The 57,671-nt window shown below is 52.1% G+C and carries 55 protein-coding genes, 1 pseudogene and 1 other annotated feature (2 of these 57 running past the window's edge); of the genes and pseudogenes, 32 read left to right on the forward strand and 24 right to left on the reverse strand.

The genetic code is table 11. From position 1 onward, the window contains the following. From rssA to C1N59_RS09375, 5 genes are all read left to right on the forward strand, one after another. A protein-coding gene (gene rssA, locus C1N59_RS09355; RefSeq protein ID WP_039343037.1) for a patatin-like phospholipase RssA crosses the window boundary here: on the forward strand, positions 1–136 show its 3' portion. 776 nt of this gene lie to the left of the window's left edge; only the last 136 of its 912 coding nucleotides appear in the window; its start codon lies off the left edge, out of view; its stop codon occupies positions 134–136. Positions 137–235: 99 nt separating this feature from the next. Continuing rightward, the gene (gene rssB / locus C1N59_RS09360) at positions 236–1,252 is read left to right on the forward strand and encodes a two-component system response regulator RssB (protein ID WP_006119402.1); all 1,017 of its coding nucleotides are present in this window, start codon (positions 236–238) and stop codon (positions 1,250–1,252) included. A gap of 195 nt (positions 1,253–1,447) precedes the next feature. Beyond that, positions 1,448–2,350: a UTP--glucose-1-phosphate uridylyltransferase GalU gene (galU, locus tag C1N59_RS09365; protein WP_006119401.1), complete on the forward strand. Its 903-nt coding sequence runs from the start codon at positions 1,448–1,450 to the stop codon at positions 2,348–2,350. 24 nt (positions 2,351–2,374) lie between these two features. After that, the gene (locus C1N59_RS09370; protein ID WP_006119399.1) at positions 2,375–3,715 is read left to right on the forward strand and encodes a UDP-glucose dehydrogenase family protein; all 1,341 of its coding nucleotides are present in this window, start codon (positions 2,375–2,377) and stop codon (positions 3,713–3,715) included. 14 nt (positions 3,716–3,729) lie between these two features. Next, on the forward strand, positions 3,730–4,737 hold the full coding sequence (locus C1N59_RS09375) for an NAD-dependent epimerase (RefSeq protein WP_006119398.1): 1,008 nt from the start codon (positions 3,730–3,732) through the stop codon (positions 4,735–4,737). 92 nt (positions 4,738–4,829) lie between these two features. Here the strand turns inward: C1N59_RS09375 and hns are convergent, their stop codons facing one another. Further along, positions 4,830–5,237 (reverse strand): histone-like nucleoid-structuring protein H-NS, encoded by a 408-nt coding sequence (hns, locus tag C1N59_RS09380; protein WP_033741865.1) that lies wholly within the window; start codon positions 5,235–5,237, stop codon positions 4,830–4,832. A 406-nt stretch (positions 5,238–5,643) separates the two neighbouring features. Between hns and tdk the strand changes: the two genes are divergently transcribed. Then, the gene (gene tdk / locus C1N59_RS09385) at positions 5,644–6,264 is read left to right on the forward strand and encodes a thymidine kinase (RefSeq protein ID WP_006119396.1); all 621 of its coding nucleotides are present in this window, start codon (positions 5,644–5,646) and stop codon (positions 6,262–6,264) included. Positions 6,265–6,508: 244 nt separating this feature from the next. On the opposite strand, the gene adhE is transcribed toward tdk, so the two are convergent. Continuing rightward, on the reverse strand, positions 6,509–9,193 hold the full coding sequence (adhE, locus tag C1N59_RS09390; RefSeq protein ID WP_205953226.1) for a bifunctional acetaldehyde-CoA/alcohol dehydrogenase: 2,685 nt from the start codon (positions 9,191–9,193) through the stop codon (positions 6,509–6,511). A 425-nt stretch (positions 9,194–9,618) separates the two neighbouring features. Between adhE and C1N59_RS09395 the strand changes: the two genes are divergently transcribed. The 7 genes from C1N59_RS09395 to oppF all read left to right on the forward strand — a co-directional run bounded on the left by C1N59_RS09395 (position 9,619) and on the right by oppF (position 18,216). Next, entirely contained in the window at positions 9,619–10,266 is a 648-nt protein-coding gene (locus tag C1N59_RS09395; protein WP_006119393.1) for a YchE family NAAT transporter, read from the forward strand. A gap of 585 nt (positions 10,267–10,851) precedes the next feature. Beyond that, positions 10,852–12,471 carry an ABC transporter substrate-binding protein gene (locus C1N59_RS09400; protein ID WP_394550659.1) on the forward strand — a complete coding sequence of 540 codons (1,620 nt, stop codon included), beginning with the start codon at positions 10,852–10,854 and terminating at the stop codon, positions 12,469–12,471. A gap of 155 nt (positions 12,472–12,626) precedes the next feature. Continuing rightward, the gene (gene oppA, locus C1N59_RS09405) at positions 12,627–14,267 is read left to right on the forward strand and encodes an oligopeptide ABC transporter substrate-binding protein OppA (protein ID WP_058701821.1); all 1,641 of its coding nucleotides are present in this window, start codon (positions 12,627–12,629) and stop codon (positions 14,265–14,267) included. 85 nt (positions 14,268–14,352) lie between these two features. Then, positions 14,353–15,273 carry an oligopeptide ABC transporter permease OppB gene (gene oppB / locus C1N59_RS09410; RefSeq protein WP_006119378.1) on the forward strand — a complete coding sequence of 307 codons (921 nt, stop codon included), beginning with the start codon at positions 14,353–14,355 and terminating at the stop codon, positions 15,271–15,273. A 14-nt stretch (positions 15,274–15,287) separates the two neighbouring features. Then, on the forward strand, positions 15,288–16,196 hold the full coding sequence (oppC, locus tag C1N59_RS09415) for an oligopeptide ABC transporter permease OppC (RefSeq protein WP_006119376.1): 909 nt from the start codon (positions 15,288–15,290) through the stop codon (positions 16,194–16,196). Between the two features lie 11 nt (positions 16,197–16,207). After that, positions 16,208–17,221 (forward strand): ABC transporter ATP-binding protein, encoded by a 1,014-nt coding sequence (locus tag C1N59_RS09420; protein WP_006119374.1) that lies wholly within the window; start codon positions 16,208–16,210, stop codon positions 17,219–17,221. After that, complete coding sequence (oppF, locus tag C1N59_RS09425; protein ID WP_039343011.1) at positions 17,218–18,216, forward strand: murein tripeptide/oligopeptide ABC transporter ATP binding protein OppF; 999 nt, start codon at positions 17,218–17,220, stop codon at positions 18,214–18,216. Before C1N59_RS09420 ends, oppF begins: the two co-directional genes overlap by 4 nt. 47 nt (positions 18,217–18,263) lie before the next feature. Here the strand turns inward: oppF and C1N59_RS09430 are convergent, their stop codons facing one another. Together C1N59_RS09430 and cls are read right to left on the reverse strand one after the other, a co-directional pair. Continuing rightward, positions 18,264–18,587: an HI1450 family dsDNA-mimic protein gene (locus C1N59_RS09430; protein WP_006119371.1), complete on the reverse strand. Its 324-nt coding sequence runs from the start codon at positions 18,585–18,587 to the stop codon at positions 18,264–18,266. 44 nt (positions 18,588–18,631) lie between these two features. Further along, positions 18,632–20,092 (reverse strand): cardiolipin synthase, encoded by a 1,461-nt coding sequence (gene cls, locus C1N59_RS09435; protein ID WP_033741857.1) that lies wholly within the window; start codon positions 20,090–20,092, stop codon positions 18,632–18,634. Positions 20,093–20,254: 162 nt separating this feature from the next. Between cls and C1N59_RS09440 the strand changes: the two genes are divergently transcribed. Next, a complete protein-coding gene (locus C1N59_RS09440; protein ID WP_006119368.1) occupies positions 20,255–20,428 on the forward strand; it encodes a YciY family protein in 174 nt (57 codons plus the stop codon). Positions 20,429–20,457: 29 nt separating this feature from the next. On the opposite strand, the gene C1N59_RS09445 is transcribed toward C1N59_RS09440, so the two are convergent. Beyond that, positions 20,458–20,631, reverse strand: coding sequence for a hypothetical protein (locus C1N59_RS09445; protein ID WP_006119367.1), 174 nt, complete (start codon positions 20,629–20,631; stop codon positions 20,458–20,460). A gap of 40 nt (positions 20,632–20,671) precedes the next feature. Further along, positions 20,672–20,968 carry a YciI family protein gene (locus tag C1N59_RS09450; RefSeq protein ID WP_006119366.1) on the reverse strand — a complete coding sequence of 99 codons (297 nt, stop codon included), beginning with the start codon at positions 20,966–20,968 and terminating at the stop codon, positions 20,672–20,674. A 198-nt stretch (positions 20,969–21,166) separates the two neighbouring features. Here C1N59_RS09450 and tonB point away from each other — a divergent pair, with 198 nt between their 5' ends. Next, positions 21,167–21,943: a TonB system transport protein TonB gene (gene tonB, locus C1N59_RS09455; RefSeq protein WP_394550662.1), complete on the forward strand. Its 777-nt coding sequence runs from the start codon at positions 21,167–21,169 to the stop codon at positions 21,941–21,943. A 103-nt stretch (positions 21,944–22,046) separates the two neighbouring features. Here tonB and yciA read toward each other — a convergent pair whose 3' ends face one another. The 4 genes from yciA to C1N59_RS09475 are packed head-to-tail and all read right to left on the reverse strand — an operon-like array spanning position 22,047 to position 24,300. Continuing rightward, positions 22,047–22,469, reverse strand: a complete 423-nt coding sequence (gene yciA, locus C1N59_RS09460) for an acyl-CoA thioester hydrolase YciA (RefSeq protein ID WP_033741850.1) — start codon at positions 22,467–22,469, stop codon at positions 22,047–22,049. Between the two features lie 56 nt (positions 22,470–22,525). Then, positions 22,526–23,065, reverse strand: a complete 540-nt coding sequence (locus tag C1N59_RS09465; protein ID WP_394550664.1) for a septation protein A — start codon at positions 23,063–23,065, stop codon at positions 22,526–22,528. A 56-nt stretch (positions 23,066–23,121) separates the two neighbouring features. Continuing rightward, positions 23,122–23,856, reverse strand: coding sequence for a YciC family protein (locus C1N59_RS09470; RefSeq protein ID WP_058708082.1), 735 nt, complete (start codon positions 23,854–23,856; stop codon positions 23,122–23,124). A 27-nt stretch (positions 23,857–23,883) separates the two neighbouring features. Then, positions 23,884–24,300, reverse strand: a complete 417-nt coding sequence (locus tag C1N59_RS09475; protein WP_033741845.1) for a YkgJ family cysteine cluster protein — start codon at positions 24,298–24,300, stop codon at positions 23,884–23,886. A gap of 252 nt (positions 24,301–24,552) precedes the next feature. Between C1N59_RS09475 and ompW the strand changes: the two genes are divergently transcribed. Then, positions 24,553–25,185 carry an outer membrane protein OmpW gene (gene ompW, locus C1N59_RS09480; RefSeq protein WP_033741844.1) on the forward strand — a complete coding sequence of 211 codons (633 nt, stop codon included), beginning with the start codon at positions 24,553–24,555 and terminating at the stop codon, positions 25,183–25,185. Positions 25,186–25,233: 48 nt separating this feature from the next. Here the strand turns inward: ompW and C1N59_RS09485 are convergent, their stop codons facing one another. The 6 genes and pseudogenes from C1N59_RS09485 to C1N59_RS09510 form a co-directional block, all read right to left on the reverse strand. Further along, positions 25,234–25,548 carry a BON domain-containing protein gene (locus C1N59_RS09485; protein WP_006119359.1) on the reverse strand — a complete coding sequence of 105 codons (315 nt, stop codon included), beginning with the start codon at positions 25,546–25,548 and terminating at the stop codon, positions 25,234–25,236. 149 nt (positions 25,549–25,697) lie between these two features. Next, on the reverse strand, positions 25,698–26,501 hold the full coding sequence (trpA, locus tag C1N59_RS09490) for a tryptophan synthase subunit alpha (RefSeq protein WP_033741843.1): 804 nt from the start codon (positions 26,499–26,501) through the stop codon (positions 25,698–25,700). After that, the gene (trpB, locus tag C1N59_RS09495; protein WP_033741842.1) at positions 26,501–27,691 is read right to left on the reverse strand and encodes a tryptophan synthase subunit beta; all 1,191 of its coding nucleotides are present in this window, start codon (positions 27,689–27,691) and stop codon (positions 26,501–26,503) included. The genes trpA and trpB overlap by 1 nt, the downstream gene beginning before the upstream one ends. A gap of 44 nt (positions 27,692–27,735) precedes the next feature. After that, positions 27,736–29,097, reverse strand: a complete 1,362-nt coding sequence (trpCF, locus tag C1N59_RS09500) for a bifunctional indole-3-glycerol-phosphate synthase TrpC/phosphoribosylanthranilate isomerase TrpF (RefSeq protein ID WP_039342988.1) — start codon at positions 29,095–29,097, stop codon at positions 27,736–27,738. A 2-nt stretch (positions 29,098–29,099) separates the two neighbouring features. After that, positions 29,100–30,693: pseudogene (gene trpD / locus C1N59_RS09505) on the reverse strand (bifunctional anthranilate synthase glutamate amidotransferase component TrpG/anthranilate phosphoribosyltransferase TrpD). Continuing rightward, complete coding sequence (locus C1N59_RS09510; RefSeq protein ID WP_394550667.1) at positions 30,693–32,255, reverse strand: anthranilate synthase component 1; 1,563 nt, start codon at positions 32,253–32,255, stop codon at positions 30,693–30,695. The pseudogene trpD and the gene C1N59_RS09510 overlap by 1 nt, the downstream one beginning before the upstream one ends. 23 nt (positions 32,256–32,278) lie before the next feature. After that, positions 32,279–32,381: a sequence feature (Trp leader region), on the reverse strand. Positions 32,382–32,535: 154 nt separating this feature from the next. Between C1N59_RS09510 and C1N59_RS09515 the strand changes: the two genes are divergently transcribed. Together C1N59_RS09515 and C1N59_RS09520 are read left to right on the forward strand one after the other, a co-directional pair. After that, positions 32,536–33,420: an RNase RNM gene (locus C1N59_RS09515; protein WP_324021450.1), complete on the forward strand. Its 885-nt coding sequence runs from the start codon at positions 32,536–32,538 to the stop codon at positions 33,418–33,420. 12 nt (positions 33,421–33,432) lie between these two features. Continuing rightward, positions 33,433–34,053 (forward strand): L-threonylcarbamoyladenylate synthase, encoded by a 621-nt coding sequence (locus C1N59_RS09520; protein ID WP_039340183.1) that lies wholly within the window; start codon positions 33,433–33,435, stop codon positions 34,051–34,053. Positions 34,054–34,058: 5 nt separating this feature from the next. On the opposite strand, the gene C1N59_RS09525 is transcribed toward C1N59_RS09520, so the two are convergent. After that, positions 34,059–34,700 (reverse strand): hypothetical protein, encoded by a 642-nt coding sequence (locus C1N59_RS09525; RefSeq protein ID WP_006119348.1) that lies wholly within the window; start codon positions 34,698–34,700, stop codon positions 34,059–34,061. A 1,078-nt stretch (positions 34,701–35,778) separates the two neighbouring features. On the opposite strand from C1N59_RS09525, the gene rluB reads away from it, so the two are divergent. Next, complete coding sequence (gene rluB / locus C1N59_RS09530) at positions 35,779–36,663, forward strand: 23S rRNA pseudouridine(2605) synthase RluB (protein ID WP_006119347.1); 885 nt, start codon at positions 35,779–35,781, stop codon at positions 36,661–36,663. An 88-nt stretch (positions 36,664–36,751) separates the two neighbouring features. On the opposite strand, the gene C1N59_RS09535 is transcribed toward rluB, so the two are convergent. The 3 genes from C1N59_RS09535 to C1N59_RS09545 all read right to left on the reverse strand — a co-directional run bounded on the left by C1N59_RS09535 (position 36,752) and on the right by C1N59_RS09545 (position 39,881). Beyond that, complete coding sequence (locus tag C1N59_RS09535; RefSeq protein ID WP_006119344.1) at positions 36,752–38,065, reverse strand: CitMHS family transporter; 1,314 nt, start codon at positions 38,063–38,065, stop codon at positions 36,752–36,754. Positions 38,066–38,529: 464 nt separating this feature from the next. Continuing rightward, positions 38,530–39,120 carry a cob(I)yrinic acid a,c-diamide adenosyltransferase gene (gene cobO, locus C1N59_RS09540; protein WP_039340187.1) on the reverse strand — a complete coding sequence of 197 codons (591 nt, stop codon included), beginning with the start codon at positions 39,118–39,120 and terminating at the stop codon, positions 38,530–38,532. Next, a complete protein-coding gene (locus C1N59_RS09545; RefSeq protein WP_006119341.1) occupies positions 39,120–39,881 on the reverse strand; it encodes a YciK family oxidoreductase in 762 nt (253 codons plus the stop codon). The genes cobO and C1N59_RS09545 overlap by 1 nt, the downstream gene beginning before the upstream one ends. Before the next feature lie 173 nt (positions 39,882–40,054). Between C1N59_RS09545 and sohB the strand changes: the two genes are divergently transcribed. After that, positions 40,055–41,101: a protease SohB gene (gene sohB / locus C1N59_RS09550; RefSeq protein ID WP_205950396.1), complete on the forward strand. Its 1,047-nt coding sequence runs from the start codon at positions 40,055–40,057 to the stop codon at positions 41,099–41,101. Between the two features lie 28 nt (positions 41,102–41,129). On the opposite strand, the gene C1N59_RS09555 is transcribed toward sohB, so the two are convergent. Next, complete coding sequence (locus tag C1N59_RS09555) at positions 41,130–41,378, reverse strand: DUF2498 family protein (RefSeq protein ID WP_033741829.1); 249 nt, start codon at positions 41,376–41,378, stop codon at positions 41,130–41,132. Between the two features lie 371 nt (positions 41,379–41,749). Here C1N59_RS09555 and topA point away from each other — a divergent pair, with 371 nt between their 5' ends. The 5 genes from topA to acnA all read left to right on the forward strand — a co-directional run bounded on the left by topA (position 41,750) and on the right by acnA (position 49,432). Continuing rightward, the gene (gene topA / locus C1N59_RS09560; protein ID WP_185199391.1) at positions 41,750–44,347 is read left to right on the forward strand and encodes a type I DNA topoisomerase; all 2,598 of its coding nucleotides are present in this window, start codon (positions 41,750–41,752) and stop codon (positions 44,345–44,347) included. Positions 44,348–44,536: 189 nt separating this feature from the next. Beyond that, the gene (cysB, locus tag C1N59_RS09565) at positions 44,537–45,511 is read left to right on the forward strand and encodes an HTH-type transcriptional regulator CysB (protein WP_033741825.1); all 975 of its coding nucleotides are present in this window, start codon (positions 44,537–44,539) and stop codon (positions 45,509–45,511) included. 495 nt (positions 45,512–46,006) lie between these two features. Then, entirely contained in the window at positions 46,007–46,165 is a 159-nt protein-coding gene (locus C1N59_RS09570; RefSeq protein ID WP_006119333.1) for a YmiA family putative membrane protein, read from the forward strand. Positions 46,166–46,168: 3 nt separating this feature from the next. After that, positions 46,169–46,348, forward strand: a complete 180-nt coding sequence (locus tag C1N59_RS09575) for a hypothetical protein (RefSeq protein WP_033741823.1) — start codon at positions 46,169–46,171, stop codon at positions 46,346–46,348. A 402-nt stretch (positions 46,349–46,750) separates the two neighbouring features. Then, positions 46,751–49,432 (forward strand): aconitate hydratase AcnA, encoded by a 2,682-nt coding sequence (gene acnA, locus C1N59_RS09580; RefSeq protein WP_283786525.1) that lies wholly within the window; start codon positions 46,751–46,753, stop codon positions 49,430–49,432. Positions 49,433–49,465: 33 nt separating this feature from the next. On the opposite strand, the gene ribA is transcribed toward acnA, so the two are convergent. After that, entirely contained in the window at positions 49,466–50,059 is a 594-nt protein-coding gene (ribA, locus tag C1N59_RS09585) for a GTP cyclohydrolase II (RefSeq protein WP_006119329.1), read from the reverse strand. Positions 50,060–50,288: 229 nt separating this feature from the next. Between ribA and pgpB the strand changes: the two genes are divergently transcribed. The 5 genes from pgpB (at position 50,289) to yciH (ending at position 53,909) form a co-directional block, all read left to right on the forward strand. Then, positions 50,289–51,053, forward strand: a complete 765-nt coding sequence (gene pgpB, locus C1N59_RS09590; RefSeq protein ID WP_054687706.1) for a phosphatidylglycerophosphatase B — start codon at positions 50,289–50,291, stop codon at positions 51,051–51,053. Between the two features lie 128 nt (positions 51,054–51,181). Continuing rightward, a complete protein-coding gene (locus tag C1N59_RS09595) occupies positions 51,182–51,493 on the forward strand; it encodes a LapA family protein (RefSeq protein WP_033741817.1) in 312 nt (103 codons plus the stop codon). Positions 51,494–51,499: 6 nt separating this feature from the next. Then, positions 51,500–52,669, forward strand: a complete 1,170-nt coding sequence (gene lapB / locus C1N59_RS09600) for a lipopolysaccharide assembly protein LapB (protein WP_006119326.1) — start codon at positions 51,500–51,502, stop codon at positions 52,667–52,669. A 206-nt stretch (positions 52,670–52,875) separates the two neighbouring features. Then, positions 52,876–53,589 (forward strand): orotidine-5'-phosphate decarboxylase, encoded by a 714-nt coding sequence (gene pyrF / locus C1N59_RS09605; protein WP_394550672.1) that lies wholly within the window; start codon positions 52,876–52,878, stop codon positions 53,587–53,589. Beyond that, complete coding sequence (gene yciH / locus C1N59_RS09610) at positions 53,586–53,909, forward strand: stress response translation initiation inhibitor YciH (RefSeq protein ID WP_054687708.1); 324 nt, start codon at positions 53,586–53,588, stop codon at positions 53,907–53,909. Before pyrF ends, yciH begins: the two co-directional genes overlap by 4 nt. 80 nt (positions 53,910–53,989) lie before the next feature. Here the strand turns inward: yciH and osmB are convergent, their stop codons facing one another. Continuing rightward, positions 53,990–54,205, reverse strand: coding sequence for an osmotically-inducible lipoprotein OsmB (gene osmB, locus C1N59_RS09615; RefSeq protein WP_006119323.1), 216 nt, complete (start codon positions 54,203–54,205; stop codon positions 53,990–53,992). A gap of 344 nt (positions 54,206–54,549) precedes the next feature. On the opposite strand from osmB, the gene araD reads away from it, so the two are divergent. Next, positions 54,550–55,248, forward strand: a complete 699-nt coding sequence (gene araD, locus C1N59_RS09620; protein ID WP_006119322.1) for an L-ribulose-5-phosphate 4-epimerase — start codon at positions 54,550–54,552, stop codon at positions 55,246–55,248. A gap of 269 nt (positions 55,249–55,517) precedes the next feature. Then, positions 55,518–56,384: a crotonase/enoyl-CoA hydratase family protein gene (locus C1N59_RS09625; protein ID WP_033741810.1), complete on the forward strand. Its 867-nt coding sequence runs from the start codon at positions 55,518–55,520 to the stop codon at positions 56,382–56,384. A gap of 12 nt (positions 56,385–56,396) precedes the next feature. Here the strand turns inward: C1N59_RS09625 and pdeR are convergent, their stop codons facing one another. Beyond that, positions 56,397–57,671: the 3' portion of a cyclic di-GMP phosphodiesterase gene (gene pdeR / locus C1N59_RS09630; RefSeq protein ID WP_039340199.1), read on the reverse strand. Its footprint extends 711 nt past the window's final position; only the last 1,275 of its 1,986 coding nucleotides appear in the window; its start codon lies off the right edge, out of view; its stop codon occupies positions 56,397–56,399.

Raw genomic sequence — 57,671 nt, forward strand, 5'->3', positions numbered from 1 at the left:
TGATGTGCTTATCCAGCCATTTTGTCCACAGATATCCACGTTGGATTTTCATCGTGCAGAAGAAGCAATTGCGGCTGGGAAGGTTGCCGTTGAGAAACAAATGGATGAATTATTACCGCTGGTCCGTAGAAGATAATCTGGTTGTTCACGCACAGATGTTACTTCGGTCTATTCTGAAAGGCGCAACTGCGTTTTATGAACCACTATTGATTTATCGGGTACGCAGGGGGATGGAATGGAAAAACCACTGATCGGCAAAAAGATACTCATTGTCGAAGATGAGGCCGTTTTCCGTTCGCTTTTAAACCAGTTTTTAACATCAATGGGGGCCGTCACTGTTGAGGCTGAAGATGGTCTGGAAGCTATTGCGCAACTGGATAAACATGCCGTCGAACTGGTGATTTGTGACCTGGAAATGCCGCGCATGAACGGAATTCAGTTTGTCGAACATCTGCGCAGCCACGGCAATACCCTGCCCATTCTGATAATTTCCGCGACCGAAAATATGTCCGACATCGCGCAGGTTTTACGTCTGGGCGTACAGGATGTGTTGCTAAAACCCCTGAAGAATTTTGAACGTTTCCGTGAAGCGGTATACGAATGCCTCTATCCGTCGATGTTTACCTCGAAAGTCGAGGAAGATGAACAGCTGTTTCAGGACTGGGATGCATTGGTGCGCGATCCTTCCGCTGCGGCAAAATTACTGAAAGAACTTCAGCCCCCGGTCCAGCAACGCATTGCCCATTGTCGGGTAAATTATCGCCAGTTAACCATGGCGGAGCAGCCCGGGCTGGTGCTGGATATTGCGGCGTTATCTGACAAAGATTTGGCGTTTTATTGTCTCGATGTCACCCGTGCGGGCGACAATGGCGTGCTGGCGGCTTTATTATTGCGCGCCCTGTTTAACGGATTATTACAAGAACAGTTATCAGGACAGAAACAGCGATTACCTGAGTTAAGCAGTTTACTCAGACAGGTTAATCTGCTGCTACGGCAGGCGAATTTAACCGGACAGTTCCCTCTGTTAGTTGGGTACTACCATCGCGGATTAAAAAACCTGGTGCTGGTTTCTGCTGGCCTGAATGCCACCTTACATGTTCAGGCCCATCAAATTCAACTCAGTAATGGCGTTCCGCTTGGCACTATGGGCAGTACGCATATTAACCAGATTAGCCAGCGTGCGGACGACTGGCAGTGCCATATTTGGGGTGCCGGGGGCCGTATACGACTGATGTTATCGTCTGAGCAATAAACACCGAAGGGTAATTTATACTTACCCGCAAGACAGTGCCAGAAGTTAGCTTTACACTTGGGTAATAGTCTTAAATTCTACGGATAGATGCCTTCCAGGATAAATCCGTTCGCGAGTAACTGATATACTCATTTCCGAATTTAAACCGACATATCAAGCATTAAAACTTGAACGGCCTATAAGAGAGGTATTTTGATGTCTGCCTATAAGACCAAAGTTAAAAAAGCGGTAATCCCGGTAGCAGGTTTGGGTACGCGTATGCTTCCTGCGACGAAAGCGATTCCAAAAGAAATGTTACCGCTGGTTGATAAGCCGTTAATTCAGTATGTCGTTAACGAGTGTATTGCTGCGGGTATCAATGAAATTGTGCTGGTAACCCACTCGTCTAAGAACGCCATTGAAAACCATTTTGATACCAGTTTCGAACTGGAGTCGATGCTGGAAAAACGCGTTAAGCGTCAGCTGCTGGATGAAATTCAGTCCATCTGTCCTCCACACGTGACCATCATGCAGGTCCGTCAGGGCATCGCTAAAGGCCTGGGCCACGCGGTAATGTGCGCGCACCCGCTGGTCGGCGATGAGCCTGTTGCCGTCATCCTGCCTGATGTGATCATCGACGAATATGAGTCAAACCCAACCAAAGATAACCTGGCAGAAATGCTGAGCCGTTATGAAGAGTCTGGCCGCAGCCAGATCATGGTTGAGCCTGTCAGTGATGTAACCGCTTATGGTGTTGTTGACTGCAAGGGCGCAGAACTGAACCCGGGCGACAGCGCACCGATGGTCGGTGTGGTTGAGAAACCAAAAGCGTCTGAAGCGCCTTCTAATCTGGCTGTGGTGGGGCGTTATGTTCTGTCCGCAGATATCTGGCCACTGCTGGCAAAAACGCCTCCAGGTGCAGGCGGTGAAGTACAGCTCACGGATTCTATCGCCATGCTGATGGAAAAAGAGACCGTTGAAGCTTACCACCTGAAAGGGGTCAGCCATGACTGCGGTAACAAACTGGGATACATGCAGGCTTTCGTCGAATATGGTGTTCGCCATCCGGTGCTGGGCAAAGAGTTCTCTGAGTGGCTCAATAAAACCGTTAGCGATTAAAAATTTAAAACACAGGATAGCGTAATGAAAGTCACTGTATTTGGTATCGGCTATGTCGGTCTGGTTCAGGCTGCGGTGTTGGCCGAAGTCGGACATGACGTTCTCTGTATTGATGTCGATGAAAAAAAGGTTGAGAACCTCAAAAAGGGTCAGATTCCTATTTTTGAACCGGGCCTGACGCCGCTGGTTAAGTCTAACTATGAATCCGGTCGCCTGAAGTTCAGCACCGATGCTGCACTGGGCGTTAACCATGGCGTGATGCAGTTTATCGCCGTAGGCACACCGCCTGATGAAGATGGTTCGGCCGATCTGAAATATGTTACTGCCGTGGCACGCACCATTGCTCAGCATATGACCGATCATAAAGTGGTCATCGATAAATCTACCGTACCGGTTGGAACGGCTGACAGAGTCCGTGCGGTCATGACGGAAACCCTGCAGGCGCGTGATGCCAATATCAGCTTTGATGTAGTATCCAACCCCGAGTTCCTGAAAGAAGGGGCGGCGGTTGCTGACTGTATGCGTCCCGAGCGCATCGTTGTCGGCACGGATAATGATGCTGTCGTGGAACTGTTGCGTGAGCTCTATGAGCCCTTCAACCGCAACCACGATCGTATGATCCTGATGGATATTCGCAGTGCAGAGCTGACGAAGTACGCTGCCAACTGTATGCTGGCGACCAAAATCAGCTTTATGAATGAAATTTCCAATCTCGCGGAACGTTTAGGTGCGGATATCGAAAAAGTGCGCCAGGGGATTGGTTCTGACTCACGTATCGGCTATCACTTTATCTATCCTGGCTGCGGTTATGGCGGTTCCTGTTTCCCGAAAGATGTGCAGGCGCTCATTCGTACGGCGGAATCCATTGGCTATACACCACGTCTGTTAAAAGCGGTGGAAGACGTCAATGACAGCCAGAAAACTAAGCTGCCCGCCTTTATCAAACGTCATTTTGGTGACGATCTGAAAGGGAAGACGTTTGCGCTGTGGGGACTGTCGTTCAAACCGAATACCGACGATATGCGTGAAGCATCGAGCCGTGTATTGATGGAAGCGCTGTGGGAAGCAGGTGCGTCTGTACAGGCTTTCGATCCGGAAGCGATGGATGAAGCACAACGCATCTACGGTCACCGCGACGATTTGAAGCTGATGGGCACCAAAGAATCAGCATTACAGGGCGCAGATGGCCTGGTAATTTGCACTGAGTGGCAAAATTTCCGTGCCCCTGACTTCGACGTGATCAAAAATGCACTGAAACAACCCGTGATTTTTGATGGACGTAACCTGTATGATCCAGAGCGTCTCAGCAAACGCGGCTTCGTTTATTACGCTATTGGCCGCGGAGCGTCCATCCAGGCTGTGTGATTAATGAGGGATTTATGAATTTTCTGGTAACCGGCGCAGCAGGCTTTATTGGCTTCCATGTGAGCCAACGCCTGTTGGCCGCCGGTCACCAGGTTGTCGGTATTGACAACCTGAATGACTATTATGATGTCAGCCTCAAACAAGCCCGTCTTGATTTGATCGGCGACAACCCATCTTTTACGTTTGTTAAAACCGATTTGGCCGACCGTCAGGCCATTGCAGCACTTTTCGAACAGCACAAATTTCAGCGCGTTATTCACCTGGCCGCTCAGGCTGGTGTGCGCTATTCCCTTGAAAACCCGCATGCGTATGTGGATGCCAATGTTATTGGGCATCTGAATATTCTTGAAGGGTGCCGTCATCATCGTGTTGAACATCTGCTCTATGCGTCGTCCAGCTCCGTTTATGGACTGAACAGTAAGCTGCCGTTCTCTACGGAAGACAGTGTCGATCATCCGGTGTCATTGTATGCCGCGACCAAAAAAGCCAATGAGCTGATGTCGCACACCTATTCGCATCTGTATCAGTTACCCACCACCGGTTTACGTTTCTTCACTGTATACGGTCCCTGGGGACGCCCCGATATGGCCTTGTTTAAATTTACCCGGGCTATGATTGCGGGTGAGGCAATTGACGTCTATAACCAGGGTAAAATGCAACGCGATTTCACCTATATCGATGATGTTGTCGAGGCCATTATTCGTCTGCAGGATCGTATTCCGCAGCCGGATGAAAGTTGGACAGTAGAGAGCGGGTCTGCCGCGTCGAGTTCAGCGCCGTATCGTATCTACAATTTAGGCAATAGTCAGCCGATGAGCTTGATTCGCTATATTGAAGCGATTGAAAAAGCATTAGGTGTAACGGCAAATAAAAATCTGATGCCAATGCAGCCCGGTGACGTGTTAGCTACCAGCGCAGATACCAGCGATTTATTTAACGCTGTCGGCTTTAAACCGCAAACAGGCGTGGATGAAGGTGTCAGACGTTTTGTTGACTGGTACCGGAACTTTTATTCGGTATAAAAACAAAAAGGAAGCGACCGCTTCCTTTTTTTTCTGGTATTGGTAATCAGGTCGCTAAAATGAAGCCAGCAAAGCCTAAAGCACGCCAGGATTTACAGCAAAAAGTCGTCTAACTGCTTACCATGTTGTTCCATGGCTTTTTTGATTGCTGCTGGTGTACGTCCCTGACCGGTCCAGGTTTTGGTCTCCCCGTTTTCATCAACAAACTGATATTTGGCAGGGCGGGCAGCACGTTTGGCTTTGCCAGACGTTTTGGACTCTGACAATGCGTTGAATAACTCATTGGGATCGATTCCATCCGCTAAAAGCATATCGCGATATTGCTCAAGTTTACGCGCACGCTCTTCCGTTTCTGCTTTAGAATGTGACGCTTCATCGCGGCGTTCATTTACTACGACTTCAAACTTTTCCAGCATTTCTTCCAGTGTTTCCAAAGAACACTCTCTGGCCTGGGCACGCAGCGTGCGGATATTATTAAGATTTTTTAGTGCTTCGCTCATTGTCCTGATCTCTGAATAATGAATAGGAGAGTTGTTCTGCCCGCTAATAGTAGTGGTGGGGGGAAATAACTTCAACATTAAATTAATTTTTAGCTTTAAAAGTTCAAAGATGAATTTATTAAATTATAAATTCCGCCAGATAAAGCGCGATGTAAGGACCAATGAAACGTTGATGTTTAACCGGCAACCTATAAAGCCCTGACACGGTTCAATGAAAATAAAGCTTAACGCTATACTGTCTTTAATATTCATATAGTCAAAAATAATGCGCTGCCGTTGCAGGACAGGCAATACCCGACGCTGGCTCTCGTCTGAACGTAACGGGCTGAAAATCAACACGGCATTGCCGGTCAGATATGGTAAAATCGCACTTATTTTGTTTCATCCACACCGGGATACCGTGCCAATGGCTCAACTCTATTTCTACTATTCGGCAATGAACGCGGGTAAATCAACCGCGCTTTTGCAGTCTTCCTATAATTATCAGGAGCGCGGTATGCGGACCCTGGTTTATACCGCTGAGATTGATAATCGCTTTGGTACCGGTAAAGTCAGTTCACGCATTGGCTTGTCATCACCGGCCGTTCTTTATAATGCCGAAAGCCAGCTGGATGTGGAAATTGCACAAGAGCATGCGCGCCAGCCCGTACACTGTGTGTTAGTGGATGAAAGTCAGTTTCTGACACGGGAACAGGTGAAGGCCTTGTCTGACGTGGTGGATAATCTGGATATTCCGGTGCTGTGTTATGGGTTAAGAACCGACTTTCTGGGAGAATTGTTTACCGGTAGCCAGTATCTGCTGGCCTGGGCCGATAAACTGGTGGAGCTTAAAACCGTATGTCATTGCGGACGTAAAGCGGGCATGGTGCTGCGTCTCGACAGCGAAGGCAAACCCTTCCGGGAAGGGGAGCAGGTGGTGATTGGCGGCAATGAGCGCTATATCTCGGTGTGCCGTAAGCACTATAAAAAAGCGATTGAGCAGGGCTGTTTGCAGGCTATCCACGGCGCGCAAACGCCAGTCGCGTAATCCTGTTCCTCACCTCAGGTTCACGTGGTCGCAAAAGTCTTTCCTGGCGAACCTCATTCGTCTTTTTATCTTTATGGTTATGGCGACCTGGGTGACGGTCTGTCCATTTGTGGTAGCGATTGCACTATTGCACATTCACTGACAGCGGGCGAACAGCCTGCTTATCCTCAACAGCCATAAAAAACCCCCTTGTGACCGAGCCACAAGGGGGATGGCGCACCCGCACTAACGGGCTTGTTCCTGATTAGGCTTTTTTGACCTTTTTAGCGGCTTTGATATCGCTGACGGGTTGATTCAAGGGCTGTTCAACCTGGGCATAAGGCTCAACAAATTTGCGGCCGTAGTAACTGTCCAGCATGATCTGTTTCAGTTCAGCAATTAGCGGATAACGTGGGTTAGCACCGGTACACTGATCGTCGAACGCATCCTCAGCCAGTTTGTCCACTTTTGCCAGAAAATCCGCTTCCTGCACGCCAGCTTCACGAATTGAGGCGGGAATACCCAGTTCCGTTTTAATTTCATCCAGCCAGACCAGCAGTTTCTCAATTTTCTGAGCAGTACGATCGCCTGTGGCGGTCAAACCAAGATGATCGGCGATTTCCGCATAGCGACGACGCGCCTGTGGACGATCATACTGACTGAATGCAGTCTGTTTGGTCGGGTTGTCATTTGCGTTATAACGAATGACGTTGGAAATCAGCAGCGAGTTAGCCAGTCCGTGGGGAATATGGAACTCGGAACCCAGTTTATGGGCCATCGAGTGACATACGCCGAGGAAGGCGTTGGCAAAGGCAATACCGGCAATGGTGGCGGCATTGTGCACACGTTCACGCGCAACCGGATTTTTGGCGCCTTCGGCATAACTGGCGGGCAGGTTCTCTTTCAGCAACTTAAGCGCCTGCAGTGCCTGACCATCAGAATACTCATTCGCCAGAACGGAAACATAGGCTTCCAGTGCATGGGTAACCGCATCCAGACCGCCAAAGGCGCAGAGTGAACGCGGCATATCCATCACGAGGTTCGCATCCACAATGGCCATATCCGGGGTCAGTGCATAATCTGCCAGCGGATATTTTTGACCGGTGGCATCATCCGTGACCACCGCAAACGGGGTCACTTCTGAACCGGTGCCGGAGGTAGTGGTGATGGCTACCATGCGGGCTTTGACGCCCATTTTCGGGAACTTATAGATACGTTTACGAATATCCATAAAGCGCAATGCCAGCTCTTCGAAGTGGGTTTCGGGATGCTCATACATCACCCACATGATTTTCGCCGCATCCATTGGCGAGCCGCCGCCCAGCGCAATGATCACATCGGGTTTAAAGCTGTGCATTTGTTCTGCACCTTTGCGAACAATGCTCAGTGTTGGGTCTGCTTCGACCTCGAAGAACACTTCCGTTTCAATACCGTGGGATTTCAGGACGCGGGTAACCTGGTCGGCATAGCCGTTATTGAACAGGAAGCGGTCAGTCACAACAAATGCACGTTTCGCGCCGTCGGTGGCGACCTCTTCTAAGGCGACAGGCAATGACCCACGACGGAAATAGATAGATTTCGGAAGTTTATGCCACAACATATTTTCAGCTCGCTTGGCGACAGTTTTCTTATTGATCAGATGCTTAGGTCCGACGTTTTCGGAAATTGAGTTACCTCCCCAGGAGCCACAACCCAGCGTCAACGAAGGCGCGAGTTTGAAGTTATATAAATCGCCAATCCCACCCTGAGAAGCGGGGGTATTAATCAGGATACGGGCCGTTTTCATTTTGTCGCCAAAATAGTGGACACGTGCGGACTGGTTATCCTGATCCGTGTACAGGCAGGAGGTGTGGCCAATGCCGCCCATGGCGACCAGTTTTTCCGCTTTACTGACGGCGTCTTCGTAATCTTTAGCCCGGTACATCGCCAGCGTTGGCGACAGTTTTTCATGGGCAAAAGGTTCGGATTCGTCGACCCGTTCAACTTCACCAATCAGAATTTTGGTATCGGTTGGTACCGTAATGCCCGCCATCTCAGCAATTTTTACTGCGGGCTGGCCCACAATCGCGGCGTTTAGGCCGCCATTTTTCAGGATAATATTCTGAACCGCCTGAAGTTCGTGGCCCTGCAGCAGGTAGCCACCATGACTGGCGAAACGTGCCCGAACGGCATCGTAGATCGCATCGACAACAATAACGGACTGCTCTGAGGCACAAATCACCCCGTTATCAAACGTTTTCGACATCAGGATGGACGCCACCGCGCGTTTAACATCTGCCGTTTCATCAATCACGACAGGTGTATTCCCGGCACCGACACCAATAGCCGGTTTGCCGGAACTGTAAGCGGCTTTCACCATGCCCGGTCCACCTGTGGCAAGAATCAGATTGATGTCCGGGTGGTGCATCAGCTGATTCGACAGCTCAACAGAGGGCGCATCTATCCAGCCGATAATGTCTTTAGGGGCGCCAGCAGCAATCGCGGCCTGCAGCACAATATCGGCGGCTTTATTGGTGGCATCTTTGGCGCGAGGATGCGGCGAGAAGATAATACCGTTGCGGGTTTTAAGGCTGATCAGAGCTTTGAAGATGGCGGTAGAGGTGGGGTTGGTGGTCGGGACGATCCCACAAATCAGGCCGATGGGTTCGGCAATCGTAATGGTGCCAAAGGTATCATCGGTTTCCAGTACGCCGCAGGTTTTATCATCCTTATAGGCGTTATAAATATATTCGGACGCAAAATGATTTTTGATGACTTTGTCTTCGACAATGCCCATGCCCGATTCTGCGACCGCCATCTTCGCTAAGGGAATACGGGCATCGGCAGCGGCCAGTGCGGCTGCGCGGAAAATAGCATCGACTTGTTGTTGAGAAAAACTGGCGAAAGCTTGCTGGGCTTTTTTTACCCGTTCAACCAGTGCATTGAGTTCAGCGACATTAGTAACGGCCATTGTGATCTCCTGAGGAAGTTAAACTTTTTTAGGAAACAAGCCTGAACGGAAAGTATAGCCAGGGTAAAAACCGCTCAATCACGGGGCGTGAAAGTGCCGTTTTTCAGTTGTTTACTAAAAGAATTCTTTTTCTCCGGTGGTATCGTGGCTGACAATAAAAGAGTATCGGGTTTAGGGGACAGCAATAATGATCCAAATCAATTTAAACCACAGCTGACACCTTTCAGCCTGCGGTTCATGAGGGGGAGGGCGATGAGGTAAAAAGCGGTAACAAAAGTAACATCTGCCAGCCTTTGTGGAATGGTTGGTTTAACGCCCTAAACTGTAAGTAAATTAACAGAATAAATAACTCTCGCTTCAACTGGCGTGCGCGGCGTTTTTACCTTACATTAGGCGCGTTTTTCATCTGGGATGTGGAGTGAACCGTGAATCCTGCGCTGTTAGATCTTTCTGGCTATATCAAGTTTTTTGTAGGCCTGTTTGCACTGGTGAATCCCATTGGCATCATTCCGGTGTTTATCAGCATGACGCGTTATCAGGGCGTGGCAGAACGTAATAAAACGAATCTCACCGCAAACCTTGCTGTGGCCATTATTCTCTGGACGTCGCTGTTTTTAGGGGATGCCATTCTGCATGTGTTTGGCATCTCAATTGATTCTTTCCGTATTGCCGGGGGCATTCTGGTTGTCACGATAGCGATGTCGATGATCAGCGGAAAGCTGGGCGAAGATAAACAAAACAAGCAGGAAAAAACAGAAACCGCGATTCGCGAAAGTATTGGCGTTGTTCCGCTGGCTTTACCGCTGATGGCCGGGCCCGGCGCAATCAGCTCAACTATCGTCTGGAGTACGCGCTATCACAGTTGGTTAAATCTGCTGGGATTTACCGTGGCAGTGGCCATTTTTGCCTTCAGTTGTTGGTTACTGTTTCGTGCCGCCCCCATTATGGTCAGAGTACTGGGGCAAACGGGCATCAACGTCATCACCCGTATCATGGGGCTGCTGTTAATGGCGCTGGGCATCGAATTTGTGGTAACGGGCATTAAAGCGATTTTTCCTGGGCTGGTAAGCTGAATACCCACTTATTTTAACAAACATAAAAAGACAGGCACCAAAATAGTGCAATACGACACAATATTGCACTCAAAACGGGCAATTATTTGCACCGCTGTATATCCCCTCCGGGTTATCACTTTCCCTAATACTCAGTGCGCGTCCCGATAGTTCGCGCCTGGCCTTCCTGTCATCAATCTCACCTTATATTCTGCTTTGACGATGCATGTTGGCATGATTAATGCTGGTAAAGGCCCATTAATGCCTTTTTAAATGGCACATCGGGAGAGAATGACGCTACAACAACGCAGTCAAAATCGGTGAATGTAATATTCTGGTTAGAATAGCATCAAATCTATGAATATATTTATAATTCAGTAGGTTAATGTATTTTTAGGCTAAAAATTAACACTTCCACTGGGAAAAATCTCATGATAAAAGAGAAACAGATAACATTTTAACTATTTAGTTTTGGCGCCGTCATTCAGCTTCTGCTAATTTTCGGCGCATTGAGCATGTTTTCCCGAAGGTCGAAATAGCAAGATTTTTTTCTTGATGCAGACGGGATTGCAGAATAAAAACGGGCAGGTCAACAAGGTGTGGTAAATGAACGCTCAGCAATATTGGTCTTGTCTGGCACTAGGTGTGATGACTGCTTTACCCGTCTGTGCGGCCAGCGTACCCGCCGGCGTGACCTTATCGCCACAGCAGCAAATTGTCATTAACAATGGCTCCGAAGTGGCCTCGCTTGACCCGCATAAGACGGAAGGTGTGCCGGAATCCAATATTATCCTGAATCTGCTGGACGGGCTGGTTAATACAGATAATAACGGTAAGGTTGTCCCAGGTGTGGCTGAGAGCTGGGAAAATCAGCAAGGAAAAATCTGGACCTTCACGCTCCGCAACGATGCAAAATGGAGCAATGGCGAACCGGTAACGGCTAACGATTTTGTTTACAGCTGGCGACGCCTGGCCGATCCGAAAACTGCATCTCCTTACACCAGTTATCTTCAGGCGGCGCATATTGCCAATGCCGACGAGATTATTGCGGGTAAAGCGGCACCAGACCAACTGGGCGTAAAAGCGATTGACGATCACCATTTACAGGTCACTTTAACAGAGGCCGTTCCCTATCTGATTGCCATGCTGGCGCATACGGCCATGAAACCCGTGTATGCGCCCGCTATCCAGAAATGGGGCGAGGCGTGGACTCAACCCGGGCATTATGTTGGTAATGGTGCTTATACCTTAAGTGACTGGGTCGTCAACGAAAAAATTGTCCTGAAGCGCAATCCGCTTTACTGGAACAACGCGCAAACCGTGATTGAGCAGGGGACGTTTCTGCCGATCAGTTCTGAGAACAGCGACATTAACCGCTATCGCAGCGGTGGCCTGGATATGACCAACAGCGCCATCCCGCCCAATATGTTCGCGAAGCTGCGTAAGGACATCGGCGACGAAGTCAAAGTCAGCCCCTTGTTGTGTACGTTTTATTATGAAATCAACAACAAAAAGCCGCCTTTTACTGATGCGCGCGTGCGCGCGGCTATAAAGATGACGCTGGACCGCGACATTATCGCCAAAAAGATTATGGGACAGGGCCAGATTCCGGCTTACAGTTTTACACCGCCCTATACCAATGGGGCCGCGTTAGCCACACCGGAATGGATGACCTGGTCCCAGTCGCAGCGCAATGAGGCGGCAAAGAAACTGCTGGCAGAAGCGGGTTTCGACAGTAAAAATCCTTTGCGTTTTACGCTGCTCTATAACACCTCCGATCAAAATAAAACCCAGGCGATTGCTGCAGCGTCAATGTGGCAGCGCAACCTCGGGGCGCAGGTCACCTTACAAAATCAGGAATGGAAAACGCTGCTGGAAACACGTCATCAGGCACAGTATGACGTGGTGCGGGCCACATGGTGCGCGGATTATAACGAGCCCTCTACTTTCCTGAATATGTTCCTGAGTCCGTCGTCGACCAATACCGCGTTTTATCGTAGTGCGGCCTTTGATCGGCTGATGGCAGACACGCTAAGCGTCACAAAGGATGCTGACCGCGCGGCATTGTATCAGCAGGCTGAAACACAACTCGACAAAGACTCGGCAATTGTGCCAGTTTACTACCGCGTCAGCGTGAGGCTGGTTAAACCCTGGGTTGGCGGGTTTACCGGCCACGATCCGCAGGACATGACAGATCTGAAATATTATTTCATTAAACAACACTGATAACGCGCTTATCCGGCGGCACAGCCGGGAAGGGCGTTACCGTGCTGACCACGCTACAGGGTCAATGCTCCCCAGGTGAAAACACCGGGGCCCGAATACGGGGAACACTGAGGTCGCAAACACCCTCGGTGAAAATAAAAAAACTGGAGTTAAGAATGAACAACATCACGAAGAAAACCCTGATTGCTGCCAGCGTCTTTGCAGCGATGAGTGCGCTCACAGCCAACAGCGTTATCGCCGCCACGGTCCCTGCCGGGGTTGAACTGGCCGCGAAGCAGGAGCTGGTAAAAGGAAACGGTAGCGAGGTTCAGTCGCTGGATCCGCACAAAATTGAAGGCGTACCGGAATCGAACGTCAGCCGTGACCTGTTTGAAGGACTGGTGATCAGCGATACCAACGGCCATCCGATTCCTGGCGTGGCAGAGAGCTGGGATAATAAAGACTTTAAAGTCTGGACCTTCCATCTGCGCAAAAATGCCAAATGGTCAAACGGTGAGCCGGTGACTGCTCAGGATTTCGTTTACAGCTGGCAGCGTCTGGCCGATCCGAAAACCGCGTCTCCTTATGCCAGCTATCTGCAATACGGTCACCTGGCCAACGTTGACGATATTATCGCCGGTAAGAAACCGCCAACAGATTTGGGTGTGAAGGCGCTTGACGATCATACGCTGCAAGTGACCCTGAGCGAGCCGGTTCCGTATTTCTATAAATTACTGATTCACTCCTCAATGTCGCCGGTAAACAAAGCGGTTATTGAGAAATTCGGTGATAAGTGGACCCAGCCTGAAAATATCGTCAGCAACGGTGCCTTTAAGCTGGAATCTCACGTCATTAACGAACGTATTACCGTTGTGCGCAACCCTGATTACTGGGATAACGCGCATACCGTTCTGAACAAAGTCACCTTCCTGCCCATTTCGTCAGAAGTCAGTGATGTTAACCGTTACTTCTCTGATAACGGCAGTGACATGACCTATAACAATCTGCCGATTGAGCTGTTCAAAAAATTACAGCGTGACAACGGTAAAGAGCTGCATGTTGACCCTTATCTGTGCACCTACTATTACGAAATTAATAACCAGAAAGCGCCTTTCACCGATCCGCGCGTACGTGCCGCATTGAAACTGGGTATCGACCGCGACATTATCGTGGATAAAGTGCTGGCGCAGGGCCAGAAGCCAGCCTACAGCTACACGCCACCTGCAACAGATGGTATGGAGCTGGTGAAGCCAGAGTGGTTTACCTGGTCACAGGAAAAACGTAATGCTGAAGCCAAAAAGCTGCTGGCTGAAGCCGGTTACACGGCAGAAAAACCGTTAACGTTTACGCTCCTGTACAACACGTCCGATCTGCATAAAAAACTGGCCATTGCCGCCTCGTCGATTTGGGCCAAAAATCTGGGTGTGAAAGTGAAGCTGGAGAACCAGGAGTGGAAAACCTTCCTGGATACGCGTCATCAGGGCAACTTCGACGTTGCACGTGCAGGCTGGTGTGCAGACTATAACGAACCGACGTCGTTCCTGAATACCATGCTGTCTGACAGCAGTAACAACACCGCGCACTACAAGAGCCCGGCCTTCGACAAGCTGATGAAAGATGCCCTGGCCACAACCGATGATAAAGCCCGGTCGGCTGACTATGAAAAAGCTGAGCAGCAGCTGGATAAAGACTCTGCCATCGTGCCATTGTACTACTACGTGAACACCCGTCTGGTGAAACCGTATGTCGGTGGTTATACCGGTAAAGATCCGCTGGATAACGTCGCAGACAGAAACCTGTACATCATTAAGCACTAACAGAACACCAAGAACAGCGGCGGCGCCATGAGCGCCGCCTGTATTTTTTAATGCAATGTGAAGCACCAGCCTGGTAGGTACGGCAATGTTAAAATTCATTTTGCGTCGGTTACTTGAAGCCATCCCGACGCTTTTCGTCCTTATTACTATCTCCTTCTTTATGATGCGACTGGCCCCCGGCAGTCCATTCACGGGTGAGCGTACGCTGTCGCCAGAGGTGATGGCGAATATCGAGGCGAAATATCACCTCAACGATCCCATTGGCAAGCAATATGTTGATTACCTGATTCAACTGGCCCATGGCGACTTTGGCCCCTCGTTTAAATATAAAGACTATTCGGTGAACTACCTGGTTGGTCATGCCTTTCCGGTGTCGGCCAAACTGGGCCTGGCTGCCTTTATCCTGGCCGTGGTACTGGGCGTGACGGCAGGGGTTATCGCCGCGCTGAAGCAAAACACCCTGTGGGATTACGTCGTCATGGGGGTGGCAATGACCGGCGTGGTCATACCGAGTTTTGTGGTTGCCCCGCTGTTAGTCCTGATTTTCGCCATTACGCTGAAATGGCTGCCGGGTGGCGGCTGGAACGGTGGACAGTGGAACTATATGCTGCTGCCGATGGTGGCGTTATCCCTGGCTTACATTGCCAGTATCGCGCGTATCACTCGTGGCTCAATGATTGAGGTGATGCATTCCAACTTTATCCGTACCGCGCGAGCCAAAGGGTTGCCGTTACGTCGTATCGTTTTACGTCACGCGCTCAAGCCAGCACTGTTGCCGGTTATTTCCTATATGGGACCGGCATTTGTGGGCATTATTACTGGCTCTATGGTGATTGAATCTATTTACGGACTGCCCGGTATCGGTCAGCTGTTTGTCAACGGCGCGCTTAACCGTGACTACTCGCTGGTACTGAGCCTGACGATTCTGGTGGGGCTGTTGACCATTCTGTTTAACGCGATCGTCGATGTGCTCTATGCCGTTATCGACCCGAAAATTCGCTACTGATTCTGGAGTTCGCCATGATGTTAAGTAAGAAAAATAGCGAAGCTCTTGATGCATTCAGTGAAAAACTGGAAGTCGAAGGGCGTAGCCTGTGGCAGGATGCCCGTCGCCGTTTTATTCATAACCGGGCCGCGTTAATCAGCCTGATGGTGCTGATGTTAATCACGCTGTTTGTAATTTTCGCGCCCATGTTGTCACCGTTCTCCTATTTCGATACCGACTGGGGAATGATGTCATCCCCGCCAGATACCACGTCCGGACACTGGTTTGGCACCGACTCATCGGGGCGTGATCTGCTGGTGCGCGTCGCCATTGGCGGTCGTATTTCGTTAATGGTGGGCATTGCCGCCGCGTTGATCGCCGTGGTGGTGGGAACGCTCTACGGTTCCATTGCCGGTTACCTTGGTGGAAAAATCGACTCCGTGATGATGCGTATTCTGGAAATCCTTAACTCCTTCCCGTTTATGTTTTTCGTCATTCTGTTGGTCACCTTCTTTGGCCGTAACATCCTGCTGATTTTTGCTGCTATCGGTATGGTGTCGTGGCTGGACATGGCGCGTATCGTGCGTGGACAAACTCTGAGCCTGAAGCGCAAAGAGTTTATTGAAGCGGCGCATGTCGGCGGCGTTTCGACCTGGAAAATCGTGACGCGCCATATCGTGCCTAACGTACTGGGCGTGGTGGTGGTTTACGCCTCGCTGCTGGTGCCCAGCATGATTCTGTTCGAATCATTCCTGAGCTTTCTCGGCCTGGGCACCCAGGAGCCGCTGAGTAGCTGGGGCGCGCTGTTGAGCGATGGGGCTAACTCCATGGAAGTTTCGCCGTGGCTGTTGCTGTTCCCGGCCATTTTCCTGGTGGTCACGCTGTTCTGTTTTAACTTTATTGGCGATGGCCTGCGTGATGCCCTCGACCCCAAAGATCGTTAAGGAGTTTCCCGATGACTATTCATGAATTTCAGCCTGCTCAGGCTGCACGCGCGGGAAGCGACCTGTTGCTTGAAGTGAAAGACTTACGTGTTACGTTCGGCACCCATGACGGTGATGTCACCGCCGTGAACGATCTCAATTTCTCACTGCGTGCCGGGGAAACCCTGGGCATTGTCGGTGAGTCAGGCTCGGGTAAATCGCAAACCGCGTTTGCGCTGATGGGCCTGCTGGCCAGCAATGGCCGCATTGGCGGCTCTGCGTTGTTCAACGGTAAAGAGATTCTTAATCTGCCGGAAAAACAGTTAAACCGGCTGCGCGCTGAACAAATCGCGATGATTTTTCAGGATCCCATGACATCACTGAATCCGTATATGCGGGTCGGCGAACAGTTAATGGAAGTGCTGAAACTGCACAAAGGCATGAGCAGCGCTCAGGCCTTTGAAGAGTCGGTGAAAATGCTGGACGCGGTAAAAATGCCTGAAGCCCGCAAACGCATGAAGATGTACCCACATGAGTTTTCGGGCGGGATGCGTCAGCGCGTGATGATCGCGATGGCGCTCCTGTGCCGGCCTAAGCTGCTGATTGCGGATGAACCGACGACCGCGCTGGATGTTACGGTGCAGGCGCAGATTATGACGCTGCTGAATGAGCTGAAGCGCGAGTTCAATACGGCGATCATCATGATTACCCACGATCTGGGCGTTGTGGCCGGGATCTGCGATAAAGTGCTGGTGATGTATGCAGGCCGCACCATGGAATACGGTCGCGCGCGCGATGTGTTTTATCAGCCGGCTCACCCCTACTCGATTGGTCTCCTGAATGCGGTGCCAAGACTGGATGCAGAAGGTGAAAGCCTGACCACCATTCCGGGTAATCCACCAAACCTGCTGCGTCTGCCGCAGGGTTGTCCGTTCCAGCCGCGCTGTCCGCATGCCATGGATATCTGTTCCAAAGCACCGCCGCTGTTACCGTTTGCAGAAGGGCGCTTACGCGCCTGCTTTAAGCCGGTGGAGGAACTCGTATGAGCCTGGCAGAAAAAAAAGTCCTACTCGAAATTGCCGATCTGAAAGTTCATTTCGACATCAAGGATGACAAGCAGTGGTTCTGGCAGCCGCCAAAAACGCTGAAGGCCGTGGATGGCGTCAGTCTGCGTCTGTACGAAGGAGAAACGCTGGGTGTGGTGGGCGAATCCGGCTGCGGTAAATCCACGCTGGCACGTGCGATTATCGGGTTAGTGAAAGCCACGGAAGGCCGTGTCACCTGGCTTGGCCGTAACCTGCTGGGGCAGAGTGAGGAAGAGTGGCGTAAGGCGCGTAGCGATATCCAGATGATATTTCAGGATCCGCTGGCCTCGCTTAACCCACGCATGACCATCGGCGATATTATCGCCGAGCCCTTACGTACCTATCACCCTGAGCTTTCTCGCCAGGACATCAAAGATCGCGTCAAAACGATGATGATGAAAGTGGGCTTGTTGCCTAACCTGATTAACCGGTATCCGCACGAGTTTTCAGGCGGTCAGTGTCAGCGTATCGGCATTGCGCGTGCATTGATTCTTGAGCCTAAACTGATCATCTGTGATGAACCGGTTTCTGCACTGGATGTGTCCATTCAGGCGCAGGTGGTCAACCTGCTACAGCAACTGCAGCGAGAAATGGGGCTGTCGCTGATCTTTATCGCCCACGACCTGGCGGTGGTGAAGCATATCTCGGATCGCGTACTGGTGATGTATCTGGGCCACGCGGTGGAGCTGGGCACCTACGATGAGGTGTATACCCATCCGCAGCATCCTTATACCAAAGCGCTGATGTCAGCCGTACCGATTCCCGATCCGGATCTGGAAAAAAATAAGCAGATTCAGTTGCTGGAAGGGGAGTTACCGTCGCCGATCAATCCGCCATCCGGGTGCGTTTTCCGCACCCGCTGCCCGATTGCCGGACCGGAATGCGCCAAAACGCGGCCGCTGCTCGAAGGCAGCTTCCGCCATGCGGTGTCCTGCCTGAAGGTGGATCCGCTTTAAACCAAAACGCCGGGCTGTTGCCCGGCGTTTTCGTTACGAGGTGAGGACTATTCACGCCACAAAATATGGCACAGCTTGTGATCTTTTTCCCGACACAGCAGTACGCGCGCAAACACATCGGTAATAGGTTCGCCGTCTGCTTCGCCCAGACCAATGACCACTTCAGAGAAAAAGTCGGGGTTCAAATCGAAGTCCACGTGCTCCTGCCAGTCTTCACCCGGATCAAACAGTTCTGCGCCGCCACGCTCTTCAAACTGCAGATTGAAAAGAATAATGTCAGCAGGGTCAAGGTTGTCACCTGCCAGTTCAAGAAAAATGTCGTAGGCCTGTTCCAGCGTTTCGTCTTCTGTCAGGCGGTTGTTCAGATCCATTTTCGGTCCCGTTTATCTGAGGGCGGTTCGTAATTTCGCTCGTTTTACAGTAAAGGACTAAAGAAGTAAAACAGTCGTTCGACAATCCGCTTCCACCAGGCACGTTTTGCCCACCGTCTGGCGTCAAGCAGACGCGAACGGGCAATATAGTCGTCCTGGACGCAGGCCAAATCGCTGCCAAATCCGGCATCATCGACGGCGAGTGTAATTTCGAAATTCAGCCATAAGCTGCGCATATCGAGATTCACGGTCCCCACTAAACTCAACTGACCATCGACCAGCACGCTTTTGGTATGCAGCAGGCCATCTTCAAACTGGTAGATCTTAACGCCGGCCTCAAGCAGCTCACTAAAAAACGAGCGGCTGGCCCAGCTTACCAGCAAAGAGTCGTTGTGCCGGGGAACCACCAGACTCACATTGACGCCACGTAGCGCAGCCGTGCAGATGGCATGCAGCAGATCGTCACTGGGCACCAGATAAGGCGTGGTCATGATCAGCTGTTCGCGGGCAGAGTAGACCGCCGTAAGCAACGCCTGATGAATTAAATCCTCGGGAAAACCGGGACCGGAAGCGATCACCTGAACGGTATGACCACTTTCCTGTTCGAACGGCATAATATTGCGGTCGGGCGGTGGGGGCAGAATACGCTTGCCGGTCTCAATTTCCCAGTCACAGCTGTAAACGATCCCCATGGCGGTTGATACCGGCCCTTCCATACGCGCCATCAGATCGACCCACTGACCCACGCCCGCGTCCTGCTTAAAAAAGCGCGGGTCCACCAGATTCATGCTGCCGGTATAGGCAATATAATTATCAATCAGCACCATTTTGCGATGCTGACGTAAATCCATACGACGCAGAAAGACACGCAGCAGGCTGACCTGTAGCGCCTCAACCACATCAATACCCGCATTACGCATCATCCCGACCCACGGGCTGCGGAAGAAGGCGACGCTGCCTGCGGAATCCAGCATAAGCCGGCAGTGAACACCGCGCCGCGACGCGGCCATCAGGGATTCGGCGACTTCATCCGCCAGTCCGCCCGGATTCCAGATATAAAACACCATCTCAATATTGTGCCGGGCCAGCTGAATATCCCTGATAAGGGCTTTCATTACATCGTCCGAACTGGTCAACAGCTGTAACTGATTCCCTTTTACCCCTGCGATGCCCTGACGGTTGTTGCACAACTGAAATAACGCCTGCGCGACATCGCTGTAATCGGTGGCAAAGATTTCGGTACGCTTTTTAAGATCATTCAGCCAGCGGGCGGTAGAGGGCCACATCGTTCGCGCGCGTTCAGCCCGGCGTTTACCCAGATGCAATTCACCAAACGACAGATAAGCAATAATGCCAACCAGTGGCAGAATAAAAATAATCAGCAGCCATGCCATTGCCGAGGTTACGGCTCGTCGCTTCATCAGAATGCGCAGGGTAATACCTGCAATCAATAACCAGTAACCAAATACCAATAACCAACTGATAAGCGTATAAAACGTCGTCATTAAGTGGACATCCTGTTCGCGCTTGAATCTGAGAAGTTTACGTGGAGATGGTAGGGAGTGAAACCCTTAATCATCGTGGTATGTCAATGCGAGATCCGATTTGGCATTAGCGCAGAGATCTCTATAATGCGTGCGCGTGAGTCAGATGTCAGAGAGGAAGTTATGAGACGAAGCAGAAACGAAGTGGCCCGCTGGAGAATGTTGCGTCAGGTGCAGCGTCGACGTTCGCGCTGGCTGGAAGGGCAGTCACGCCGCTATAAACGCATCCACGGGATTCGCCATCAACTGGCGCAACAGCAACGTCGTTCCATTCTGTTTATCACACAAAATCTCTGATGACGCAGCCGCGCGAAGCGGCTGTTAAATTACTGTCCGGTCATCAATAAGTTGACGTTAACCAACTGGACGGCTGCCGCCAGTACAATCAGCATGACGATCAGGTGCTTTTTGTTTCGCCAGCCGTGCTTTCGCCACAGATACAACGCGCCACCCACAAGCAGGGTGATGACCAGCAGCAGGGCCATGATAATGGCATGCATTCAGACTATCTCTGTAGAAGCGTCAGTGTTGTCGGCGGGCTCAGAAAACCCGCTTAAACGGCTTGACGCTGACGTGTTTGTAAACACCCGCCGCAATATAGGGATCGTCCGCTGCCCAGGCCTGGGCCGTTTCCAGTGACGGGAACTCTGCAATCACCGTGGAGCCGGTGAAACCGGCTACGCCAGGATCGTTACTGTCAACCGCAGGCATGGGGCCTGCAACGATCAAACGGCCTTCTTCATGCAGCAGCTTCAGACGCGCAAGGTGAGCGGGGCGCACCGCGTTGCGTTTTTCCAGAGAATCGGCGTTATCTTCAGCATAAATGACGTAAAGCACTAGGGCGCTCCCATTGACTCTATAAATTTTGCAACACGGTAAGGGATAGTTAAGTAGAGTGCAAACGAAACCTTGCGTCAATAACGTGCTGAGCATATTAGGCTAAAGGGGCTTTTTTCGCCCGGCACTAAGGTGATTATTGAAACTGATTGCTATTTGCATTTAAAATCAGGGCCTCATTTGATAACTGCGATTGTTATGACCACGCTGACTATGCCTTTACCGAAACGCACGCCTGTCGCCATGATGTTGTCCGTTGTGCTCCATGGTGCAGTCATTGCCGGTATTCTCTATGCGTCTTTTCATCAAACCCGAGAACTACCCAAAGCATCCCAGCCAATCAGTGTGACAATGGTCGCGCCCGAGGTTCAGCCTGAACCCGCAATCACACAACCGACACCGCAACCGCAACCGCAACCGGAAACGGAACCCCAGCCAGCCCCCGAGTCTGTGGCCGAGCCGAAACCCGCCCCGAAACCGCCTAAAGCTGAGCCAGTGCCGATTCCCAAACCGGAACCCAAACCTGAGCCAAAACCCAGACCGCGGCACCAGCCCAAACATACACAGCCAAAACGCGAAGTAAAACCGCGTGAGGAAGCGAAGCCCCAGGCCAACCCCTTTAAGCAGGATGCGCCTGCAACACAGACTAAGCCTGCGACAGCGCCGAAAGCGACACCGTCAGCAACACCTGCGCAGACGGCCTCAACCGGCCCAAAAGCGCTGAATATCAGCAAGCCAGCCTATCCGCCACGCGCGGCGGCCCTGCGAGTAGAAGGCCGTGTCAGAGTGAAATTTGATGTGGACAGTGACGGACGGGTCGACAACATTGATATTCTGTCGGCGGAACCGCGCAACATGTTTGAGCGCAGCGTCAAACAGGCCATGCGTTCGTGGCGCTATCAAAGCGGTAAGCCTGGTACCGGTCTGACGATGAATATTGTGTTTAAAATTAACGGCGGGGCCAGCCTTGAATAAGGCTTGTGAGGCGTTTCAGCAACGTGAAGTCGGCTAAGCGGGCCCGGACCCGCCCGGGTCCGGTTCAGATTCAGCCTGGCTGCGATGTCAGGCTGAACCGCACTCAGGCAGGGGCTGACTGATTATCCCGTCCCGCAGGCAGCTGACGGGGATGGCCTTCATTGTCCACCGCAACATAAATAAAGACCGCTTCGGTTGCGCAATAGGTCTGACCAATAGGCTCAGACGACACTTTCTTAATCCATACCTGCACATTGATCGTCATTGAGCTGTTGCCCGTGCGAATGCACTGTGCGTAGCAACTGACAACATCGCCGACCGCGACGGGTTTTAAAAAGGTCATACCATCCACTCTGACGGTGACGACACGGCCCTCGGCGATTTCTTTTGCCAGAATGGCACCGCCCATATCCATTTGCGACATCAACCAGCCACCGAAGATGTCGCCGTTTGCGTTAGTATCCGCAGGCATCGCGAGCGTCCGCATGACCATTTCGCCCTGGGGCAATTTATGTTTTTCGTCCATTGCGTTGTTTTCTTATGTAATGAAAGAAAGGCTGCCCGCACAGACGGGCAGCAGGTTTATTTTTGCTGTTGTTGCGGCATCTTACGCCAGATATAGAGCCCACTCAGTAAGGTAAAGAGTAGCGTCAGGCCGGTCAGCCCAAACACTTTAAAGTTAACCCAGACTGACTGAGGTAACCAAAATGCCACATAGATATTCGCCAGACCACACAATAAAAAGAAGAGGGCCCAGGCAATATTCAGATTGCGCCATACGGTGTTGGTTAACTCCAGCTCTTTTCCCAACATGGTCTGAATTAACGGCTGTTTCATAAACCACTGGCTGAACAGTAACGCCAGCGCAAACAGGCTGTAGATCACCGTGACTTTCCATTTAATAAATTCATCATTATGGAAAACCAGGGTGAGCGTGCCAAACACCGCCACCAGCACAAACGTAAAAATGGTCATTTTTTCAAGCTTGCGATAGAGCACCCAGCTTGCCACCAGCGCCAGGCCGGTCGCGACAACCAGGGCTCCTGAGGCGACGAAGATGTCGTACAACTTATAAAAAATAAAGAAAACCACAAGGGGAAGAAAGTCGAGTAACTGCTTCATAGTCATTCCAGTTAAGGCGGTATTCCCGGCCAGTGCGCCCGAAGGCGCACGGACAATCAACGTAACAGCATATAAAGCCGGTACAGGTAAATTACTAACAGGGTTGAAATCAGATTCCCGATAGCGGTGAAAATCACCGTCGACACGTTCATCGGCAGCACCACTAACGAGGTAAAGAAAAACATCACTGCCAGTTTTGCCAGCAGCCACAGAATAATGGCTGGCGCAATCAGTCTGACGTTTTTCCAGGCCATGCGCATGCTGGCGCGCATGGCGGCGATAACGCCCAGTTTTTCATTTGCCAGAATGATTGGCGACAACGAGAGCACGATGGTAAGCAGCACGCCAGGCACTACCAGAACCATAAAACCCAGTTGGGCGACCAGGGTGATCAAAAAGGTCAGCAGCAGCAGTTTCGGTAATAAGGGCGCGGCTGTACCAATGGCACGCAGCGCGCTCACGCGCTGGCCAGACGATACCAGCGGAATCAGGCACAGCATACCGCCCAACAGCAGCGTATTGCCGACAAGGCCTGCAAAAGTACCCGCAGCAGACGCACGCAGCAGAACCTGCTGCTGTTCGGGTGACATGCTCTGCACCATTTCAAACAGCGAGGCACTGCTGATATCGCCTTGCTGCAGGATCGCCATTTGATCGTCACCCGGTGTGAAGGCATGTAAAAGCATCACTGTGACAAACGCGGTCAACAGTGACATCAGAACCAGGGTAATCAGTTGATGACGAAAAAAATTTCCTGTGTCACGGTATAACGAGCTTGCCGTGATAGACATGTACACTCCTTGAAAGAACCGGGTTAATTAACCCGTCGATTGTACATGTTCTGGCGGCTCGCTGGCACCCGCAACCGGATAACTTTCTGTCATAACAGGTAAAGATGGGTGAAACAGTGCGGGAAGGCCATAGCGTGCCCGGGCCCGATCGCAGCCTTCATTCCCGATCCCGTTTTCGCCGGACATAGCAAACTCCCGGCAGGGCGAGGGGCGGTTCTCATAAATACTGCACGACACGCAGTGGCCGATTTCCCCTTCAAGCGCAATACAGCGCGGCGAACGATCGTTCGTCCCACGCATATTTCGCATCATCAGACTTAAAGGTTCCGTTAATTCTGTGGGAACGGGGCCGCCCGCATCGTCGGCTTCAGCCCAGTAAAACGAGACGCGGAAGTGGGCACAGCAGGCACCACAGCTAATACAGGGGTTTGTAGTTTCACTCATTTGATCGCCCGCCACCTCTAAGGCATCGAACCAAAATCACAGGGGGAGATGAGCAAAGTAATGCCGCTCCATTTTTTCGGCAAGCACTATTTGTGTCCGGGATACGGGCATAAAATTGATCTGAGTCAATCCATTGTTTTTTAAATCATTTTCCCGTCTTGATTTAGATGCATTTATAAAAAAATCGCGCTAAACCTGTGCGCACAAAAAAATGATTCAGTGCAGGCACCTTACTTTCTCACAGGAGTGACTATGAAACTGGCTAAATGCGCCATGCTGCTGGCGCTTGCGTTACCTCAACTGGCACTGGCCCACCAGGCAGGTGATTTTTTTATTCGCGCAGGTAGCGCCACCGTTCGACCTAACGAAGGCTCGGATAACGTACTGGGTATGGGCGGATTCAGTGCCAGTAATGATACCCAACTGGGTTTAACGTTCACCTATATGGCGACAGACAATATTGGCGTCGAGCTACTGGCCGCCACACCGTTCCGCCATAAAGTTGGCCTTGGCCCAACGGGCACGCTGGCGACGGTCCGGCAATTGCCGCCAACGCTGATGGCACAGTACTACTTCTTTGACAGCCAAAGCAAAGCGCGACCCTATGTCGGCGTCGGCATTAACTACACGACGTTTTACGATGCAAAGTTTAATCAGACCGGTCGTGATGCGGGATTAAGTGATCTCAGTGTGAAAGACTCGTGGGGCATTGCCGGCCAGGTAGGGCTGGATTATCAGATTAACCGTGACTGGCTGCTGAATGCATCATTGTGGTACATGGATATTGATACGAACGTGAAATTTAAATCGGGCGATCAGCAGCAAAATATTCATATGCGTGTTGACCCCTGGGTATTCTTCTTTGGCGCAGGTTATCGCTTCTGAAGAAAAAAGGGCCACGCAATGCGTGGCCCTTTTGGGTTTAAAACGGCGTTATTTAATTTGCATGTTATTTACGACGGATCTTACCCCAGCAACGCTTCGGGTCACCTGAACGGCACGGTTAGCCATTTGTGGTGAGCTGACAAAGCCGCTGAGCTGCACTTTACCTTTAAAGGTTTCAACGTTGATTTCGGTTGATTTCAGCGACTCATCTTTTAACAATTCGGCTTTCACTTTGGTGGTAATCACGGTGTCATCAATGTAACCGCCGGTGCCTTCTTTCGTTGGCGTTGGCGCACAGGCGCTGAGTGTTAATGCAACAACAGCCGCGACCATGGCACTTGCCAGCACTTTAAACCATTTCATTGCTTCTCTCCCTGTCACAAATAGGATACGTCGTTACCATAACGGCGCCTGTTAATTGTGGTGCAGAAAATCCGAAATGGGCAAACGGACAGCGAAAAAAAACAGCGAAATCATGCCTTACCGGGCGGTAAGGCATAAGGTGAAGGCTGTTAGCGGGTGGCGGCTTTGAGATCGTGGATAAATGTTCTCAATGCGTCCAGCATGACCTCTGGCTCGGCGTGATGCTTTTCAATAATTTTCACAACAGCGGAACCTGAAATTGCACCGGCTGTGCCTGCCGCGAGAGAGTCTTTTACCTGGGAAGGTTCGGAAATGCCAAAGCCCTGTAGCGGCGGGGCTGCATGGTATTCCTTCAGGCGGGTTATCAGATGATCAAGTGGCAGGCTGGCCCGCTTTTCAGTACCCGTCACGCCCGCTCGTGATAACAGATAGGTGTAACCGCGACCGTGAGAAGCGATTTCGCGCAGAAGTTCATCGCTGGCGTTCGGTGGGCAGATGAAAATGGGCGCAATACCGTGACGCATAGCCGCCTGACGGAAAGGTGCCGATTCCTCTACGGGCACATCAGCCACGAGGACAGAGTCGACCCCCGCTTTGGCACAACGCGCATAAAAGTCATCAATACCATTGCTGAACACCAGATTGGCATACATCAGTAAACCTATCGGGAGTTCGGGATATTTTTGACGAATCGCCGCGAGCATTTCAAAACACTGTGCCGTCGTCGTTCCACCAGCGAAGGCACGCAGTGTTGCACTTTGAATAGTAGGACCATCTGCTAAAGGATCAGAAAAGGGAATTCCCAGTTCAAGTGCGTCAGCCCCGCCTTCTACCAGCGCATCGATAATGCGTAATGACAGGGCAGGTGACGGGTCACCCAGAGTTACGAAGGGAACCAGCGCACCTTCTTTCTTCGCCGCCAGACGCGTAAACAGTCGATCATAACGTTCCATCAAATTTCTCCCTGCGCAGTCAGAATATCGTGAACGGTGAAGATATCTTTATCACCCCGCCCAGAAAGGTTCACCACAATCAGCTGCTCTTTCTCCGGCTCCGCCTTCGCCATTTTTAACGCATGGGCCAGCGCATGGGCGGATTCAAGCGCAGGGATAATGCCTTCCGCACGACACAGCGTTTTAAAGGCTGCCAGCGCTTCATTGTCGGTGACGGAAACATAGTCCGCGCGGCCGATGCTGTTCAGATGGGCGTGCTGAGGGCCGACTGACGGGAAATCGAGGCCGGCAGAAATCGAGTAGGACTCTTCGATTTGCCCTTCGCTGGTCTGCATCATCGGGGCTTTCATCCCAAAGTAGATGCCGACCCGGCCGTGTTTCAGCGGTGCGCCGTGCTCACCGGTTTCGATACCGTGGCCCGCTGGCTCAACGCCAATCAGTTTGACGCTCTCTTCCTCGATGAAATCGGCAAACATGCCAATCGCATTGGAGCCGCCGCCGACGCAGGCGATGACGGCGTCGGGCAGACGTCCTTCTTTTTCCAGAATCTGTTTTTTCGTCTCTTCACCGATCATGCGCTGGAACTCACGCACGATGGTCGGGAAGGGGTGCGGGCCGGCCGCGGTGCCCAGCATATAGTGGGCGGTTTCATAGCTGCCCGACCAGTCACGCAGCGCCTCGTTACAGGCATCTTTCAGGGTGGCGGAACCGCTATGAACCGGAATCACTTCGGCACCCATCAGGCGCATACGAAAGACGTTAGGTGACTGACGCTCAACATCCTTGGCGCCCATGTAGATGCGGCATTTCATGCCCAGCAGCGCACAGGCCAGGGCTGAAGCCACACCATGCTGACCGGCTCCGGTTTCCGCTATAATCTCGTTTTTGCCCATCCGTTTAGCCAGCAACGCTTGTCCCAGTACCTGGTTCGTTTTGTGCGCGCCGCCGTGCAGCAGATCTTCACGTTTCAGGTAAAGGCGGGTTTGAGTGCCTTTGGTCAGGTTACCGCACAGGGTTAAGGCTGTCGGGCGGCCGGCATAGTTTTTCAACAGGTCGGTAAATTCAGCCTGAAACTCAGGGTCTTTTTGGGCGCTGACAAAGGCTTCTTCAAGCTGCTTCAGCGCAGGCATCAGAATTTGTGGCACGTACATGCCGCCAAACTCGCCGAAATAGGGATTAAGTAAAGTCATGGATCTATCCTTTTGTGTGCCCGCCTTCAGGCGGGCCAGTCCAGTCAGTAGGCGCGAAGCGTTCGGAACACCGCCGCAATTTTGCTGGCATCTTTGATGCCTGGCGCGCTTTCTACACCGGAATTAAAATCGAGTCCTGCACAACCCAACTGTGCGGCTTCCACACAGTTATCCGCGCTCAGCCCACCGGCCAGCAGAACATTCTTCAGGTCCTGCCCGTGTAGCAGCGACCAGTCAAAGGTCTGGCCCGAACCGCCCTGACCATTATCGAAAACGTAACGGTCAATATGCGGCCAGTTACGTTCTGGCAACGCGTCGCTGATGCTGAGCGCTTTCCAGATTTGTACCTGTTCAGGCAGTGCCTGATAAAGCGCAGCCACGTAAGCGTGGTCTTCATCGCCATGCAACTGCACAGCAGCCAGCTGCAATGATTCCACTTTAGTGACAATGTCACTTATTGCCGCATTGCGGAACACACCCACATAGTTAAGCGGGGCACCGGCTATCACGGCACGTGCTTTCTCGGTATCCACCTGACGCGGCGAGCCCTCGGCAAAAATAATTCCGCCGTAAATAGCGCCGGCATCACAGGCCGCGCAGGCATCTTCAGGGCGCGTCAGTCCGCATACCTTGTTGCTGCCCAGGGTGACACGTCGCACCGCAGCATGAAGATCCTCTTCTTCCATCAATGCCGAACCAATCAGGAAGCCATTTGCAAAATGACTCAGTTCACGCACATCGCGGTAATTGTTGATGCCCGATTCGCTGATAACGGTCACACCTTGCCCCAGGCGCGGCGCAAGCTGACGCGTCCGGTTGAGATCAATCGACAGATCGCGCAGGTCGCGGTTATTAATGCCGACCACTTTGGCTTCCAGCGCAATCGCGCGTTCCAGCTCCTGCTCATTGCTGACTTCAGTCAAAACGCCCATCTGCAGGCTGTGTGCGATGGCGGAAAGCTGACGATACTGCTCATCATCCACGACCGACAGCATCAGCAGGATGGCGTCAGCCTGATAAAAACGCGCCAGATAAATTTGATAAGGGTCGATGATAAAGTCTTTACACAGCACCGGCTGCGTAATCGCAGCACTGACGACGGGCAAAAAGGCAAAGTCGCCCTGGAAATATTTTTCGTCGGTTAATACCGAAACGGCAGAAGCATAATGGCGATACACCCCGGCGATCATTTCGGGATCGAAATCATCGCGGATCAGCCCTTTTGAAGGCGAAGCCTTTTTGCATTCCAGAATAAAGGCAGTGCGGGTGCCCTGCAGTGCGTCATAAAAGCTACGGCTGGAAGGAACAATGCGCGGCTGGAAGCTTTCCAGCGGTTGCTGCTGCTTACGCGCTTCAACCCAGACGGCTTTGTCTTTCACGATTTTATCTAACACTGTACCCTGCATGATTATCCTCTTGATGCCAGAGCCACCACGCGCTCATAAGCCTGACCGCTACGGATGGCATTAAGCGCACGCTGTGCATTTTCACGGAGATCTTCATTACCAAATACTTTCAGGAGCATGGCCACATTCACGGCAACCGCCTCCTCATGGGCCTGCTCGCCATTACCCTGGAGTAAACGTGTCAGAATGTCACGGTTTTCTTCGGGCGTGCCGCCTGCCAGCGCGTCTTTAGGATGGAATCCGAAACCAAAATCCTCCGGACTTAACTGATAGCGGGTGATTTCCCCTTCGCGCAGCTCGGCCACCTGTGTCACATCGTGCAGGGCAACCTCATCCATGCCGCCGCCATGTACCACGGCTGCACGCTGGTAGCCTAATACTTTCAGCGTCTGAGCAATCGGCAAGACCAGCTCAGGGCTGTACACGCCAATAACGGCTAACGGTGGACGCGCAGGGTTGATCAGTGGCCCCAGAACGTTAAACAACGTGCGGGTCTTCAACTGCTGACGCACCGGCATAGCATGGCGAAAGCCCGTGTGGTACTGCGGTGCGAACAGGAAGCAGACATTCAGATCGTCCAGTGCGCGCCGCGCCAGCTCAGCGGGCATATCCAGGTTAATCCCGAAAGCGGCCAGCAGGTCGGATGACCCCGATTTGCTGGATACGCTGCGATTGCCATGTTTTGCCACCTTCAGACCACAGGTAGCGGCGACAAAGGCACTGGCGGTTGAAATATTAATGCTGTTACTGCCATCCCCGCCGGTGCCCACAATATCGGCGAACGCATAATCCGGACGCGGAAACGGTTTGGCATCTTCAAGTAAGGCACAGGCTGCCCCGGCGATTTCCTCCGGGTTCTCGCCCCGGACTTTCATCGCAACCAACGCCGCCGCCAGTTGGGTAGGTTCAAGCTGGCCGGTAATAATGGCGCTGAACAGCTGGTGGCTTTCTGCCTGCGTCAGACTATGCGACTGGTAAAGTTTTTCCAGAATCGGTTGCATTGCGTTCTCCCTGTTACTTCGCCAGCGCCCAGGCAAGTGTCTGTTCAAGCAGACGTGCGCCCTGAGTGGTTAAAATGGATTCAGGATGGAACTGGAATCCGCAAACCCGATCGTGTTCATGACGGACGGCCATCACCATGCCGTTGTAGCTGGCATTGACCGTTAATTCGTCTGGTGTATTGCTGCCCACCAGTGAGTGGTAACGGGCAACGGGAAGAGGATTACTCAGTCCGGCAAACATCGCCTCGCCGTCATGATTAATGGATGACGCTTTGCCATGCAAAATTTCACCGGCCTGACCGACATGGCCGCCATACGCTTCCACAATCGCCTGATGGCCCAGGCAGATCCCGATAATCGGTAACTTTCCGCGTAGCGCACGCAGCAGTTCGGGCATACAGCCCGCGTCTTTCGGCGCGCCAGGGCCGGGTGACAGCATCAGGACAGGATTGTCCATGCTCTGCAAACGTTCAGTCAGCAAAGCGGCCGGTACGTTGTTGCGGTAAATCACCACGTTGTGCCCAAAGGTGCGCAGTTGATCGACAAGGTTGTAGGTAAATGAGTCGATGTTATCCAGCAGCAGGATGTCAGCCATCAGAAGATCTCCTTGCAGTGATGAGCAGTGGCGATAGCGCGCAGCACGGCGCGGGCTTTATTGCGGCTTTCATCGGCCTCGGCCTGTGGGTTAGAATCGAGCACCACGCCCGCGCCGGCCTGTACAGTGGCCACGCCGTCTTCCACGTAGGCTGAGCGGATCACAATACAGGTATCCAAATCACCGTTGGCGGTGAAATAGCCGACAGCGCCGCCGTAAATACCGCGTCGGGTGCCTTCGGCTTCAGCGATCAGTTGCATGGCGCGAACTTTAGGTGCGCCGCTCAGCGTGCCCATATTCATGCAGGCGCGGTAGGCATGTAGCACATCCAGATCCTCACGCAATGTCCCCACCACGCGGGAGACCAGGTGCATAACAAAGGAATAACGATCAACCTTGGTCAGATCCGCGACGTAGCGGCTTCCGGGACGACAAATGCGCGCCAGGTCATTGCGTGCGAGATCGACCAGCATCAGGTGCTCGGCCAGCTCTTTATGATCGGTGCGCATTTCAAGTTCGATACGGCTGTCCAGATCGCGGTCCAGCGAGCCATCCGCATGTCGACCGCGTGGACGCGTTCCGGCAATCGGGTAAATTTCGATCTGTCGTGAGGCGGCGTCGTACTTGAGCGAGCTTTCCGGCGAGGCGCCAAAGAGCGAAAAATCCTGATCCTGCATAAAGAACATATACGGGCTGGGATTACTGCGTTTTAACGTATCGTAAGCGGCCAGCGGCGACGGGCAGGGCAGTGAGAAGCGACGTGATGGCACGACCTGGAAGATCTCACCAATACGAATAGCATCCTGCATCTTCCTCACCACATTACAGTATTCCTCATCGCTCTGGCTGGTGGTCAGCGTCATCGTTTCGACCGGCTTGACGGGCAACGCAGGTGCAGGTTGCAGCATTTGTCCGTGTAACTGCTCAATACGGCTTTGCAGACGCTGGAATTCATGGGTGGACGGACAGAACAGGCTGGCCTGCAGGCGGGCACTGTGTGCCTGGTGATCGAGCACCAGCAGGGTTTCCGCCAGATATAAACAGTAGTCAGGGCAGCGCTGCTCACTGCTGAGCGTCGGCAGGTCCTCAAAACCGGCGACCAGATCATAGGCAAACAGGCCGCCAACGAACACGGCTTCGCGCTCATCGGCAGGCGAGTTTACTAACTGCGGAATCACACGCAGGGCATCAAACACCGACAGGGCGCGTAAGCGAGAGTCTTCATCTTGCTGATCGTGGGTCGTCGTAAATGTTAACACCCGGCCATCAGGGCGCGATTCATTTTTGATTTCGGCGGGAAGCGCCTCGTCCAGCAGCGGCAGCAGCGCCCGACCATTATCAGACAGGGCCTGCACAGTGACGCAGTTACCCAGCGCGCTGATACGTAGGGCACTGTCGATGATCATCAGACTTTTTAAATTTTCCTTGCTGTCGATATCCGCAGATTCAAGCAGCAGCGTTGACGGGCGTGCGCCGCATAACTGATGAAAAACCGCGGCGGGATCTTCCCGATAAGGGGCGTTACCGGTAATTAACTTCACTGTAGGTTTTGCATTGAGCATGATGATTTCTCTGAATGTCGTCCAAAAAAAAGCCCGCTTGTTGGCGGGCTCAGGTATCTGCACAGGTTTACGCTAAGTGTGCACGACAACGCCGCCCGACCGGGAAACATTGCGCCACCAACCAGTGAAAAGCGTAATAACCATTTTCATAAACACATACCCGTCTGCGGTGAACTTGTGTACTAGTTAACTGGTTCGTGACAAAAATGTCAATACACTTTTTCAGTGACCCATAAAATCGTTATCATGCTGACCTGTTCCATCGCCAGCAGGAGTTGTTTTGAGCGATATCGCCCGTTTTCCGCTTTACGATCTACATAGTCATACACGGGCTTCCGATGGATTGCTATCCCCGCAGGCGCTGGTCGAGCGTGCGGTTGAAATGCGCGTAGGTGTGCTGGCCATTACCGATCACGATACCGTGGCGGGCGTCGCCGAGGCACAGCAGGCCGCATTACGTGCTTCGTTGCCAGTCAATGTCATAGCCGGCGTCGAGATTTCCACGCTGTGGGAAAATCATGAGATCCATATTGTTGGATTAAATATCGATATTCATCATCCCGTCATGACGCAGTTCCTCGCTGGTCAGTATACGACGCGACTGGAACGCGCCCAACGCATTGCTGAGCGGCTTGAAAAAGCCCAGATTCCCGATGCACTGGCGGGCGCCCTGCGTTTAGCCGAAGGGGGAATGATCACGCGGGGACATTTTGCCCGCTATCTGGTTGAGGTTGGCAAAGCGAGCACTATGGCGCAGGTATTCAAAAATTATCTGGCCCGAGGCAAAACCGGCTACGTGCCGCCGCAATGGTGTACAATTAATCAAGCCATTGATGCCATTCACCATTCTGGTGGCTGTGCGGTGCTGGCTCATCCGGGACGCTACGGATTGTCGGCAAAATGGCTGAAACGCCTGATCGCGTATTTTCGCGCTGCGGGGGGTGATGCTATCGAGGTGGCACAATGTCAGCAGGCACCCGATGAGCGTACCACGTTAGCCGGGTACGCCCGGGATAACGATCTGGCCGCATCGCAAGGTTCTGATTTTCATCAACCCTGCCCGTGGATTGAGTTAGGCCGCAAACTGTGGTTACCCGCAGCCGTAGAACCCGTCTGGGAACGCTTTCCCGTACTGGCTCCGGCTGCTGAATGCACGGAAAGGTGACAAGAGGTTTTTATGAGTCAACTGTTTCATATTCATCCGGATAATCCGCAACCGCGTCTGATTAACCAGGCTGTGGAGTACCTGAACAAAGGTGGCGTGATTGTTTATCCGACCGATTCAGGCTATGCCCTGGGATGTCGTCTGGAAGAAAAAGGCGCGATGGAGCGCATTTGCCGTATACGACAACTGGATGGCCATCATAATTTCACACTGATGTGCCGCGATTTGTCTGAGTTGTCGGTGTATTCACAGGTGGGCAACAGCGCGTTCCGCCTGATTAAAAATAACACGCCGGGCAATTACACGTTTATTCTGAAGGCGACGAAAGAAGTCCCGCGCCGTCTGATGAACGAGAAACGTAAAACCATTGGTTTACGTGTCCCGTCGAATCCAGTGGCCCTGGCGTTACTGGAAGCGCTTAATGAACCGATGATGTCGACATCCTTGATTCTGCCAGGCAATGATTTCACTGAATCTGATCCGGAAGACATTCAGCACAGTATTGGTAAGCTGGTGGACTTAATCATTGACGGCGGCACGCTGGGACAGCAGCCTACCACCGTGATTGATTTGACCAGTGATGCCCCTGAAATTGTCCGTGAAGGCGCTGGCGACACAACGCCTTTTATGTAAGCCAGTCAGGTTTTACGGGTGTCAGGAATCGTCGCCTGTAACCAGTTTTTAAACTGGCCGTAAGGGATATAGAGTGACACATCTTTCAGTATCACTTTCCCGCTACGGCCATTTTTAATTGAATCGGAATACCCGACGATCACGCCGCCGATGGTATCGTCACTATTGAAGACCCCACCGCCAGACATCCCCTGAACCACGCCAGCATTGGAAGCCATCGCGATGCACGGACTTTTATTCCAGAGGTTACGAATGGCGGTGCGTGCGAGATTCACACCTTTTGATTCAACAGGTAGCGCCGAAATATAGCTGTAACCGTACATCTTTACGTGATCGCCAATATCGGTGCTGCGGAAGTGAGCCAGCGTATCAGGCGGATTCTTGTGATAAATAATCGCAAGGTCGCAGTAAGGGTGATAAGACTTCACGCGCTGCACGGCAAATTTTGCCACATGCGCGGCAGTCAGGCTGTATTCAGGCGTCAACGGAATAGTGGTGCCCAGCGTGCCTAAACCCAGAATCGTCGGAATGCCTGTCACGCTCATATCCACGTGCTGCATTGCCGTTCGGCTGTACTCGGTATGGCCCACGGAACAACCGCTCAGCGCCAACGCAATCAACGCTGAACTTACAAAACGTTTTTTCATGGTGGTGTCTTCGCTTAAGCATGCCAGTAAAATCCCTGGTGAAGATTAAGGACATGCAAATTAAAGCTCATCGTGAGCCGTATTAACGCAGCGTTTCCCGATGCGCCAGTATTAAGATTAATAACAACCCTTTAGCGTGCTGCAATTTAATGCCCGGGTCAGAAATAACTGACACCGTACGGATTAAAATCTGCTCACTGTCCGGTCGCATAATGTGTTATCGGCAATAGATTGCAATAGTCCAATTTTTTTTAACTTTACGAGGGTAGAAAAAAAAGTCATTGCGGACTTAATGATAAAAAACAGGGTGATGACCACCTTATTATTCTTTCATTATCGGCTGATGAATAAAATTGTACAGTGATTTTTATGTTGTATAGCTTTTCCCGACGCAACCTGTTGATAATAGAGTAAACAGGGTGCATTGAAGATGCGAGGCGGGCTAACAGAGGGCTGCCGGGGCCCACAATGATTTTATTTGACTTAAGTAGCGGTGTATTGTTTTTATTTTTTGTAAACAGCCACAAAAATAAAACTGTTTAGCGCGCCAACTGAGTGTGAGCCGTTAATGAAAAGTGTCAGGCCAGATACCTGGAGACTTAATCATTAATTCACTACCGGTTTTGGCAGGAAATGATTTATAAAAGCGAGTAAAGACGGAAATAAAGCCAATAGCTGCGATAAGTAACATTAATTAAAATGAAGTAACCAAGTGTGACATTCAGATAATATTCTCCCCTGCTACGATTGTGTCATTTGACTTAATTACCCTAAATAAACGTATGTGCTTATAATGATCTTCTTGCGCGATCATCAGGGCGCAACGCAGCCATCTAATTCGACCAGATCTTAACCGGATCAGGCGTGAGCGCGTAGGGACCGTCACGCCTGGGACAGGTGTCGTAAGGCACGGGTCAGCAGCCAGGCCCCGTACGCCGCTTCCGGGCGGCACATTACGGGTTACAATGCCTCAGACATGCTGTATAATGGGGCCAACAGGAAAATATAACCTATTGATTTTAAAGGTTTAATTGCCTAATCCATCCGACGCCTGGGAAGGCGACAATGAGGTAGCTCCATGAGCGAGAAGTTACAAAAAGTCTTAGCGCGTGCCGGTCACGGTTCGCGTCGTGAAATTGAAGCGATGATTGCGGCCGGACGCGTGAGCGTTGACGGTAAGCTTGCCACACTCGGCGATCGCATCGAAAACAATAAAGCCCTGAAAATCCGTATTGATGGCCATCTGGTATCGATTGCTGAATCTGCAACAGAAGTGTGCCGTGTGCTGGCGTATTATAAACCTGAAGGTGAACTCTGCACACGCAGCGATCCTGAAGGGCGGCCTACGGTCTTCGATCGTCTGCCGCGCCTGCGCGGTTCACGCTGGATTGCCGTTGGCCGCCTTGACGTGAATACCTGTGGACTCATGCTTTTTACAACGGATGGTGAACTGGCTAACCGCCTGATGCATCCCAGCCGGGAAGTGGAACGTGAATACGCGGTGCGTGTGTTTGGCCAGGTTGACGATGACAAAATTCGTCAGCTCAGTAAAGGTGTGCAACTGGAAGATGGTCCGGCAGCGTTCAAAACATTGCGTTTTGCGGGTGGAGAAGGCATCAACCAGTGGTACAACGTCACCCTGACTGAAGGACGCAACCGTGAAGTTCGCCGTTTATGGGAAGCCGTGGGTGTACAGGTCAGCCGCCTGATGCGTGTCCGCTATGGCGACATCACCTTGCCAAAAGGTGTACCACGCGGTGGCTGGATGGAACTGGATCTGCCAGCGGTCAATTATCTGCGCAATCTGGTAGGAATGGATGACGAAACCGTCACCAAACTGGCGGTTGAGAAAGATCGCCGTCGTACAAAAGCCAATCAGATTCGTCGGGCCGTGAAACGCCACAGTCAGGCCAGTGGCAGACCCGCTCGTCGTAATGCCAGTAGCAAACGCAACGCAACCTGAGTGCCTGCCGGGTTGATATAAGGCTATAAAAAAGCCGCAACATCGTCTGTTGCGGCTTTTTACTTTCTGGCTGACGCTCCCGGACATCTTACCGGTGGAAGAGGGGAAACGCGCCGGTTACTAAGCCGCCCGCCATCAGCACCAGGCTAATCAAAATCCCCCATTTTATGGCAAAACGTTGATGGTCACCGATATCCACTTTGGCCAGACCGACTAACAAATAGACCGACGGCACCAGTGGACTCAGCAGATGGAAGGGTTGGCCCACAATAGAGGCTCGGGCAATTTCTTCTGCTGAAATACCATAGCTGGCGGCCGTCTGCGCGATGACAGGCAGAATGCCAAAGTAGAAAGCATCGTTGGACATAAAAAAGGTAAACGGCAGACTGATCAGGGCGGTAAATAGCGCAAGATAAGGTCCGAAACTGTGCGGAATAAACGCCAGCAGACTTTTCGCCATGGCGTCCACCATGCCGGTACCTGACAGTATGCCGGTAAAAATACCTGCCGCAAAAATCAAGGCAGTCACCGCCAGCACATTACTGGCGTGTGAACCGATACGGGCTTTTTGCTCCTCAAGCGAGGGGTAATTAAGCATGACGGCAATTGCAAAAGCCAGCATAAACAGAATCTGAATGGGCATGGCACCCACCACCAGAAGCACCAGCAGTACCGTGGTCAGAATAAAGTTTGGCCAGAACATTTTGGGCCGGCGATTTGCTGCGCATTCGTCTGCATCACCCAGGCCCAGTTCGATATTATTCAGATGGTCGTCGCTGATGCGCATGACGCCCAGACGTTTACGTTCCTGTAGCCCAAACACGAAGGCCAGACCGACAAGAGCAACACAGGCGATAAGGATGGCCGGTAGCATGGGAATGAAAATATCCAGCGCATCAATGCGCAGCGCGGCCGCCGCGCGGGCTGTGGGGCCTCCCCACGGCGACAGGTTCATGATGCCGCTGGCCAGGTTAACCAGGCAGGTCATTGCCAGCACATTCATGCCCAGTTTCCGGTAGAGGGGAAGAAACGCGGCAATAGCAATCATGTACGTGGTGGAACTGTCGCCATCCAGCGAGACCAGCAAGGTTAATACAGCGGTACCGACCAGCACTTTAAGCGGGTCGCCACGCACAATTTTCAGGATGAAACGCACCAGCGGATCAAACAGTCCGGCATCGATCATCAGGCCGAAATAGAGAATAGAAAACGTCAGCATCACACCCGTTGGAGCCAGCGTTTTGACCCCGTTCAGCATCATTTCCCCAAGTCCGTGATAAAACCCGCCGATAAGCGCAAAAAGCGTCGGGATAAGAATGAGCGCGATTAGCGCTGACATGCGTTTGGTCATGATCAGATACATGAAACAAACCACCATCGTAAAGCCCAGTATGGTCAGCAAAATAAGAGCCCTCTTATTGGAAAAAGTTATTCAATTGTTATCAGAAAGAACATTTAATTATGGAATCGATTAGCACGGTAATGATTAACCTGTTGATTTGATTAACCACGCGCAATGGGATGATATTAAAGCTAAATATTTTTTTATCATTTATTTAACATTGAAGAGTGATCCCGATCGGTTTTACGTCTCTCAACGGTAAAAATATGTGATTGAGATCAATCATGGCGGCGGCGGATGACGCCGGTTTTCAGGCAGGGTTTCTGGAAAAGGCGCGTAAAACGTTTCGCAAAATTAACATGAATGGAAAATAAAAGCGGGAAAAGCCCTGAGGACCAGCTGCGCCAGGCTGCAATGACAATAAGCGGGCATGCAGGCCGATAAACAGGGAAAAGGAAGTACAGAGGGGCACAGCGTAAGATAAGCAGGCCGGATGCATAAGGGCAGCCAGCCTGCGGTAAAGGCTACCAGTCTATTCCCTGCTGTGCCTGGATACCGGCGTCAAAGGCATGTTTCACCGGACGCATTTCCGTCACGGTGTCAGCCATATCCAGTAAGGTGCGATGGCAACCCCGACCCGTAAGGATGACGCTCTGGTGGGCAGGACGGCCTTGCAGAGCGGTTACCAGCTCGTCGAGTGGCAGATAATCCATACTGATCATGTAGGTGATTTCATCCAGAATCACTAAATCAAGCGTATCATCCGACAGCATGCGTCTGGCATGATCCCAGACGGCCAGGCAGGCCGCTGTGTCGGTCTGGCGATTTTGCGTTTCCCAGGTAAAACCCGTTGCCATTACCTGAAACTCCACCCCGTGCCGGGCCAGAAGGTTGCGTTCGCCGTTGGGCCATTCTCCCTTAATGAACTGAATGGCCGCGGCACGTTTGCCATGCCCGCAGGCGCGTAGAGCCGTGCCAAACGCAGCGGTGGTTTTACCTTTACCGTTTCCGGTAAACACCATCAAAATGCCTCTGACTTGCTGAGCGGCAGCAATGCGGGCATCCACCTGTTCTTTCAGACGCTGTTGCCGCTGTTGATGACGATCGCTGGTCATTACTCTGCGGCCCCGGGTTTTCTGCCTGGCTGCGCATCGAAGCTCATACCGGTTTTACGGCGGCTGTCATCGCCCATTAAATAGAGGTAAAGAGGCATGATATCGGCAGGCGTTTTGAGTTTACCGGCGTCTTCCTGAGGAAACGCACTGGCGCGCATTTTCGTACGCGTACCACCAGGATTAATACAGTTAACCCGCAATGCCTGATTTTTATACTCGTCGGCCAGCACCTGCATCATGCCTTCTGTGGCGAACTTTGATACCGCGTAGGCACCCCAACCCGCGCGCCCGGTACGGCCCACACTTGACGTCGTGAATACCAGCGAGCCGCTTTCGGATTTGAGCAGCAACGGCAATAGCGCCTGGGTGAGGTAAAACGTGGCATCAACATTAATTTTCATGACCTGTTGCCAGATTTGCGGATCCAGGTCGGCCAGCGGAACAATCTCACCTAAGATACTGGCGTTATGTAACACACCATCCAGACGGGAGAATGTTTGCGCCAGTTCCTGCGCTAGCTGCGCACAGCGTGCCGGCGTGGCGTCTGAAAGATCCAATACCACCGAATGGGCAGGGCGCTTGTTCAGTTGGTTTATCAACGCTTCTGTCTGCTGCAGCTTTTCAGCGCTGCGCCCCAGTAAAATCACCTCCGCGCCGAAGCGGGCGTAGGTCAGGGCCGCTTCGCGTCCAATGCCGTCAGAGGCACCCGTCACCAGGATAATGCGATGGGCAAGTAGATCATCTTTCGGTTGATAATGCATGTTGGGAACCTCCCGCAACGTCTGGGTTTTTCGCTTTATGCCCTAATTCAGGGCACGACGCAATTAGCAATAGGGACAATCTGTGCCAGATGCTGGCATTTCAGGCGACGCAGTAGCATAAACCCGTTAAACTAGGCGTTTGTCAGTAATCCTCTGTTTAATAAGGCGACACGATGGATCTTCTTTTGAGTTATGGATTGTTTTTAGCAAAAGCGGTGACGGTGGTCGTTGCCATTGCTGCCATCGTCATGATTGTTGTACATGCCGCTCAGCGTAAACGTCACCCGGGCGGACAACTGCGATTAACGCGGTTAGATGACGATTACAACAAGATGAAAGAGGCGTTGCAGCTTGAGAAAATGAAACCGCAGGCGCAAAAACTGTGGTTAAAAAACCATAAAAAGGCCGAAAAACAGAAGGCGAAAGCAGAGAAGCGCGACGCGAAGCAGGGCAATGTCGACACCGTTAAACCCACGTTGTACGTGCTTAATTTCAATGGCAGCATCGATGCCAGTGAAGTGAAATCGCTACGCGAAGAAATTTCAGCCATTCTGGCGGTTGCCCAGCCGGGCGATGAAGTATTACTGCGTCTGGAAAGCCCGGGCGGCATGGTTCACGGTTATGGCCTGGCGGCGTCACAATTGCAGCGCCTGCGTGATGCCGGGTTGAAGCTGACAGCGGCCGTGGACAAAGTGGCGGCGAGCGGCGGCTATATGATGGCCTGTGTGGCCAATACCATCGTGGCCGCGCCTTTTGCCGTCATCGGTTCCATCGGGGTTGTCGCGCAAATCCCTAACTTCAACCGTCTGTTGAAACGTAATGACATTGACGTTGAGTTACACACGGCGGGTCAGTACAAACGTACGCTGACGCTGTTTGGTGAAAACACCGAAGAAGGACGTGAAAAATTCCAGCAGGATTTGAACGAAACCCACCTGTTGTTTAAACAGTTTGTTCATGAAATGCGTCCTTCCCTCGACATTGACCGGGTGGCAACCGGCGAACACTGGTATGGCCGGCAGGCGCTTGGACTGGGCCTGATCGATCGTATTTCGACCAGTGACGATCTCATTATCGCGAATATGGCGAAATTCACGGTACTGGGCGTGACGTATGTACGACGTCGTTCAAAAATCGATCGCCTGACGCAAAGCGCAGGGCAGGTGCTTGAGCGCATTATGCTCAAATGGTGGCAGCGCAGCGACAAACGGTTTTTGTGATGCATCGACCCGGCTCAGGCCGGGTTTTTTATACCAGGTGATAACGGGGTGACAGCAGAACGGCCAGGTGTTTGAACAGGTTGAACACCGCCGTGGTTTTTGCGGTCGGCAGGCCTTCCGCGTCCAAAAAGTACGGCCCTTTAAACACCAGCACATCGCCCTGCTGGCTGACGGCAGTAGCTTCAATACCGGCGATAAAATCATCATGTTCCCTGAGCATCGCGTTAGCGATATCTAACAGTGCCTGGGACGACACTCCCTCAGTCAGATTCTGCATATGTCTGTGCCTTTTTGACAGTCTGATAATTCTTTCTATATTACTTCCGTACTGCACTGTTCGACAAATCGTGGGCAGGGGTAAAAAAAGGGCTTTCCTCACACCAGATGCTAATTAAGTTGCGTAACAGATTTTATCAGGTACAGTGTGGGCGTTTCAGATTCCAGGGATATTGCACCGGGAAGTGCGATTAAGTCAGGCAGAAAAAGCGATTTTTATCATAAAGTTGCACTGTAAAGAATCGACTGACCAGAGATTGAGCCCCACGTCTTGAAATACCAAACAGGCGTAGCAATATTGAACCCGATGGGTTTTCAGGGCGTCCAATCCTCTCCCGTTGAGCAGGATGTATTCATTAGGTAAAGGTAAATATGGGTAAAGCACTCGTTATTGTTGAGTCCCCGGCAAAGGCTAAAACAATCAATAAATACCTCGGCAGTGGCTACGTGGTGAAATCCAGCGTGGGCCATATCCGGGATCTGCCGACCAGTGGTTCAACCGCCAAAAAAAGTGCTGAAACCCCGACAGATAAGAAAGCCAAAAAAGTTAAGAAGGATGAGAAAGCCGCGCTGGTCAGTCGTATGGGCGTTGATCCCTATCACGGCTGGGAAGCGGATTATCAAATCCTGCCCAATAAAGAGAAAGTGGTAGCGGAACTCAAAGCTTTAGCCGAGAACGCCGACCATATCTATCTCGCAACCGACCTTGACCGCGAAGGGGAAGCCATTGCGTGGCACCTGCGGGAAGTGATCGGGGGTGACGATAAGCGCTTTAGCCGTGTGGTGTTCAATGAGATCACCAAAAATGCGATTCGCCAGGCGTTTGAAACGCCGGGCGAACTCAACATTGACCGCGTCAATGCACAGCAGGCACGCCGCTTTATGGACCGTGTCGTGGGATACATGGTATCCCCGTTATTATGGAAAAAAATCGCGCGAGGCCTGTCTGCCGGCCGCGTGCAGTCTGTTGCTGTCCGGTTAGTGGTTGAGCGTGAGCGTGAAATCAAAGCTTTTGTGCCCGAAGAGTACTGGGAACTGAGCGCTAACCTGACCACGCCGAAGGGCGATGAGCTGACGATGGACGTCACTCATGCGGGCGATAAACCGTTCCGTCCGGTCAATCACGACCAGACGCACGCCGCGCTGGCTCTGCTGGAGAAAGCGCGCTTTGCGGTCACGGACCGTGAAGACAAGCCAACCAGCAGCAAACCCGGCGCGCCGTTTATTACCTCCACGTTGCAGCAGGCGGCGAGTACCCGGCTGGGCTTTGGCGTGAAAAAGACCATGATGATGGCGCAGCGCCTGTATGAAGCGGGCCATATCACCTATATGCGTACCGATTCCACGAACCTGAGCCAGGATGCGGTTTCGATGGTGCGCGGCTACATTGAAGGCCATTTTGGTAAAAAGTACCTGCCCGATGCGGCGAATACCTTCGCCAGCAAAGAGAATTCGCAGGAAGCGCATGAAGCCATCCGTCCATCAGATGTGGAAGTGCTGGCCGAGCAGCTCAAAGATATGGAAGCGGATGCGCAGAAACTGTATCAGCTTATCTGGCGTCAGTTTGTCGCCTGTCAGATGACACCGGCACAGTACGATTCGACCACGCTGACAGTCACGGCAGGGGATTACAAACTGAAGGCCAAAGGGCGTACGCTGCGCTTTGACGGCTGGACCAAAGTCATGCCTGCGCTGCGTAAGAATGATGAGGATCGTACTTTACCGCCGGTTAACGTTGGCGATGAGCTGAGCCTGCAGGACCTGTTACCCAGCCAGCACTTTACCAAGCCACCGGCCCGCTTTAGTGAAGCTTCACTGGTCCGTGAGCTGGAAAAACGCGGTATCGGCCGTCCTTCGACCTATGCGGCCATCATTTCCACTATCCAGGATCGTGGCTACGTCAGGGTGGAAAACCGCCGCTTTTACGCTGAAAAAATGGGCGAAATTGTCACCGATCGTCTGGAAGAGAACTTCCGCGAGCTGATGAATTACGACTTTACCGCTCACATGGAAAACAGCCTCGACCAGGTCGCCAACAATCAGGCGGAGTGGAAGACGGTTCTGGATCGCTTCTTCTCCGATTTCAGCCAGCAGCTGGAACAGGCTGAGAAAGATCCGGAAGAAGGCGGAATGCAGCCGAATCAGATGGTCCTGACCTCCATCGACTGCCCAACCTGCGGCCGTAAAATGGGGATTCGGACAGCCAGCACCGGTGTTTTCCTGGGGTGTTCAGGCTATGCGTTACCGCCGAAAGAGCGTTGCAAGCAAACCATCAACCTGATTCCGGAAAATGAAGTTCTGAATATTCTGGAAGGGGACGATGCCGAAACCAACGCGCTGCGTGCCCGTCGTCGTTGCCAGAAATGTGGCACAGCGATGGACAGCTATCTGATTGATAACGGACGCAAGCTGCACGTTTGCGGTAACAACCCTGAGTGCGATGGTTATGAAATCGAAGAAGGGGAGTTTCGTATCAAGGGCTACGATGGTCCGGTCGTCGAGTGCGAAAAATGTGGTTCTGAAATGCACCTGAAAATGGGGCGTTTCGGTAAGTACATGGCCTGTACCAATGATGACTGTAAGAACACCCGTAAGATTTTGCGTAATGGCGATGTCGCCCCGCCGAAAGAAGATCCCGTGCCGCTGCCCGAACTGCCGTGTGAAAAATCGGATGCGTATTTTGTGTTGCGTGACGGTGCTGCCGGTGTGTTCCTGGCCGCCAATACCTTCCCCAAATCGCGTGAAACCCGCGCACCGTTGGTGGAAGAGCTGCAGCGTTTCCACGACCGTTTACCTGAGAAGTTGAAATATCTGGCCGAAGCGCCAGCAACCGATCCGGAAGGCAACAAGACGCTGGTGCGCTTTAGCCGTAAAACGAAACAGCAGTATGTGGCGTCTGAAAAAGACGGCAAAGCGACAGGCTGGTCAGCGTTTTACATTGACGGCAAGTGGCAGGAAGCGAAAAAGTAACCCTGTAAGGCCAGCATTGCTGGCCTTTTTTCCCCGCCTTATATCATTCCGTTCTACATTGATACTTAAAATGCTATAGTGGTTATAGCATTTCCGATCCCTTCTTTCTGCTCAGCACCTTTCACCCGCCTGGGCGACAGTACGCCACCCGGGGATGCGACTCTGTAACCGACCAGGATAACAACAGATATGAAATTACAGCAGTTGCGCTATATCGTAGAAGTCGTGAACCACAACCTGAATGTTTCATCGACAGCAGAAGGGCTTTACACCTCGCAGCCGGGCATCAGTAAGCAGGTCCGTATGCTGGAGGATGAGCTTGGGGTGCAGATTTTCGCCCGCAGCGGTAAGCACCTGACGCAGGTTACGCCCGCCGGTGAAGAAATCATTCGCATTGCGCGCGAAGTGCTCTCCAAAGTAGATGCCATAAAATCTGTCGCAGGTGAACATACCTGGCCGGATAAAGGCTCGTTATATGTTGCCACTACGCACACTCAGGCGCGCTATGCGCTGCCCGGCGTGATTAAGGGCTTTATCGAACGTTATCCACGTGTCTCGCTGCATATGCATCAGGGTTCACCAACGCAGATTGCCGAGGCGGTTTCTAAAGGCAACGCAGACTTTGCAATTGCCACGGAAGCGCTCCACCTCTACGACGATCTCATTATGCTACCGTGCTATCACTGGAACCGCGCTATCGTGGTCACGCCAGACCATCCGCTGGCGGGAAAAGGGCAGGTCACGATAGAGGAGTTGGCCGATTTTCCGCTGGTAACCTATACCTTCGGCTTCACCGGACGCTCCGAGCTGGATACCGCCTTTATGCGCGCGGGGTTGACGCCACGTATCGTCTTTACCGCAACGGATGCCGACGTCATTAAAACGTATGTTCGCCTGGGGCTGGGCGTAGGGGTGATTGCGAGTATGGCGGTGGATCCCGTTGCTGATCCTGACCTCGTCAGAATTGAAGCCTCTGAAATCTTCACCAACAGTACGACGAAGATTGGTTTCCGCCGCAGCACCTTCCTGCGCAGTTATATGTATGACTTCATCCAGCGCTTCGCTCCTCATCTGACGCGCGATGTCGTGGATACGGCTGTAGCGTTGCGTTCCAACGAGGACATTGAGGCCATGTTTAAAGATATCAAGCTGCCGTTTAAGTAACGGTTATCTGTCGTCGCGTATTCTCAGGCTGCTTAGTGCAGCCTTTTTTATGCAAGAATGTTAGCGCCATGTTTATATTGAGAAGTTTCATTATCTTTTTGTAAATGTAACGTCGATCACATGTTTAAAGCTTGCTGTATCTTAAATGCGAAATACGACACATTTTTGACGCGATTTCTTTGCGGGCTGCCAGGATTATTCCCATACTCCAGTTAACGCTTGATGGAGAAGCTTTTATTTAAGGGTTAGTTAACACGGTCTTTAGTAATGACTGGATCTGAAGTTAAATTAACTCAAATTTTTGTCAGGCGGATTTTAATAGTATGGGTAATAAGTCATTAATCGTTACTTAAGTAATTTTACAGTTTTGATAAATTGCGTTAATCGTTTTGTGCAATAAAAATGACTGGATTTTTGGCCTTAACGGGTTTAGGATTCCTCCTAAATCTTAATCGATGTTATCAATCGTTTTATTGAGAGTGATTATCAAAAACTATGGCTACGAGACTGACTGTTGATCCGGGCTTCCCGGCTAAAAGCACCAAGGTTAAGCGTACAGGTAACACTCGTCGCAATGCCTGGTTAACTGTGTTCGCTGCCTCAGCGCTGTTCTGGGTGGTTGTAGCATTAATGATTTGGCGCATCTGGGGTTAAGCCATGTGGGCAAACGCACTCTGCCATAAGCACACCATGACGACTCGTCAGCATCGTCTCTCTGGCTATAAAGCGAAAGAGCCGGTTGCAAAGGCGGAAAAAGTGACTATCCCCGAAAGTTGGGATCTCAACGAGCATCAGCGTAATTTCATCGAGTCCTTTCTGGACCCGAAAACAAAATAATTTTACATCACGTTTTTCTTTCGACATTTCTTCTGTCTTTCAGGCTTACTTAATTAAGCGCTCTTCACACGTTGCATAAATGATGTCATCCCTTATCAGGATGCGAGTACGGCTTTTATTGCCCTTTCTACGCAGGAGTATTGCTATGAATATGATTAAAATGACCTGGTTTAGTGCTTATGCGTTCTCATTTACCGTGTGGATGGCAGCGCTCTGGGCAGCGCTATAATTTAAACGTGTCTCTTTCTCAATAATGCCTCGCAACATTGCGGGGCATTTTTGTTTGCGTCCGATTGTAGCAATCTGTGTTGTAATCAAAACGTTAACAAAAAAGTGGTCTATCTTTATACTAAACCTTGTTGTCTCTGAGGTTTAAAGACCATGTATTATAAAGGAGGAGCTATGTCGTCATCCCTACGCGAGCAGAGTCAGGAAACACTGCAGGTAGATAATCACAACTATCACATCTTCAGTCTACCTCGCGCTTCACAACATCTCGGTAACATTGATCGGTTGCCTAAATCCCTCAAAGTGCTGTTAGAAAACCTGTTGCGCTGGCAGGATGGCGACTCAGTCACTGAGGAAGATATCCAGGCGCTGGTTGACTGGCAAAAAACCGGCCACGCCGACAGGGAAATTGCTTACCGCCCGGCCCGTGTTTTAATGCAGGATTTCACCGGCGTACCCGCCGTTGTTGATTTAGCCGCGATGCGCGAAGCGGTGAACCGACTGGGCGGAGACGTGAATAAAGTCAACCCACTGTCCCCGGTCGATCTGGTCATTGACCACTCCGTCACCGTTGACCATTTTGGCGACGACGATGCCTTTGAAGAGAACGTGCGGCTGGAGATGGAACGCAACCATGAGCGTTACGTCTTCCTGCGCTGGGGCCAGAAAGCCTTTGACCAGTTCCGGGTGGTGCCACCGGGGACCGGGATCTGTCACCAGGTAAACCTTGAATACCTGGGGAAAGCAATCTGGCAGCAGCAGATAAACGGCGAAACCTATGCCTGGCCGGACACCTTAGTCGGGACGGATTCTCATACCACGATGATCAATGCGCTTGGCGTGCTGGGATGGGGCGTCGGCGGGATTGAAGCCGAAGCGGCGATGCTGGGGCAACCGGTGTCTATGCTGATCCCGGATGTCGTGGGCTTCAAACTCACTGGCAAACTGCGGCCGGGCATTACCGCGACCGATCTGGTGCTAACGGTGACGCAAATGTTGCGTAAGCACGGCGTGGTGGGCAAATTTGTGGAATTCTATGGTGATGGCCTGGCCGATCTGCCGCTGGCGGATCGCGCAACCATCGCCAATATGGCACCGGAATACGGCGCCACCTGCGGTTTCTTCCCTGTCGATGAAGTGACACTGAGCTATATGACCTTAACCGGACGCGATGCCGAACAGGTTGCGCTGGTAGAACATTATGCTAAACGCCAGGGAATGTGGCGTAATGCGGGCGATGAACCTGTCTTCACCAGCAGCCTTGCGCTGGACATGAATGATGTTGAATCAAGTCTGGCCGGACCAAAACGCCCACAGGATCGCGTTTCCCTGGGCGATGTCCCGGCGGCGTTCGACGCCAGCAATGAACTGGAAGTCAACCACGCGCAGAAACCTCATAAAGAAGTCACCTACACGGACAGCGATACCGGACTTTCCCATACCCTGACCGACGGCGCGGTGGCCATTGCGGCGATTACCTCGTGTACAAACACCTCAAACCCAAGTGTCCTGATGGCCGCAGGCTTACTGGCGAAAAAGGCGGTAGAGCGGGGCCTGAAACGCCAGCCGTGGGTCAAGGCATCGCTTGCTCCGGGCTCTAAAGTGGTTTCCGACTATCTGGCCGTCGCACAACTGACGCCGTTCCTCGATAAACTGGGCTTTAATCTGGTCGGCTATGGCTGTACAACCTGTATCGGTAACTCCGGCCCGCTGCCGGATACGATCGAATCGGCGATTAAAGAGGGCGACCTCACTGTGGGGGCCGTGCTGTCGGGTAACCGTAATTTCGAAGGCCGTATTCATCCGCTGATTAAAACCAACTGGCTGGCTTCACCGCCGCTGGTGGTGGCCTATGCGCTCGCGGGGAATATGAAGATCAACCTGCAAACTGATCCGCTCGGACAGGATCGGGATGGCAAGCCGGTCTTTTTGAAAGATATCTGGCCTTCGCCTGAAGAAATCGCGACAGCGGTACAGCAGGTTACCAGCGATATGTACCACAAAGAGTATGCGGAAGTCTTTGACGGTACGCCCGAATGGCAGGCCATCAAAGTCAGCGAAGCCGCGACCTATGACTGGGACGAAGGATCAACCTATATCCGTCTGTCACCGTTCTTTGATGACATGGAAAAAACGCCCAAACCGGTCGAAGACATTCGTGGCGCGCGTTTGCTGGCTATTCTGGGGGATTCGGTCACAACAGACCATATTTCACCGGCAGGTAGCATCAAAGCAGAAAGCCCGGCAGGGCGCTATCTGTTGGCGCATGGTGTCGAGCGCAATGACTTCAACTCCTATGGCTCGCGTCGTGGTAACCACGAAGTCATGATGCGCGGAACCTTTGCCAACATTCGTATACGCAATGAAATGGTGCCGGGCGTTGAGGGTGGCTATACCAAACATTATCCGAGTGGTGAACAACTGGCCATTTACGATGCCGCGATGAAATATCAGGCCGAAGGCGTGCCGCTGGCCGTCATTGCCGGTAAAGAGTACGGGTCAGGTTCGAGTCGTGACTGGGCAGCGAAGGGACCGCGTCTGCAGGGCGTTCGCGTGGTGATCGCCGAATCGTTCGAACGTATCCACCGCTCTAACCTGATCGGTATGGGGATCTTACCGCTGGAATTCCCGCAGGGCGTAACGCGTAAAACATTAGGACTGAAAGGGGATGAGTCGGTTGACGTTGAGAACCTGTCACAACTCACGCCGGGCTGCACCGTGCCAGTGACAATCACGCGTGCCGATGGCAGCAAAGAGAAGCTGGATACCCGCTGTCGCATTGATACCGGTAATGAGCTGACCTATTACCGCAACGACGGTATTCTGCATTATGTGATTCGAAATATGCTCAACTGATACGAAAAAGCCGGGGAAACCCGGCTTTTTTATTCACTGCTTCGGCAACAGATGGCCCATTTTTTCGGCTTTGGTATCGAGATAGTGCGCATTTTTGGGATTCCGTCCCACCACCAACGGCACACGTTCAACGATGTTAATACCGGCTTCGCTCAGGATTTCAACCTTCCGCGGATTATTTGTAAGCAGGCGAACCTCGTTCACCCCAAGGAGCTTAAACATATCTGCGCAGAGCGTGAAGTCACGCTCATCAGCGGCAAAACCGAGCTGATGGTTAGCTTCAACCGTGTCATACCCTTTGTCCTGCAAAGCGTAAGCGCGAATTTTATTCAGCAGACCGATATTGCGGCCTTCCTGGCGGTGATAAAGCAATACACCACGTCCTTCTTCGGCAATGGCATTCAGCGCAGCTTCAAGTTGAAAGCCGCAATCGCAACGCAGGCTGAACAGCGCATCACCGGTAAGACATTCCGAATGAACGCGCGCCAGGACCGGTTCGTTATCATTGATATCGCCAAAGACCAGAGCAACGTGGTCGTGACCGGTTGCCAGTTCTTCAAAACCTACCATCAGGAAATCTCCCCATGGCGTTGGCAGTTTGGCTTCTGCCACCCGTTTAAGCTGCATGTGACTCTCCAGAACCATCAGAGGATGCACTATCATCATGATAGTGCACAGGCCGATGTGGCCCGACAAACGTGCAATATTGTGCCACAACCGCGAGGTTGGCTGTTAATCTGTGTAAACGATTGTTGTGATAAAGCACGATTATCTAATCCGTAAAGGTTATGTTATTCTTTTTTAAGCTAAAGTTTTACCGGTATGACGGCTTTTCATCAGCAAAAAGGGAAAAGGGATGGTTAAAATTTTGCAACGTACCACAGCAGGGATGGTGTTACTGCTGATGATGCCATTAGCCGTGTGGCTGTCCGGCTGGCAATGGCGACCCGAGGAAAGTAACACGTTTCTGAGAGTCCTGTTCTGGATGACAGAAACGGTGACCCGGCCATGGGGCATACTGACCAGCCTGGTGTTAAGTGCCTGGGTATTATGGTGTCTTCGCTTTCGGCTTAAACCGGCATTGCTGCTGTTGCTGATCATGAATGTCACGATTCTGGCAGGCCAGTATACCAAATCATTCATTAAAGAGCGGGTGCAGGAACCCCGACCTTATGTGGTATGGCTGGAGAAAACGCATGGTCTGGATGACAAAACCTTCTATCAGTTAAACCGCACCCAGCGTGGTGAACGCGTTACCGCACTGATTGCGGATGAATCGCATATTCCGGGCTGGCTGAAAAAGCACTGGGCGTTTGAAACAGGGTTCGCCTTCCCGTCAGGTCATACTTTGTTCGCGGCGAGCTGGGCATTACTGGTCATTGGCCTGCTATGGCCGCGCCGGCATTATAAAACGATAGTGCTGGTCGGCGTTTGGGCGGTGGGCGTTATGGGAAGCCGCTTGTTACTGGGTATGCACTGGCCGCGCGATCTTGCCGTTGCCACCGTGCTGTCCTGGTTTTTGGTGGTCATCGCCACCTGGCTTGCCCAGCGCTTTTGTGGACCGCTGACGTTGCCCCCCGACGAGCAAAAGGAAGTGGCAGAACGTGACCAGGGATTGTAATTGCGCCGTTCAGCCTCATATCTTGCGACTGAACCGCGCAAAAGTGCTTCGCCTGATGCTGCAAGGAGCAGTATTTCTGCCGTAATTTTGGCATACTTTGATTCGACAACCTCACAACAGGATGCACTGTGAAATATTTGCTGATTTTTTTAGTGGTTTTGGTCATTTTTATCATTTCTGTGACCCTTGGCGCACACAACGACCAGGTTATCACCTTTAACTATCTGCTGGCGCAGGGCGATTTCCGTATCTCCACTTTACTGGCAACGTTGTTCGGCGTGGGCTTCCTGCTGGGCTGGGTCATTTGTGGGCTGTTCTGGCTGCGTGTTCGCGTCTCGCTGGCGAACGCCCAACGTAAAATTAAACGTCTGCAGGCTCAGGTTGATCAGAATGCGCCTGGCACAGGTGGTAAACCGTTGCCGCCAACCGTGCAGGAATAAGATTCCATGTTAGAACTGCTGTTTCTGTTACTGCCTGTTGCGGCGGCCTATGGCTGGTACATGGGACGCCGTAGTGCGCAGCAGGACAAGCAACAGGAATCCAACCGCTTGTCACGCGAATACGTGGCCGGCGTTAACTTTCTGCTGTCCAACCAACAGGATAAAGCGGTCGATCTGTTCCTTGATATGCTGAAGGAAGACAGCGGCACCGTTGAGGCGCATCTTACGCTGGGAAACCTGTTCCGCTCCCGCGGTGAAGTTGACCGTGCGATTCGAATCCATCAGTCGTTAATGGAAAGTGCCTCTCTGAGCTATGAGCAGCGTTTATTAGCTATCCAGCAACTGGGGCGCGATTACATGGCCGCGGGGCTTTATGACCGCGCAGAAGACATGTTTAAACAGCTCACCGATGAAACGGATTTCCGCATTGGTGCCCTGCAGCAGTTATTGCTTATTCATCAGGCGACCAGCGACTGGCTTCAGGCGATTGAGGTCGCTGAGCGCCTGGTGAAATTAGGCAAAGACAAGCAGAAGGGCGAGATCGCGCATTTCTACTGTGAACTGGCTTTGCAGGCGATGAGCAGCGACGATCTTGACCGCGCAATGACGCTGTTGAAAAAGGGCGAGGCGGCAGATCGCCAGAGCGCGCGAGTCTCCATTATGATGGGACGCATTCTGATGGAGAAAGGGGAGTACGGCAAAGCGGTTGAGCATCTGCAACGTGTACTGGATCAGGACAAAGAACTGGTCAGTGAAACGCTGCCGATGCTGGAGACCTGTTTTCAGCGACTTAATCAGCCCGACGCCTGGGCCGCCTTTCTCAAACGCTGCGTGGAAGAAAATACCGGCGCCGCCGCAGAACTTTATCTTTCCGCGATTCTGGAGCAAGAGCAGGGCGCGGAAGCCGCACAAAATTACATTAATCATCAGTTACAGCGTCATCCCAATATGCGCGTGTTTCATCGCCTGATGGAGTTTCACCTGCATGAGGCGGAAGACGGTCGCGCCAAAGAGAGTTTGATGGTCCTGCGCGACCTGGTCGGCGAACAAATCCGGACCAAGCCGCGCTACCGTTGCCAGAAATGTGGGTTTACTGCCCATGCGCTCTACTGGCATTGTCCTTCCTGCCGCACCTGGTCATCGGTCAAACCGATTCGGGGACTCGACGGGCAATAACTGCGCACGTGATGCGCACTGTTGCCAGTCTTTCTGGTGTCTAATTTAGTTACAACATACTATAAAGAACCTGTTCACCAGCCTGCATCAGCACCGTGCGAATATCGCCTCGCAGGATAACAGGGATTGTGATGGGAAATGCGGGCAGGTAGAATGCGTGCCGTTTGTCTAACGCGCCAGCAGGTGCCTACCGCAGAGGAAATAGCATGGCCTTATCCCCGACTTCACCCGTGTTAGTGGCGCTTGATTACCACGATTTAAACAGCGCGCTGCATTTTGTTGATCAGATAGAGCCAGGTAGCTGTCGCCTGAAAGTGGGCAAAGAAATGTTCACCTTATGTGGCCCTCAGTTGGTCAAAACGCTGCAACAACGCGGCTTTGAAATCTTCCTCGACCTGAAATTCCATGATATTCCCAATACAACGGCCCATGCTGTCGCCGCCGCCGCCGATCTTGGTGTCTGGATGGTGAATGTGCACGCCAGCGGCGGTGCGCGTATGATGAACGCCGCCCGGGAAGCGTTAGTGCCTTTTGGGCAGCAAGCGCCGTTACTGATTGCCGTCACCGTCCTGACCAGTATGAATGCAGATGACTTGCTGGGTCTGGGTATCACGCTTTCGCCGGCAGAGCAGGCCGAGCGCCTGGCAAAGCTGACCCACGAATGTGGCCTGGATGGTGTGGTTTGTTCCGCCCACGAAGCCGCCCGATTTAAACAGGTCATTGGCAGGGACTTCACGCTGGTCACGCCAGGCATCCGGCCAGCAGGCAGCGACGCCGGCGATCAGCGTCGCGTAATGACGCCGCAGCAGGCGAAGCTCGCCGGGGTGGATTATATGGTCATTGGCCGCCCGGTTACACAGTCTGCTAACCCGGCGGCGACGCTGAAAGCCATAATCAATGATCTGGAGGCGGTAAAATGAATCGTGACAACCCACTTGTATATTCCACAGATTCAGGCCGCATTGTGCAACCCGAACAGAAAGTGGAACGTCCTAAAGGGGACGGCATTGTTCGTATCCAGCGCCAGACCAGCGGCCGGAAAGGCAAGGGCGTTTGCCTGATAACTGGCGTGGACATGGATGACGGTGCACTGAATCTTCTGGCTGCCGAGCTAAAAAAGAAATGCGGTTGTGGCGGATCGGTGAAAGACGGTGTAATTGAAATTCAGGGCGACAAACGTGATTTACTTAAAAGCCTGCTGGAAGCCAAAGGTATGAAAGTAAAACTGGCGGGCGGTTAAATAAAAAACCGGGCGACTTGTGTAGCCCGGCTTATGGTGTAGATGCGCTGCGTAGCCGTTAATTATTTTAATTGCGGTTCTTAGTGAATCTGATGACCGATAATGCCACCTACTGCGGCGCCGCCGACTGTACCCAGCGCGCTGCCGTTGGTCAGTACTGAACCACCAATGGCACCCGCACCTGCACCAATCGCAGTATTGCGGTCACGCTTAGACCAGTTAGAACAGCCGCTTAACGCCACAACCAGGGTGGTCGCTAAGACCGCAACGGTCAATTTTTTCATTGTAATTGTCATAAACTTCTCCTTTATTGTGTTTGCAGAGGCAACACACTAAGTATAGCTTTGAAATTTTTTCAGGCCGCCTGTGCCGCATTATTACCGCATCCTTTTAGTATAAAAACGCGGACACCATGGACGATCTGTTTGTAGCGGCTGAAAAGCACCAGTAGCAGGTGGACCTGCCCGACGCCTGACAGAATTCTATTCATTTTGAAGGTTTTCCGAAGAGGGAAAATTCTTAATTCTCAGCACAATTTTCCATTCACAGCTATTTTCCGCTGCTTTTTAGCCATTTGCTCCATAACGTTTTTTCTGCCTGCTCCGCAAAATGTTAAGACCTTATTCAGCAGGAGAAAAAAATGCTGGAACATCTGAAACAACAGGTTCTGGAAGCCAATCTCGATCTTCCTAAACATAACCTTGTTACCTTCACCTGGGGCAATGTCAGCGCCCTCGATCGTGAGCAGGGTTTGCTGGTGATTAAGCCTTCCGGCGTCAGTTACGATGTAATGAAAGTGGATGACATGGTAGTGGTGGATCTGGCGAGCGGAGAGGTTATCGAAGGCACAAAGCGTCCTTCCTCTGACACGGCTACGCACCGGGCGCTTTATCTGGCCTGGCCCGAAGTAGGTGGAATTGTCCATACGCACTCACGCCACGCCACCATCTGGGCGCAGGCCGGTCGTGCCATTCCGGCCTGGGGAACCACACACGCGGACGACTTCTACGGTGAAATTCCCTGTACCCGCGCCATGCGTGACGAGGAGATTCAACAGCAATACGAGTGGAATACGGGTGAAGTGATTATTGAAACCTTTGCGCAGCGTGGGCTTTCTCCCACTGCGATTCCCGCCGTGCTGGTGAATTCACATGGCCCCTTCGCGTGGGGCAAAGATGCCCATGCGGCGGTGCACAGCGCGGTGGTGCTGGAAGAGGTGGCGTATATGGGATTGTTCAGTCAGCAGCTGACGGCCGGTCTTCCCCCCATCCAGCAAACCCTGCTCGATCTGCATTACTTGCGCAAGCATGGTGAAAATGCCTGGTACGGCCAGAAATAAGGTTGAGGGCGCAGCCTGGTCTGCGTCCTGATTAGCGCGTTACGCACGGCTTACGTGGCGTGAAAGTCTCTTCAGTGCCCGTTATCGGTTGGCGCTGTTCTGCCAGCGAGTCGCGTGCTATCAAGAAATCATACTAATCAATTAAATGTCGTGCATCAGGGATCACTCTGGAATTTATCTTGTAAATCAATCTCTCATTTGGTCTGGCCTCACTCTGGATTAGGCTGATGTGGCGCAATTAGCGCATCAAAATAACAGAGGATGAGACAATGACCGTGATTAACCAACCCACATGCAGACTGTTTTCCGAAGCCGGACAAACCACGCAGTTAGTGGCTTATTACGAAGAAGGGAGACGTACCATGTGGATGATGTTACGCGCCCAACCGCGCCCCAGCTTTAATCATGAACTGATTGAAGAGATCATGAATCTCAGTTACGCGGCCCAGCGTTCTGGCTTACCCATCGACTTCTGGGTCACCGGCTCGTTAGTGCCACAAATGTTTAATGCCGGTGGTGATTTGCGCTTCTTTGTGGAGTGTATCCGCAATAATCGCCGGGAAGCGTTGCGTGCCTATGCACGCGCCTGTGTTGACTGCATTCATTCTGCCGCGCGTGGCTTTGACACCGGAGCCGTGACGCTGGCAATGATTGAGGGCAGTGCACTGGGCGGCGGTTTTGAGGCAGCGCTGGCGCATCACTTTATCCTGGCGCAAAACAACGCCCGTATGGGTTTTCCGGAGATTGCGTTTAACCTGTTTCCGGGTATGGGCGGCTATTCATTAGTCGCCCGGCGTTCGGGCATGAAGCTGGCGGAGGAGCTGATCATCGAAGGCGAATCCCACAGCGCAGAGTGGTACGAAACGCGGGGGCTGGTTGACAAAGTGTTTCAGCCAGGCGACAGCTACCGTGCCACCCGGACGTTCATTGATACCTTGCGGCCCAAACTCAATGGAGTGCGCGCTATGCTGAAGGCGCGCCAGCGCGTATTGCAGCTTTCCCGCGCCGAGTTAATGGACATCACGGAAGACTGGGTCGATTACGCCTTTTCGCTTGAAGCAAAAGATATCGCCTATATGGAGCGTTTAGTCCAGTTACAAAACCGCCACACCGCATCACTGCGTAAAGCGGGTTAGGGACTTAAGCGTTTACTTGCGGGCAGGATGCTGAGCCAGCCAATGCCCAAACTGTTCGGCGGGCATTGGTTTTGCGTAGAAATAGCCTTGTCGACCATCGACGCCATTCTTCAGCACGAAGGCCTCTTCATCGGCGGTTTCTATGCCTTCGGCAATAACCTGTAAATCCAGCGCCTTGGCAACCGCAACAATCGCGCGCACCAGCGACTGGGAGACAGGGCGTTTATTCACATTGCGGATAAAACTTTGATCCAGCTTAATGGCGTTAATAGGCACTCGTGCCAGCTGTGATAACGAGGAATAACCGGTACCAAAATCATCCAGATGGACCTGGGCACCCAGCTCCTGGAACTTGTGCATTAACTTCAGCGCTTCCGCTTCGTTCTCAATCAGACAGCTCTCCGTGAGTTCGATATCGATCGGGCTTTCCGTTAAACCGGCGTCAGTCAGCGCCTGCTTCAGATCGCTGTAGATCGACTGATCCATCAACTGGCGCGCGGAGACGTTGACGGCCACGCGCAGATGAATATCCTGCTGGCGCCACGCGATAATCTGTTTCAACACATTGAGCATTACCCAGCGCCCCAGCGGCACAATCAGTCCTGAATCTTCAGCATAGGGAATAAAGTCAGCAGGCGAGACCAGTCCGCGCTCGGGTGAATGCCAGCGCACCAACGCTTCGGCACTGCGTACTTTTCCGTCCGTGTCCACTTTGGGTTGGTAGTGCACCAGTAAATGGTCCTGCTCCAGCGCTTTGCGAAGATTGGTATCAAGCCACAGATATTCAAATACCCGCCGGTTCATCTCTTCAGCAAAAACGCAATATTTACCGCGATTGTTCTCTTTGGCGTGATACATCGCCGTATCGGCATTGCGGATCAGGCATTCACGATCTTCCCCGTGCAGCGGCGCGATGGCAATGCCGATGGAGCAGCCGCTGTAAACTTCGATAAGGCCAATGCGGAAGGGCTGACGTAACCGATCCAGAATGCGCGTCGCCATCGCTTCCAGCGCCGCCTGGCTGGTCTGTTCGGCCAGCACCACAAACTCATCACCGCCAAGGCGTCCCAGCGTCTGGTTCTTACTCAGACAACTCAGAATAGCCAGCGACACCGCCTGCAGCAGTTGATCGCCAAACATATGGCCATAAGCGTCATTCACTTTTTTGAAATTATCCAGGTCCAGATAGACCACACCGGTTTCACTGCCTTCCGCCCGCTCCAGCGCCTGACTGATTTGCTGATGTATCGCGTGACGGTTTGGCAGGCCGGTAATACCATCCGTATT

This window comes from Pantoea sp. SGAir0183 (genome assembly GCF_043545505.1).

Bases quoted from the DNA above. Each gene is read 5' to 3' on its own strand.
- C1N59_RS09555 (WP_033741829.1), bottom strand. From the start codon at position 41,378: ATGCAGAATCTGACTGAGGGAGTGTCGTCCCAGGCACTGTTAGATATC.
- topA (WP_185199391.1), top strand. From the start codon at position 41,750: ATGGGTAAAGCACTCGTTATTGTTGAGTCCCCGGCAAAGGCTAAAACA.
- sohB (WP_205950396.1), top strand. From the start codon at position 40,055: ATGGATCTTCTTTTGAGTTATGGATTGTTTTTAGCAAAAGCGGTGACG.
- yciA (WP_033741850.1), bottom strand. From the start codon at position 22,469: ATGGACGAAAAACATAAATTGCCCCAGGGCGAAATGGTCATGCGGACG.
- C1N59_RS09420 (WP_006119374.1), top strand. From the start codon at position 16,208: ATGACTATTCATGAATTTCAGCCTGCTCAGGCTGCACGCGCGGGAAGC.
- rluB (WP_006119347.1), top strand. From the start codon at position 35,779: ATGAGCGAGAAGTTACAAAAAGTCTTAGCGCGTGCCGGTCACGGTTCG.
- C1N59_RS09475 (WP_033741845.1), bottom strand. From the start codon at position 24,300: ATGAGTGAAACTACAAACCCCTGTATTAGCTGTGGTGCCTGCTGTGCC.
- lapB (WP_006119326.1), top strand. From the start codon at position 51,500: ATGTTAGAACTGCTGTTTCTGTTACTGCCTGTTGCGGCGGCCTATGGC.
- C1N59_RS09485 (WP_006119359.1), bottom strand. From the start codon at position 25,548: ATGAAATGGTTTAAAGTGCTGGCAAGTGCCATGGTCGCGGCTGTTGTT.
- tonB (WP_394550662.1), top strand. From the start codon at position 21,167: ATGACCACGCTGACTATGCCTTTACCGAAACGCACGCCTGTCGCCATG.
- C1N59_RS09520 (WP_039340183.1), top strand. From the start codon at position 33,433: ATGAGTCAACTGTTTCATATTCATCCGGATAATCCGCAACCGCGTCTG.
- C1N59_RS09430 (WP_006119371.1), bottom strand. From the start codon at position 18,587: ATGGATCTGAACAACCGCCTGACAGAAGACGAAACGCTGGAACAGGCC.
- trpA (WP_033741843.1), bottom strand. From the start codon at position 26,501: ATGGAACGTTATGATCGACTGTTTACGCGTCTGGCGGCGAAGAAAGAA.
- C1N59_RS09445 (WP_006119367.1), bottom strand. From the start codon at position 20,631: ATGCATGCCATTATCATGGCCCTGCTGCTGGTCATCACCCTGCTTGTG.
- pyrF (WP_394550672.1), top strand. From the start codon at position 52,876: ATGGCCTTATCCCCGACTTCACCCGTGTTAGTGGCGCTTGATTACCAC.
- C1N59_RS09575 (WP_033741823.1), top strand. From the start codon at position 46,169: ATGTGGGCAAACGCACTCTGCCATAAGCACACCATGACGACTCGTCAG.
- C1N59_RS09545 (WP_006119341.1), bottom strand. From the start codon at position 39,881: ATGCATTATCAACCGAAAGATGATCTACTTGCCCATCGCATTATCCTG.
- cobO (WP_039340187.1), bottom strand. From the start codon at position 39,120: ATGACCAGCGATCGTCATCAACAGCGGCAACAGCGTCTGAAAGAACAG.
- yciH (WP_054687708.1), top strand. From the start codon at position 53,586: ATGAATCGTGACAACCCACTTGTATATTCCACAGATTCAGGCCGCATT.
- C1N59_RS09470 (WP_058708082.1), bottom strand. From the start codon at position 23,856: ATGTCTATCACGGCAAGCTCGTTATACCGTGACACAGGAAATTTTTTT.
- tdk (WP_006119396.1), top strand. From the start codon at position 5,644: ATGGCTCAACTCTATTTCTACTATTCGGCAATGAACGCGGGTAAATCA.
- adhE (WP_205953226.1), bottom strand. From the start codon at position 9,193: ATGGCCGTTACTAATGTCGCTGAACTCAATGCACTGGTTGAACGGGTA.
- C1N59_RS09400 (WP_394550659.1), top strand. From the start codon at position 10,852: ATGAACGCTCAGCAATATTGGTCTTGTCTGGCACTAGGTGTGATGACT.
- ribA (WP_006119329.1), bottom strand. From the start codon at position 50,059: ATGCAGCTTAAACGGGTGGCAGAAGCCAAACTGCCAACGCCATGGGGA.
- araD (WP_006119322.1), top strand. From the start codon at position 54,550: ATGCTGGAACATCTGAAACAACAGGTTCTGGAAGCCAATCTCGATCTT.
- galU (WP_006119401.1), top strand. From the start codon at position 1,448: ATGTCTGCCTATAAGACCAAAGTTAAAAAAGCGGTAATCCCGGTAGCA.
- oppA (WP_058701821.1), top strand. From the start codon at position 12,627: ATGAACAACATCACGAAGAAAACCCTGATTGCTGCCAGCGTCTTTGCA.
- C1N59_RS09370 (WP_006119399.1), top strand. From the start codon at position 2,375: ATGAAAGTCACTGTATTTGGTATCGGCTATGTCGGTCTGGTTCAGGCT.
- C1N59_RS09440 (WP_006119368.1), top strand. From the start codon at position 20,255: ATGAGACGAAGCAGAAACGAAGTGGCCCGCTGGAGAATGTTGCGTCAG.
- osmB (WP_006119323.1), bottom strand. From the start codon at position 54,205: ATGACAATTACAATGAAAAAATTGACCGTTGCGGTCTTAGCGACCACC.
- rssB (WP_006119402.1), top strand. From the start codon at position 236: ATGGAAAAACCACTGATCGGCAAAAAGATACTCATTGTCGAAGATGAG.
- C1N59_RS09570 (WP_006119333.1), top strand. From the start codon at position 46,007: ATGGCTACGAGACTGACTGTTGATCCGGGCTTCCCGGCTAAAAGCACC.
- acnA (WP_283786525.1), top strand. From the start codon at position 46,751: ATGTCGTCATCCCTACGCGAGCAGAGTCAGGAAACACTGCAGGTAGAT.
- C1N59_RS09510 (WP_394550667.1), bottom strand. From the start codon at position 32,255: ATGCTCAATGCAAAACCTACAGTGAAGTTAATTACCGGTAACGCCCCT.
- oppB (WP_006119378.1), top strand. From the start codon at position 14,353: ATGTTAAAATTCATTTTGCGTCGGTTACTTGAAGCCATCCCGACGCTT.
- C1N59_RS09465 (WP_394550664.1), bottom strand. From the start codon at position 23,065: ATGAAGCAGTTACTCGACTTTCTTCCCCTTGTGGTTTTCTTTATTTTT.
- C1N59_RS09625 (WP_033741810.1), top strand. From the start codon at position 55,518: ATGACCGTGATTAACCAACCCACATGCAGACTGTTTTCCGAAGCCGGA.
- cls (WP_033741857.1), bottom strand. From the start codon at position 20,092: ATGACGACGTTTTATACGCTTATCAGTTGGTTATTGGTATTTGGTTAC.
- oppF (WP_039343011.1), top strand. From the start codon at position 17,218: ATGAGCCTGGCAGAAAAAAAAGTCCTACTCGAAATTGCCGATCTGAAA.
- C1N59_RS09525 (WP_006119348.1), bottom strand. From the start codon at position 34,700: ATGAAAAAACGTTTTGTAAGTTCAGCGTTGATTGCGTTGGCGCTGAGC.
- hns (WP_033741865.1), bottom strand. From the start codon at position 5,237: ATGAGCGAAGCACTAAAAAATCTTAATAATATCCGCACGCTGCGTGCC.
- pgpB (WP_054687706.1), top strand. From the start codon at position 50,289: ATGGTTAAAATTTTGCAACGTACCACAGCAGGGATGGTGTTACTGCTG.
- cysB (WP_033741825.1), top strand. From the start codon at position 44,537: ATGAAATTACAGCAGTTGCGCTATATCGTAGAAGTCGTGAACCACAAC.
- trpCF (WP_039342988.1), bottom strand. From the start codon at position 29,097: ATGCAGGGTACAGTGTTAGATAAAATCGTGAAAGACAAAGCCGTCTGG.
- ompW (WP_033741844.1), top strand. From the start codon at position 24,553: ATGAAACTGGCTAAATGCGCCATGCTGCTGGCGCTTGCGTTACCTCAA.
- trpB (WP_033741842.1), bottom strand. From the start codon at position 27,691: ATGACTTTACTTAATCCCTATTTCGGCGAGTTTGGCGGCATGTACGTG.
- oppC (WP_006119376.1), top strand. From the start codon at position 15,288: ATGATGTTAAGTAAGAAAAATAGCGAAGCTCTTGATGCATTCAGTGAA.
- C1N59_RS09375 (WP_006119398.1), top strand. From the start codon at position 3,730: ATGAATTTTCTGGTAACCGGCGCAGCAGGCTTTATTGGCTTCCATGTG.